This window comes from Virgibacillus sp. GM2-2, assembly GCF_055329585.1.
In genome coordinates, this window is record NZ_JBUZWC010000009.1 from 1 (window position 1) to 57671 (window position 57671).

The 57671-nt window shown below is 35.2% G+C and carries 61 protein-coding genes (1 of these 61 running past the window's edge); 38 read left to right on the top strand and 23 right to left on the bottom strand.

What is annotated here, in order from left to right; all coding sequences use genetic code 11:
- Positions 1-358 precede the first annotated feature (358 nt).
- On the bottom strand, positions 359-1258 hold the full coding sequence (locus ACY9Z2_RS11600) for an NERD domain-containing protein (RefSeq protein WP_463609807.1): 900 nt from the start codon (positions 1256-1258) through the stop codon (positions 359-361).
- Between the two features lie 250 nt (positions 1259-1508).
- On the opposite strand from ACY9Z2_RS11600, the gene ACY9Z2_RS11605 reads away from it, so the two are divergent.
- The 7 genes from ACY9Z2_RS11605 to pepF all read left to right on the top strand — a co-directional run bounded on the left by ACY9Z2_RS11605 (position 1509) and on the right by pepF (position 10410).
- A complete protein-coding gene (locus tag ACY9Z2_RS11605) occupies positions 1509-2690 on the top strand; it encodes a PcsB-like coiled-coil domain-containing protein (RefSeq protein ID WP_463609808.1) in 1182 nt (393 codons plus the stop codon).
- Between the two features lie 271 nt (positions 2691-2961).
- Positions 2962-4182, top strand: a complete 1221-nt coding sequence (locus tag ACY9Z2_RS11610) for a putative glycoside hydrolase (RefSeq protein WP_463609809.1) — start codon at positions 2962-2964, stop codon at positions 4180-4182.
- 213 nt (positions 4183-4395) lie between these two features.
- On the top strand, positions 4396-4989 hold the full coding sequence (locus ACY9Z2_RS11615) for a GNAT family N-acetyltransferase (protein ID WP_463609810.1): 594 nt from the start codon (positions 4396-4398) through the stop codon (positions 4987-4989).
- Between the two features lie 283 nt (positions 4990-5272).
- Positions 5273-5668, top strand: a complete 396-nt coding sequence (gene spxA / locus ACY9Z2_RS11620; RefSeq protein ID WP_463609811.1) for a transcriptional regulator SpxA — start codon at positions 5273-5275, stop codon at positions 5666-5668.
- Between the two features lie 614 nt (positions 5669-6282).
- Positions 6283-6969, top strand: a complete 687-nt coding sequence (mecA, locus tag ACY9Z2_RS11625) for an adaptor protein MecA (protein WP_463609812.1) — start codon at positions 6283-6285, stop codon at positions 6967-6969.
- Between the two features lie 362 nt (positions 6970-7331).
- A complete protein-coding gene (locus ACY9Z2_RS11630) occupies positions 7332-8504 on the top strand; it encodes a competence protein CoiA (protein WP_463609813.1) in 1173 nt (390 codons plus the stop codon).
- Positions 8505-8595: 91 nt separating this feature from the next.
- Positions 8596-10410 (top strand): oligoendopeptidase F, encoded by a 1815-nt coding sequence (gene pepF / locus ACY9Z2_RS11635; RefSeq protein WP_463609814.1) that lies wholly within the window; start codon positions 8596-8598, stop codon positions 10408-10410.
- Positions 10411-10938: 528 nt separating this feature from the next.
- On the opposite strand, the gene ACY9Z2_RS11640 is transcribed toward pepF, so the two are convergent.
- From ACY9Z2_RS11640 to ACY9Z2_RS11655, 4 genes are all read right to left on the bottom strand, one after another.
- The gene (locus ACY9Z2_RS11640; protein WP_463609815.1) at positions 10939-11115 is read right to left on the bottom strand and encodes a hypothetical protein; all 177 of its coding nucleotides are present in this window, start codon (positions 11113-11115) and stop codon (positions 10939-10941) included.
- A 303-nt stretch (positions 11116-11418) separates the two neighbouring features.
- On the bottom strand, positions 11419-12318 hold the full coding sequence (locus tag ACY9Z2_RS11645) for a ClpXP adapter SpxH family protein (RefSeq protein ID WP_463609816.1): 900 nt from the start codon (positions 12316-12318) through the stop codon (positions 11419-11421).
- A gap of 56 nt (positions 12319-12374) precedes the next feature.
- Entirely contained in the window at positions 12375-12758 is a 384-nt protein-coding gene (locus ACY9Z2_RS11650) for a globin domain-containing protein (RefSeq protein ID WP_463609817.1), read from the bottom strand.
- Positions 12759-12825: 67 nt separating this feature from the next.
- Positions 12826-13401, bottom strand: a complete 576-nt coding sequence (locus tag ACY9Z2_RS11655) for a CYTH domain-containing protein (RefSeq protein ID WP_463609818.1) — start codon at positions 13399-13401, stop codon at positions 12826-12828.
- A gap of 190 nt (positions 13402-13591) precedes the next feature.
- Here ACY9Z2_RS11655 and yjbM point away from each other — a divergent pair, with 190 nt between their 5' ends.
- The 3 genes from yjbM (at position 13592) to ACY9Z2_RS11670 (ending at position 16375) form a co-directional block, all read left to right on the top strand.
- Positions 13592-14200, top strand: a complete 609-nt coding sequence (gene yjbM, locus ACY9Z2_RS11660; protein WP_463609819.1) for a GTP diphosphokinase — start codon at positions 13592-13594, stop codon at positions 14198-14200.
- A gap of 29 nt (positions 14201-14229) precedes the next feature.
- Positions 14230-15030, top strand: coding sequence for an NAD kinase (locus ACY9Z2_RS11665; RefSeq protein ID WP_463609820.1), 801 nt, complete (start codon positions 14230-14232; stop codon positions 15028-15030).
- Positions 15031-15493: 463 nt separating this feature from the next.
- Entirely contained in the window at positions 15494-16375 is an 882-nt protein-coding gene (locus ACY9Z2_RS11670) for an RluA family pseudouridine synthase (protein WP_463609821.1), read from the top strand.
- On the opposite strand, the gene prpE is transcribed toward ACY9Z2_RS11670, so the two are convergent.
- Positions 16362-17099 (bottom strand): bis(5'-nucleosyl)-tetraphosphatase PrpE, encoded by a 738-nt coding sequence (gene prpE / locus ACY9Z2_RS11675; RefSeq protein WP_463609822.1) that lies wholly within the window; start codon positions 17097-17099, stop codon positions 16362-16364. The genes ACY9Z2_RS11670 and prpE overlap by 14 nt on opposite strands.
- A 305-nt stretch (positions 17100-17404) precedes the next feature.
- Here prpE and ACY9Z2_RS11680 point away from each other — a divergent pair, with 305 nt between their 5' ends.
- The 3 genes from ACY9Z2_RS11680 (at position 17405) to ACY9Z2_RS11690 (ending at position 21008) form a co-directional block, all read left to right on the top strand.
- Positions 17405-18577: an FtsW/RodA/SpoVE family cell cycle protein gene (locus ACY9Z2_RS11680; protein WP_463609823.1), complete on the top strand. Its 1173-nt coding sequence runs from the start codon at positions 17405-17407 to the stop codon at positions 18575-18577.
- Between the two features lie 117 nt (positions 18578-18694).
- A complete protein-coding gene (mgtE, locus tag ACY9Z2_RS11685; RefSeq protein ID WP_463609952.1) occupies positions 18695-20038 on the top strand; it encodes a magnesium transporter in 1344 nt (447 codons plus the stop codon).
- A 475-nt stretch (positions 20039-20513) separates the two neighbouring features.
- The gene (locus ACY9Z2_RS11690; RefSeq protein WP_463609824.1) at positions 20514-21008 is read left to right on the top strand and encodes a CotO family spore coat protein; all 495 of its coding nucleotides are present in this window, start codon (positions 20514-20516) and stop codon (positions 21006-21008) included.
- 68 nt (positions 21009-21076) lie between these two features.
- Here ACY9Z2_RS11690 and ACY9Z2_RS11695 read toward each other — a convergent pair whose 3' ends face one another.
- Positions 21077-21538 carry a CotY/CotZ family spore coat protein gene (locus ACY9Z2_RS11695; RefSeq protein ID WP_463609825.1) on the bottom strand — a complete coding sequence of 154 codons (462 nt, stop codon included), beginning with the start codon at positions 21536-21538 and terminating at the stop codon, positions 21077-21079.
- A gap of 193 nt (positions 21539-21731) precedes the next feature.
- On the opposite strand from ACY9Z2_RS11695, the gene ACY9Z2_RS11700 reads away from it, so the two are divergent.
- The 3 genes from ACY9Z2_RS11700 to ACY9Z2_RS11710 all read left to right on the top strand — a co-directional run bounded on the left by ACY9Z2_RS11700 (position 21732) and on the right by ACY9Z2_RS11710 (position 23852).
- Entirely contained in the window at positions 21732-21962 is a 231-nt protein-coding gene (locus ACY9Z2_RS11700) for a hypothetical protein (RefSeq protein WP_463609826.1), read from the top strand.
- A 154-nt stretch (positions 21963-22116) separates the two neighbouring features.
- Positions 22117-22398 carry a hypothetical protein gene (locus tag ACY9Z2_RS11705; protein ID WP_463609827.1) on the top strand — a complete coding sequence of 94 codons (282 nt, stop codon included), beginning with the start codon at positions 22117-22119 and terminating at the stop codon, positions 22396-22398.
- Positions 22399-22589: 191 nt separating this feature from the next.
- A complete protein-coding gene (locus ACY9Z2_RS11710) occupies positions 22590-23852 on the top strand; it encodes a glycosyltransferase family 2 protein (protein WP_463609828.1) in 1263 nt (420 codons plus the stop codon).
- 23 nt (positions 23853-23875) lie between these two features.
- Here the strand turns inward: ACY9Z2_RS11710 and ACY9Z2_RS11715 are convergent, their stop codons facing one another.
- From ACY9Z2_RS11715 to ACY9Z2_RS11725, 3 genes are all read right to left on the bottom strand, one after another.
- On the bottom strand, positions 23876-24988 hold the full coding sequence (locus tag ACY9Z2_RS11715; protein WP_463609829.1) for a DegT/DnrJ/EryC1/StrS family aminotransferase: 1113 nt from the start codon (positions 24986-24988) through the stop codon (positions 23876-23878).
- Between the two features lie 21 nt (positions 24989-25009).
- Positions 25010-26311 (bottom strand): nucleotide sugar dehydrogenase, encoded by a 1302-nt coding sequence (locus ACY9Z2_RS11720; RefSeq protein ID WP_463609830.1) that lies wholly within the window; start codon positions 26309-26311, stop codon positions 25010-25012.
- Positions 26312-26384: 73 nt separating this feature from the next.
- Positions 26385-27611, bottom strand: a complete 1227-nt coding sequence (locus ACY9Z2_RS11725) for a glycosyltransferase (RefSeq protein WP_463609831.1) — start codon at positions 27609-27611, stop codon at positions 26385-26387.
- 193 nt (positions 27612-27804) lie between these two features.
- On the opposite strand from ACY9Z2_RS11725, the gene wecB reads away from it, so the two are divergent.
- Positions 27805-28878, top strand: coding sequence for a non-hydrolyzing UDP-N-acetylglucosamine 2-epimerase (gene wecB / locus ACY9Z2_RS11730; protein ID WP_463609832.1), 1074 nt, complete (start codon positions 27805-27807; stop codon positions 28876-28878).
- 690 nt (positions 28879-29568) lie between these two features.
- On the opposite strand, the gene ACY9Z2_RS11735 is transcribed toward wecB, so the two are convergent.
- The 4 genes from ACY9Z2_RS11735 to ACY9Z2_RS11750 form a co-directional block, all read right to left on the bottom strand.
- A complete protein-coding gene (locus ACY9Z2_RS11735) occupies positions 29569-30573 on the bottom strand; it encodes a glycosyltransferase family 4 protein (RefSeq protein ID WP_463609833.1) in 1005 nt (334 codons plus the stop codon).
- 43 nt (positions 30574-30616) lie between these two features.
- Positions 30617-31840, bottom strand: coding sequence for a glycosyltransferase (locus tag ACY9Z2_RS11740; protein ID WP_463609834.1), 1224 nt, complete (start codon positions 31838-31840; stop codon positions 30617-30619).
- A gap of 137 nt (positions 31841-31977) precedes the next feature.
- A complete protein-coding gene (locus ACY9Z2_RS11745; protein ID WP_463609835.1) occupies positions 31978-32658 on the bottom strand; it encodes an acyltransferase in 681 nt (226 codons plus the stop codon).
- A gap of 15 nt (positions 32659-32673) precedes the next feature.
- Positions 32674-33597 (bottom strand): glycosyltransferase, encoded by a 924-nt coding sequence (locus ACY9Z2_RS11750; RefSeq protein ID WP_463609836.1) that lies wholly within the window; start codon positions 33595-33597, stop codon positions 32674-32676.
- Between the two features lie 141 nt (positions 33598-33738).
- Between ACY9Z2_RS11750 and ACY9Z2_RS11755 the strand changes: the two genes are divergently transcribed.
- Positions 33739-34650: a Gfo/Idh/MocA family oxidoreductase gene (locus ACY9Z2_RS11755; RefSeq protein ID WP_463609837.1), complete on the top strand. Its 912-nt coding sequence runs from the start codon at positions 33739-33741 to the stop codon at positions 34648-34650.
- A 229-nt stretch (positions 34651-34879) separates the two neighbouring features.
- Here ACY9Z2_RS11755 and ACY9Z2_RS11760 read toward each other — a convergent pair whose 3' ends face one another.
- Positions 34880-35092 carry a hypothetical protein gene (locus ACY9Z2_RS11760; protein WP_463609838.1) on the bottom strand — a complete coding sequence of 71 codons (213 nt, stop codon included), beginning with the start codon at positions 35090-35092 and terminating at the stop codon, positions 34880-34882.
- A 12-nt stretch (positions 35093-35104) separates the two neighbouring features.
- Positions 35105-35479, bottom strand: coding sequence for a DUF2642 domain-containing protein (locus ACY9Z2_RS11765; RefSeq protein WP_463609839.1), 375 nt, complete (start codon positions 35477-35479; stop codon positions 35105-35107).
- A gap of 220 nt (positions 35480-35699) precedes the next feature.
- On the opposite strand from ACY9Z2_RS11765, the gene ACY9Z2_RS11770 reads away from it, so the two are divergent.
- Positions 35700-35906: a hypothetical protein gene (locus ACY9Z2_RS11770; RefSeq protein ID WP_463609840.1), complete on the top strand. Its 207-nt coding sequence runs from the start codon at positions 35700-35702 to the stop codon at positions 35904-35906.
- A 373-nt stretch (positions 35907-36279) separates the two neighbouring features.
- Entirely contained in the window at positions 36280-36672 is a 393-nt protein-coding gene (locus ACY9Z2_RS11775; RefSeq protein WP_463609953.1) for a spore coat protein, read from the top strand.
- A gap of 343 nt (positions 36673-37015) precedes the next feature.
- Here the strand turns inward: ACY9Z2_RS11775 and tlp are convergent, their stop codons facing one another.
- Together tlp and ACY9Z2_RS11785 are read right to left on the bottom strand one after the other, a co-directional pair.
- Positions 37016-37249 carry a small acid-soluble spore protein Tlp gene (tlp, locus tag ACY9Z2_RS11780; protein WP_463609841.1) on the bottom strand — a complete coding sequence of 78 codons (234 nt, stop codon included), beginning with the start codon at positions 37247-37249 and terminating at the stop codon, positions 37016-37018.
- 62 nt (positions 37250-37311) lie between these two features.
- The gene (locus ACY9Z2_RS11785; protein WP_463609842.1) at positions 37312-39381 is read right to left on the bottom strand and encodes an ABC transporter permease subunit; all 2070 of its coding nucleotides are present in this window, start codon (positions 39379-39381) and stop codon (positions 37312-37314) included.
- A 450-nt stretch (positions 39382-39831) separates the two neighbouring features.
- Here ACY9Z2_RS11785 and ACY9Z2_RS11790 point away from each other — a divergent pair, with 450 nt between their 5' ends.
- Positions 39832-40656 (top strand): methyl-accepting chemotaxis protein, encoded by an 825-nt coding sequence (locus ACY9Z2_RS11790; RefSeq protein WP_463609843.1) that lies wholly within the window; start codon positions 39832-39834, stop codon positions 40654-40656.
- Between the two features lie 297 nt (positions 40657-40953).
- Here ACY9Z2_RS11790 and ACY9Z2_RS11795 read toward each other — a convergent pair whose 3' ends face one another.
- On the bottom strand, positions 40954-41061 hold the full coding sequence (locus ACY9Z2_RS11795; protein ID WP_463609844.1) for a hypothetical protein: 108 nt from the start codon (positions 41059-41061) through the stop codon (positions 40954-40956).
- Between the two features lie 239 nt (positions 41062-41300).
- Between ACY9Z2_RS11795 and ACY9Z2_RS11800 the strand changes: the two genes are divergently transcribed.
- The 4 genes from ACY9Z2_RS11800 (at position 41301) to ACY9Z2_RS11815 (ending at position 43773) form a co-directional block, all read left to right on the top strand.
- The gene (locus ACY9Z2_RS11800) at positions 41301-42485 is read left to right on the top strand and encodes an RNA-guided endonuclease InsQ/TnpB family protein (RefSeq protein WP_463609845.1); all 1185 of its coding nucleotides are present in this window, start codon (positions 41301-41303) and stop codon (positions 42483-42485) included.
- Positions 42486-42794: 309 nt separating this feature from the next.
- Entirely contained in the window at positions 42795-42959 is a 165-nt protein-coding gene (locus tag ACY9Z2_RS11805) for a hypothetical protein (protein WP_463609846.1), read from the top strand.
- A 96-nt stretch (positions 42960-43055) separates the two neighbouring features.
- A complete protein-coding gene (locus ACY9Z2_RS11810) occupies positions 43056-43193 on the top strand; it encodes a GNAT family N-acetyltransferase (protein ID WP_463609847.1) in 138 nt (45 codons plus the stop codon).
- 106 nt (positions 43194-43299) lie between these two features.
- Positions 43300-43773 (top strand): GNAT family N-acetyltransferase, encoded by a 474-nt coding sequence (locus tag ACY9Z2_RS11815; RefSeq protein WP_463609848.1) that lies wholly within the window; start codon positions 43300-43302, stop codon positions 43771-43773.
- 39 nt (positions 43774-43812) lie between these two features.
- Here the strand turns inward: ACY9Z2_RS11815 and ACY9Z2_RS11820 are convergent, their stop codons facing one another.
- Positions 43813-44688: an Rpn family recombination-promoting nuclease/putative transposase gene (locus ACY9Z2_RS11820; protein ID WP_463609849.1), complete on the bottom strand. Its 876-nt coding sequence runs from the start codon at positions 44686-44688 to the stop codon at positions 43813-43815.
- Between the two features lie 161 nt (positions 44689-44849).
- Here ACY9Z2_RS11820 and ACY9Z2_RS11825 point away from each other — a divergent pair, with 161 nt between their 5' ends.
- The 13 genes from ACY9Z2_RS11825 to ACY9Z2_RS11885 all read left to right on the top strand — a co-directional run bounded on the left by ACY9Z2_RS11825 (position 44850) and on the right by ACY9Z2_RS11885 (position 56239).
- Positions 44850-45668, top strand: a complete 819-nt coding sequence (locus tag ACY9Z2_RS11825; RefSeq protein ID WP_463609850.1) for an alpha/beta fold hydrolase — start codon at positions 44850-44852, stop codon at positions 45666-45668.
- Positions 45665-46114: a GNAT family N-acetyltransferase gene (locus ACY9Z2_RS11830; RefSeq protein ID WP_463609851.1), complete on the top strand. Its 450-nt coding sequence runs from the start codon at positions 45665-45667 to the stop codon at positions 46112-46114. Before ACY9Z2_RS11825 ends, ACY9Z2_RS11830 begins: the two co-directional genes overlap by 4 nt.
- Before the next feature lie 63 nt (positions 46115-46177).
- Positions 46178-46654 carry a GNAT family N-acetyltransferase gene (locus tag ACY9Z2_RS11835; protein ID WP_463609852.1) on the top strand — a complete coding sequence of 159 codons (477 nt, stop codon included), beginning with the start codon at positions 46178-46180 and terminating at the stop codon, positions 46652-46654.
- 229 nt (positions 46655-46883) lie between these two features.
- Positions 46884-47150: a CD3324 family protein gene (locus ACY9Z2_RS11840; RefSeq protein ID WP_463609853.1), complete on the top strand. Its 267-nt coding sequence runs from the start codon at positions 46884-46886 to the stop codon at positions 47148-47150.
- A gap of 130 nt (positions 47151-47280) precedes the next feature.
- Positions 47281-47838, top strand: a complete 558-nt coding sequence (locus ACY9Z2_RS11845; protein ID WP_463609854.1) for a GNAT family N-acetyltransferase — start codon at positions 47281-47283, stop codon at positions 47836-47838.
- Positions 47825-48841 carry a serine hydrolase domain-containing protein gene (locus ACY9Z2_RS11850; RefSeq protein WP_463609855.1) on the top strand — a complete coding sequence of 339 codons (1017 nt, stop codon included), beginning with the start codon at positions 47825-47827 and terminating at the stop codon, positions 48839-48841. The genes ACY9Z2_RS11845 and ACY9Z2_RS11850 overlap by 14 nt, the downstream gene beginning before the upstream one ends.
- A 192-nt stretch (positions 48842-49033) precedes the next feature.
- Entirely contained in the window at positions 49034-49576 is a 543-nt protein-coding gene (locus tag ACY9Z2_RS11855) for a glycerol-3-phosphate acyltransferase (protein WP_463609856.1), read from the top strand.
- A gap of 1 nt (position 49577) precedes the next feature.
- Positions 49578-51188: an aminotransferase class V-fold PLP-dependent enzyme gene (locus ACY9Z2_RS11860; protein ID WP_463609857.1), complete on the top strand. Its 1611-nt coding sequence runs from the start codon at positions 49578-49580 to the stop codon at positions 51186-51188.
- Entirely contained in the window at positions 51185-53020 is a 1836-nt protein-coding gene (locus ACY9Z2_RS11865) for an LTA synthase family protein (RefSeq protein WP_463609858.1), read from the top strand. Before ACY9Z2_RS11860 ends, ACY9Z2_RS11865 begins: the two co-directional genes overlap by 4 nt.
- A 230-nt stretch (positions 53021-53250) precedes the next feature.
- A complete protein-coding gene (locus tag ACY9Z2_RS11870) occupies positions 53251-54483 on the top strand; it encodes an MFS transporter (protein ID WP_463609859.1) in 1233 nt (410 codons plus the stop codon).
- Between the two features lie 24 nt (positions 54484-54507).
- The gene (locus ACY9Z2_RS11875; RefSeq protein WP_463609954.1) at positions 54508-55161 is read left to right on the top strand and encodes an HAD family hydrolase; all 654 of its coding nucleotides are present in this window, start codon (positions 54508-54510) and stop codon (positions 55159-55161) included.
- The gene (locus tag ACY9Z2_RS11880) at positions 55151-55768 is read left to right on the top strand and encodes an NUDIX hydrolase (protein ID WP_463609860.1); all 618 of its coding nucleotides are present in this window, start codon (positions 55151-55153) and stop codon (positions 55766-55768) included. Before ACY9Z2_RS11875 ends, ACY9Z2_RS11880 begins: the two co-directional genes overlap by 11 nt.
- A gap of 21 nt (positions 55769-55789) precedes the next feature.
- Positions 55790-56239, top strand: coding sequence for a GNAT family N-acetyltransferase (locus ACY9Z2_RS11885; protein WP_463609861.1), 450 nt, complete (start codon positions 55790-55792; stop codon positions 56237-56239).
- A 62-nt stretch (positions 56240-56301) separates the two neighbouring features.
- Here ACY9Z2_RS11885 and ACY9Z2_RS11890 read toward each other — a convergent pair whose 3' ends face one another.
- The 3 genes from ACY9Z2_RS11890 to ACY9Z2_RS11900 form a co-directional block, all read right to left on the bottom strand.
- A complete protein-coding gene (locus ACY9Z2_RS11890; RefSeq protein WP_463609862.1) occupies positions 56302-56784 on the bottom strand; it encodes an SRPBCC family protein in 483 nt (160 codons plus the stop codon).
- 11 nt (positions 56785-56795) lie between these two features.
- Positions 56796-57293 carry a DinB family protein gene (locus ACY9Z2_RS11895; protein ID WP_463609863.1) on the bottom strand — a complete coding sequence of 166 codons (498 nt, stop codon included), beginning with the start codon at positions 57291-57293 and terminating at the stop codon, positions 56796-56798.
- Positions 57294-57380: 87 nt separating this feature from the next.
- Positions 57381-57671, bottom strand: the 3' portion of a protein-coding gene (locus ACY9Z2_RS11900) for a VOC family protein (RefSeq protein ID WP_463609864.1). The gene runs 117 nt beyond the window's last position; 291 of the gene's 408 nt are visible here — the last part of the coding sequence; the start codon falls outside the window, past its right edge — the gene reads right to left on this strand; its stop codon occupies positions 57381-57383.

A 57671-nucleotide genomic window follows, 5' to 3' on the forward strand; every position in this document is an offset into this window, starting at 1 on the left:
CCGGTTCAACAGGGGTATGAAACGCTTTTCAGAGCAGAAGAACGAAAGAAATCCGGTTCAACAGGGGTATGAAACGCTTTTCAGAGCAGAAGAACGAAAGAAATCCGATTCATCAGGGGTATGAAGTGCTTTTCAGAGCAGAAGAACGAAAGAAATCCAGTTCATCAGGGGTATGAAGTGCTTTTCAGAGCAGAAGAACGAATGAAACCCGGTTCATCATCCTGATGAAGGGCCTTACAACTCAACAGATTAAAGGAAAATCACTTCACCCGGTCGATGAAACGTAATATATAGCAAATTAAGAAAGCTTTTCATGTAACTTATGGATAATGGTAAAATATTTAAGTACATTTTTCTATTATTCATAATAAGCCCATTGGTGAACGCCTACAATTTTATAATTATCTTTCAAAATTTTACTAATTCTTTCCTTTGAATTTACTATTTGACACCAGTCATGAATAGTATTGGTGGTAATCTTATTGTTTGGGAATAAAACTTTATATTCTTCAACACTCCGTAGAACAGCTTTTGGAATTGATTCAGTTTGACCACAAGATTTACATATACATTTTCTTTTTAGAATAGATATGAAAAATGAGCGGCATGTTGAACAAATTATCCCTTTTTTAAGCTGGTTGTAATTATAGGATGGTGTCTGATTATATGGAGATTCAATTAAATGCAATTCCAATAGTTTATCTGCTAATTTCTTGTGTTTTTCATTCAAGTTTGAAGAAGATAGATTATTAAAATGTCTATTAATTTGATTTGAAAAAATAATTGGTTTATCAAGAGGTGCTTGGTATAATGTGAAATTCGGATTTATGAAAACGACGTAGGATGCAATTGGTAGGTTAATACGGTGACTCATAAGTAACTGTGTTAGCAAAGACTCGCTTCTACTGAGCTGATCGAAAGGGTTAACAATTTCAAACTTAGGCTTTTTGTATAGTTTATTCGATTCATAGAAGAAATCCCCGTCATAGTTTTTCACTTCGTAAAAGTAAATTTTTCCTTGGGAAATTATTAGAGTATCTAGCTGGAAAATAGTGCTATTTACCTCAAATAACAAATCATTTAGGATGAAACACTCTGATTGAATCTGATTTGTTATCGAATCAAAATTTTTCTCACCTTCATATCCTTTTTTCAAATTAAGAAAATGTTGCATATCTTTGTTGGTTAATTTCATTCGAGTGTTTAACAATTCAAGTTTAGCTAATTCGTTTGATTTCTTACGTGATTTAATATTCAAGTGACATACTTCCTTTTATTGTTTATAGAAGTTGAGGTTCGCATCTGCAATAGACTCAAGTGGGAGTAAATATTTAGAAGAAAAGCGTAGTAATAGTATTATATAGTTCTATTTTTTCGAGCACAAGTAGAAATTTATCAAAATTAAAATGAAATACAATTGTAATAGCATTTTAATTATCGTGTAAATTTGACTTGTTATCCTATAGGAGGTGAAGTTTATGATTTTTCATAGAAAGTAGGGGAAAAAGTTGAGCAAACTATTAACTGTAATTACCTTAGCAATCATGTTTGTTGTGGGAGGTCTGTTCAGTAGCAATTATAGCTATGCAGCGACGGAGCAAAACATAGATAAAATTCAACAGAATCGGCAAAATATCAATCAGGAATTAACTGAAGCTGAAAAACAAGTTGCGGATTTAATGTCAGAAATTCAACGCATGACCGATGAGATGGAACGCGTAAAACAATCTTTAGAAGATAAACAGGACAACATTGAGAAGACAGAAGAGAAGATTAAAACTACTATAAAAGATATCAGTGTACTCCAAGATGAAATAAAAGTATTAGAAAAAGATATTCAGAAGCGCCAGGAAATTTTAAAGGATCGAATTTCTTCTTACCAGCAAGCTGGTGGTTCGATGAGTTTTATAGAAGTAATTTTCGGTGCAGATAGCTTTAGCGATTTTATTAGTCGAACGAATGCTGTATCCAAGATTACTGAATCTGATGCACAATTAGTAGAAAATCTTGAAAAAGATATACATAAAGTTGTTGAAAAGCAAAATCTTGCTATGAAAAAGCTTGAAGAATTGAATACGATGCGAGCGGAACAAGAAAAGGTTTTAGCACAGATCAATAAAGTAAAGCAACAAAATGAACAACAAAGACAAAACTTGGAAGCTAAGAAACAAGAATTAATAACATTAATTGATAATCTAAAAATAAAAGATAAAAAGCTTGCATCACTTGAGACAGAGGTAAAACAAAAGCTAGAAGCTGCAAAGCAACAATCTCAGGAAAACGAAATGAAAAAAGCTGAAAATGAAACAAAAGTAAGTGCAAAGAAAGTGAATAATTCAAGCGAACAGTCTAAAGAAGTAAGTGAACCTAATCAAGATCAAGAAAAGGAAAAAGATACAGAGAACAAATCATTTACTGTTACCGCGACAGCATACACGATCGAAAGTGCTGGCGGATCTGGTGTAACGTATACTGGAATTGATCTAAGAGAAAACCCCAATGCAAAAGTAATTGCAGTTGATCCAGATGTTATTCCATTAGGATCAGTTGTTCATGTTGAAGGGTATGGTTATGCTATCGCTGGTGATATCGGCGGTGCAATTGGTGGTAAAAAAATTGATGTATATGTACCCACAAGGCAAGCTGCGCTCGAATGGGGAGTGCGTACAGTTAACGTGACTATTCAGTAGTTAGTTATTTAAAATTATTTACCCAAAGTATTTTCTAGCTAATTAGGCTAAACTCTTTCTAGTCAAACTTTCAATCACATATTGATAATTAAAAAGCGGAGATGCGTCTCCGTTTTTTTCGTTTCTCCATAGCATAGTTCTTTTGTAAAAATCAATCGAAATTACAAAGAAAAAGTTCTGATTTTTCGACAAAAAATACGTAAATAACATTCATTTTTCATTCCATTTCTTATATAATGGAATGAAAAGAAGAATAGGAGATTGATAGCTTATGAGGAAAAAACATCTTGGAATAACGGCGCTTTTGGGAACTCTCCTATTAGGTTCGTGTTTGCCAAATAGCATTTCAGCAAGTGATGAAAGTAATGTACATATAGCAGATTTACATACAAAAAGACAAGTAAGTTTACAACCTATAGATGTCAATAAAACGATGAAACGATTTACATTTGATTCTGGGCTAAATTTTGAATACCCAGATGCTGTGCGTGGAATTTATGTAACAGGTCCATCAGCTGGCGGGAAGCGGTTTGATAAACTGTTAAATTTAGTGGAAACAACTGATTTAAATGCAATGGTTATTGACATAAAAGAAGATCATGGCAATTTAACTTTCAAGCCAAAAGAGGGTTCACCTTATGAGGATGTCGGAATTAATTATATCGATGATCCACGTAAATTACTTAAAGTGTTAGAAGAAAAAGGCATTTATCCCATTGCAAGGGTTGTTGTGTTTAAAGATTCTGTTCTTGCTAAAAAGCATCCTCAATGGTCTTTTAAAGAGAATGGAGAAGTTTGGACAAATGGAAAGGGAGAGGCATTTGTTAGTCCTTTTCAAAAAGAGGTATGGAAGTATAATGTAAAAGTTGCCAAAATGGCAGCGGAAATGGGCTTCCAAGAAATTCAGTTTGACTACGTGCGTTTTCCAGAAGGTTTCGAGGATTATGACGAGGTATTAGAATATGACTTAGGGGATTTCAAAAATTCCGAGATTGACAATGTGCAGAGGAGAGTACACGCAGTAACTAGCTTTGTCGAATATGCTCATAAAGAGCTTGATCCGTATGGTGTGGATGTATCTGTAGATATTTTTGGATACGCAGCCACAATTCCTGCAGCACCAGGAATTGGTCAAAACTTCACAAAAATCTCAAAAAATGTGGATGTCATTTCGTCAATGATTTATCCTAGTCACTGGACATCCTACTTCGGTATTGAAAAGCCGGATACACAACCGTACAAATTAGTGTCAGAATATGCAAAAGTTGAAAATGAAGTCTTGAGTAAGCTAGAAGATCCACCAACATCGAGACCATGGATTCAAGACTTCGAAGCACCGTGGTTATATAGTGGACCTACTAAACAGTATGGTAAGGCGGAAGTGGAAGCGCAAATTAAGGCGTTAAAGGAACATGGAATTAACGAGTTTTTGATTTGGAATGCTGGAAACGATTATACAAATAATGTGGACTACACTCCACTTGATAAATAATAATGAACAACACAGGCCAAACTAGGTCTGTGTTGATTTTTTTATATGTTTATAAATATTCAATAGGGGTAAATAAAGAATAAGGTGTGTCTTAATGGGTTAATTTAACAAAACACCGTTTATTCGTTATAATAAAGAGGTGGAAATGGAAGTAACATTGACCATTGAAACTGGACAATCAACGACTACTATAAAACTTAAAGGAGTAGATCAATGAATTGGTATGAAAAGTTAAACAAATATTTCCCTGTTGAGGAAATGAAATCGAAGGAACATATGGACATGCTTCTCAAGGAAAAAGGGGACGTTTACTATAAGGATGAGAGCCCTGATCATGTTCTTATGTACGCAGAATTTGATACATTCATCTTTATTGACTATGTATGGGTATCTGCAAAAACAAGAGGACAGGGAACTGGTCATAAAATAATGGAAAAGTTAAAAGCAAAAGGAAAGCCTATTATTCTAGAGGTAGAACCAGTTGACTATGATGATACAGATACAGAGAAACGCCTTCGTTTTTATCAAAGAGAAGGATTCACCCACGCACAATCCATTGGTTATAATCGCCGTTCACTTGCTACAAATAAAGAGACTCCTATGGAAATATTATATTGGTCTCCAAATGACGATTCCGAAGATGTTATTTTTGAAAAAATGAAGCATATGTATGACCACATTCATACGTATAAGGATGAAGAAATTTACGGGAAAGCTTATCAATCAGCTGATGAAGTGTTAACGTACGACACGGATCGCGATTCTGAAAATATTTTAGATAATTTAAAAAAGCCAGAAAGAGCCTAATTAAAGTACAGCCTCATGTCATTTGCTGGGGCTGTCCTATTATTTTTCTAAAATATTTCAATTAAACTGGTTTAATTGAAAATGAATAAGGGTATGTTATATATAATTATCAACATTTCGTGAACATAAGGATTAAAATTTTACTTTTTTTGCATATACTCTACCTTTCACTTGACAAATGTAGTATACTTATACATATAGGTTATTTAAACTTATTTTAATCTAAGAAGTTTTACAAAGTTCATGAGATACCTAACATATTAGAATGAGGAGTGAAGTTTTTATGGTAACACTTTATACCTCACCAAGTTGTACTTCGTGCAGAAAAGCAAAGGCTTGGCTTGAAGAACACGATATACCGTTCACGGAACGAAATATATTTTCCGAACCTTTATCGTTGGATGAAATCAAGGAAATTTTACGGATGACGGAAGATGGAACAGATGAGATTATCTCTACACGTTCGAAAGTTTTCCAAAAGTTAGACGTAAATATAGATCAATTGCCAATGAAAGACTTATTCCAATTGATTCAACAAAATCCTGGATTATTACGTCGTCCAATTATCCTCGACGAAAAACGTCTGCAAGTTGGATATAATGAAGATGAAATTAGAAGATTTTTACCAAGAACGGTACGAACTTTCCAATTACGTGAAGCTCAACGAATGGTCAACTAATTCTCATTACAAAGAGGAAAATGAAAAACAAAAACGCAGAACCTTACATGTAGGTCTGCGTTTTTGTTTAATTAATTAAGAATCAATAATGTAGCATTCGAATTTCCAATGAAACAAATAACGTTTTGTGGTTGTAGGAAATTCGAAAGGGATTCGTGACAATTTGACAATAAAAGGTAGTGACAAATTGTCCTATTTCTTATAAACTTTAAGCATATTATAATTCTAATGGTTGAAAGCATAATAATCACTAGGGCATTCGCTATTAAATACTTGGCGAATGCCGTGTTTTTCTAAATCTAAAACTGATAGGAAAATATAGGCTTAATGGTTTGGAGTTTGTTTGCACCTATGCATTCGCCATGTATACAAGGTGATAAGCAAAGTTTTTCTAAGAATAATGTATTAATTTCTCTATATATAGGCATTTTAATTTTCAAAACCATTCATTGTCGCATACAATGGGACTATAGAAAAATTTTAACTTTTAGTGAATGGTTAGACATGCATGAAAAAGGGTATATGTTAAATAAACATGTACGTTGGTTAATCAAGATAGATACAGGTGAAGTAATCTCTTCCACCTAACTATTAATAGAAGGGAGAGAAACAACATGGAGATAGAAAGAATTAATGATAATACGGTTAAATTTTATATTTCCTATGTAGATATTGAAGATCGCGGATTTGAACGTGAGGAAATTTGGTATAATCGCGAACGAAGTGAACAGTTATTTTGGCAAATGATGGATGAAGTTAATTATAAAGAAGATTTTAATGTAGATGGACCGCTTTGGATTCAAGTGCAAGCACTAGAAAAAGGGCTAGAAATTATTGTTACCAAAGCGCAGGTATCAAAAAATGGGGAAAGTATTGAACTTTCCACCGAAAATGGCAAGACAATTGACTTATCAGTTGACGAGGAAATTGAAAATATGTTGGAAAACAAATTTGGAAAATCAAGTGATAACGAAGCCGCTGAAGAGGAGCAAGAAGGTAATTTGTCTATCGTGGTAAGCTTTAATGACTTTGAAGACGTAATTCAGCTTAGCCATTACTTCCAAGAAGACACAGATTCATTTGCGGATAGTCTTTACTATTATAATAATCGCTACTACTTCTATCTAGAATTTATTGACGAGTCATTAGATGATGATCAACAAGAAGATATCATTAGTAAGATTTTTGAATTTAGTCATGACACGGATTTAACCATTCACTATTTAGAGGAGTATGGTAAGAAGGTTTTCACGGACGATACGTTCGAACAAGTGAGAAATTATTTCCCTGCTCAGATATAAGACATCCTAATTGGGTGTCTTTTTTTGAGAGCAAAGAAAGTATAAACGAAAAGCTGTCTAGCTACATCGCCCAGAAGCTGCCGTCATAAGCAATGGACACTTCTGCCCCACAGGACGTGGGGTAGTTCGATGTTGCCACGGATGTGGCGACCTTAGTCGAACTTCCTTAAACCCATGCGTTCTACGGTCCCTTGCTTATGCGTCCGCTTCTAAACGGGCGCTTACGCTTTTCTTAGTAGAAAAGAAAGTATAACTCCTTTCTTACTGCATTAGAGCTACTAAGTCTTTCGTTTATCTAAGTGTAAAAGAAGGAATTTTATCGCATGTGTCGAATTACCTAAAGCAGGAGGTGGTATATATACATGCTGCAAGCAAAAACAAAAGATGGACAGCTAATCACTCTTTCTAAACTAACGAAGTCGGAAATTAGAAAGGTGAAACACAGTGAATTTTTTTGTCCTATTTGTCAGGAACCAGTTCTTGTGAAAGCAGGAGAAAAAATGATTGCTCACTTTGCGCATCGTTCTAAACTAGAATGTATATCGAGTGATTATGGCGAAGGAGCATATCACGAACAAGGAAAACTTTTACTTTACAATTGGTTACAGAATCAGAGGGTACAAGTTGAACTTGAAAAATTTCTGCCTGATATAAACCAGCGTCCTGACATCTTTATTACGATTAATAGACGTAAAATTGTGTTTGAGTATCAATGTGCCAGAGTATCTGGTAACGTAATAAACGAGAGAAGTGCAGGATTTTTAAAATCAGGTATTACCCCAATTTGGATTCTTGGCGCCAATCATTTTCACAGATTAAGTCAACATCATTTCAAAATAGATACTTACATTCTCACATTTATTCACCGTTTTTCTTCAAGTTACCCCTTAACACTCTACTTTTTTTGTCCACATTCACTTCAATTTATCACCGTTCAACATATTCAAATTACATCCCCCCGTAGTGCTATTGGAACATTTTCAATTCGACCGTTAAAAAATATAACATTTGCCAATCTTTTTTTTAAGCACCCATTAAATAAACCAGTTTTATTGGAACGATGGAAATACGAGAAGAAAAAATTTCGTCTTAAACAAAACAAGCGGTTGTATGGAGAAGAACGTACGTGGCATCGTTGGTTATATGTAAACGGAACCCATAAAGAGTTGTTGCCCTCAATCGTATATCTACCAGTTTCCAGTCAATATGTGATGAAGACACCACTGTGGAATTGGCAAAGCAGACTTTGCTTAGAATTATTACTACCTCTTCCAGTCGGAGACACATTCACGTATGCACGTTGTACAACTATTCTACAATACAGACCACAAGAAAAGTATTATCTTATAAAGGAGTTAGACTGTCCAATTTATGAATATCTTTCTACACTAGTCCTGTTACATTTCCTTGAAGAAGTTACACCGCTCACTTTTCGTAAAGTAAATGACATTCTTTTTCATCCAAATATCGAAGTGTCACTTGCAGAAGATGCACGATTAATGAATCGGTTAATTCAGTATAGTACAATGAAATAGTGCATGAATTAACGTCGAATCAGCATACTAAAAAAGGAATTTATCAACTAATACCGAATATAGTATGTAGTGAAATAAAGGAGGATGTAAATTGGCAAAAGCGACAAAAGAATTACCTAAAAGAAGTGAATTATCCAAGGAATTAACGTGGAATTTAGAGGATATTTTTGCAACAGATGAAGAATGGGAACAAGAATTAAAAAGCTTGAAACAAGATATTCCTAAAATTGAGTCATATAAAGGTAAACTGACTGATTCAGCGAAAGCATTATACGATGTATTAAAGCTCCAGGACGAATTATCTGAACGATTGGGAAAGCTTTTTACATATGCACACATGCGTAATGATGAAGACACAACGAATTCATTTTATCAAGAGATGAATGCAAAAGCTGAGAATTTGTTGACTCTTGCATCTAGCTCGATGAGTTATATTGTTCCAGAAATCTTAACAATTGATGAGTCGAAGCTTAAGCAATTCCAATCAGAGGTAGAAGAACTTGTACAATACAAACAAACGCTCGATGAAATTACACGTCAACGAGCACACGTGTTAAGTGAGAGAGAAGAGGCGTTACTTGCAGAAGCGTCTGAACCAATGGAAAGTGCATCGCAAACATTCGGCATGTTGAACAACGCAGATTTAACGTTCCCTTCTATTAAAAATGAAGACGGTGAAGAGATTGATCTTACACATGGTCGTTATATCGGATTCCTAGAATCAAAGGATCGTCGAGTACGAAAAGACGCCTTCCAAGCGATGTATGATACGTATGGTAATTTCAAAAATACATTCGCTTCTACATTAACCGGTACAGTAAAGAAGGATAACTTTTACGCTAAAATCCGTAACTATGATTCCGCAAGACATGCAGCACTAGATGGAAACAATATCCCAGAGCAGGTGTATGAAAACTTAGTTGAAGCAGTGAATGATAGAATTCATCTATTGCATCGTTATTCTGCACTGCGTAAAAAGGTGTTAGAATTAGATGAGCTGCATATGTATGACATGTACACACCACTTGTGCAAAACGTCGATATGAAAATTCCATATGAGAAAGCACAAGAGTATGTGGTAGAGAGTCTTGCGCCACTGGGCGAGGAATATGTAAATATTGTAAAAGAAGGTTATAAAAATCGTTGGATCGATGTGGAAGAGAATAAAGGGAAGCGCAGTGGGGCATATTCTTCTGGTGCATATGGTACAAATCCATACATTTTATTGAACTGGCAGGATAATGTGAATGATCTATTTACACTCGCGCATGAGCTTGGACACTCTGTTCACAGCTATTATACGAGAAAGTCACAGCCATATCGTTATGGAAACTATTCCATTTTTGTAGCAGAAGTTGCTTCAACGTGTAACGAAGCATTATTGAACGAGTATATGTTGAACCATTTAGAAGACGAGAAAGAGAAGCTATTTCTATTAAATCATTTTCTAGAAGGTTTTCGTGGTACGGTTTTCCGTCAGACAATGTTTGCTGAGTTTGAACATGATATTCATAAGCGGATGCAGGAGGGGGAAGCCTTAACTGCTGAAAAATTAACCGAGATTTATTATGCGTTAAACAAAAAATATTTTGGTGATGAAGTTGTATCCGATGAAGAAATTGGACGTGAATGGTCTCGGATTCCACATTTCTATTACAACTATTATGTGTTTCAATACGCAACGGGATATTCTGCGGCTACCGCACTCGCAAATGGGATTTTGAATGATACAGAAGGTTCTGCTGTGGATCGCTATTTAAGCTTTTTGAAAGCAGGTAGTAGTGACTATCCGATTGAAGTTTTGAAAAAAGCAGGAGTAGACATGACATCTAAACAACCAATACTAGAGGCATTAGATGTATTTGAAGAAAAACTAACTGAAATGGAAAATATGTTGTTAAAATAAAAAACGTCATGGGTGTTCCAATTAAGGAGCACCCTATTTTCATTTATTGGCTTTTTAAGATATTACTGCTTTTGACGCAAAATAAGTAAACTGCGGACAGTCGTTTTCCGAAGGCAATGCTCTAGCCTCCCCGGAAGAAAACCAAATTCTGAAAGAATAGTACGCCAAGGACACTTCTTTGCCTGGTATCGGACTGAGGATTCCTTATTTACCTTTTTTACCTTTATTTCGAGGATTATCGGACACACGATGCCTTATTAAGCTAAAAGACATGATATTCAACTGTTTTTACCCAAATAAGGCATCCTGAGTCCGATAACAACCGCATTTACTCTTATTTTTTACAAATAAGGTATCGTGTGTCCGATAGCTGACATCCTGCATGCATGCAATCTTTCCAGTACGATCGAAAATGTTACTTCACTTGACCGGATCGGAAATCAACGTTGCTGTTACCATAAACATGAATTTTCACTAGTTCGCAATTTAATTCAACTCAACAAAATTTACGAGTAGAATTTTTTTATTTTAACGCAGTCTTCGAAATGTACGACGGTGGGTAAAGGAAAAAATCGTTAGGTAGATTGAAATAAACAGAAGTGGAAGTGTAATATAAAGTGGAATCATATTCATGAATCCAAAAATATTTAAGAAGAAAGCAAATATCGTTAATACTAAGAATAAGTAAGGCATGACTCCCTGCATGTACAAAACCTCCCCTTTTTAATCCATTTATATGCTGTGACAGTAACAAATAGAAGTTTGACATTTTTGTGAAATGATGCACATACCTATTGAATGATATATAGCAAATTGATAAACTCTAATTGTAAGACAAAACAAACAAACCCCTTTGTTTGAATTTAGACTTTCTCCCATCCCCTTTGTTTATAACAAAGATATAGAAGACCGGAAAGAAGGATATACGCTGCCCCGTATATCCTTCTTGTTGTATTGAAATCAAGTTTTCTTATTGCAAACAAAAAAACTGACTGCCGATTTAAGCAGTCAGTCGTTTTTGTTATATTTCCAGAATGATCCATATTTTACTGGAATCTTCTCGACCTTTTGTCGTAACAAAAGCTTTTTCATTTCTTTTTCTGTTTTTTCTAATGTCCAATCATATACGACCGATATTTCCTTGTTTCCAACAATTTCATAATAAGATAAAAATTCATCTAGATTAGGTGTTTTTGCTGGCGAAGGGTCTTTTTGAAGCATTTGCTTTAGTACTTTTACATAAATATCATATGGATAAAGCCCAGAAATTTTAATTCCATGCTCTTCAACGACTTGGTTGAAGAATACAATAGTTGGAATATAATCGACTTCCATTTCCTTCGTTAGTTTTAAATCGCACTGAAATGCTTTTTTCGCCGAGGTAGAATAAAGATCATTTTTAAATTCTTGCAGATCTAATCTAGCTTCTTTTGCAATATCAAACAACACATCTTCGTCTGATATGTTCCGTTTACGTAGAAATAAATTTTCTTGAACCTTGCGCAGAAAAGTTTTTCCGGCTCTTTTCCCTTGCAACTCGGCAGCTTTAATCGCGAGAGATGCGATCCAGGGCGCTGATACAGGGTTATCAATCCATAAATCTCCATCACAGCTCATACCGGTACGTTTTGCAGTTTTATCCCAAATGTCCTTGAGTTTTTTTGGTTTATCAAATTTATCTTTGTTTAATGTATTTAAATGTCCACTAATAATAGGTCGAATGGTAAAATATTGTCCATACTCAATAGAGAGCTTTTTGATATAAGGTTCTAAAGACCAACACTCAGGGCAAAGAGGATCAACAAAAACATAAATTTCAATCGGTTTTTGTACAAAATCACTAAAGCCAGATTTCGCCGATGTGTTTGGATGGTTCAAGCTATCAAGCTCAGCATTTTGCCAGCTCACATCGATTCTCCTTTCTGTTTACCTCAAGCTTAAACGGCTAACTGGGTTTAAGCCTTTCAATACTCCGGTGTGTTCATCATATGGTTGGCTGTCATTGTGAGTTTTTCAAAAATAGCTGTACGGTAGGGTTCTTCAATTTCTGCTTCGACAAGCGCATCCCGCATGCAAACAAGCCACGCGTCTTTTCTTGTAGGTGTTATTTCAAATGGTAAATGCCTGCGTCGTAACATCGGATGACCGCGTTCCTCTGAATAAAGCTTTGGACCACCAAAGAATTGTGTTAAAAACAATCGTTGCTTTCTTGCTGTTTCTGTTAAGTCATCTGGAAATATAGATGTAAGCTTCGGATGCTGACCAACTCGTTTGTAGAAAGCAGTAACTAATTTATCTATTGTATCGAACCCACCAATGGCTTCGAATATCGTACCAGGTGTTGTCATTTCTTTCTCTCCTAATAGGTTTGTTTATATTGTAGCAACGTAACAATATGTGGGCAAATTATCTGATTTAGTCAACCGTCAATGATGTGAAAAATCGCTTAATTTTGTTTGGTGTATTTTTTTCTGTAATCCCATGCTTTTTTAAAATCATTTCGAGCATTGCTTGACCCGCTTCCTTAGTTGTGGCCTCTATTTCTAGTTCATAATCTGATTGTCCATTGTAAGTGCTGTAATCTAACACTAATAGTGTTCCCTGGTAGTTGGTTTCATATCGTTCTGTTTTTAAATTTCCACAATAAACCAAATCATCTATTTCGATACATAGCAATGATAGCTGGTGGCCAACTTGCGTTTTTCTAATTGGATTTCCATTAATCCAACTCGCAGCTTCATCCTTGGTTAATAAATCGTGTGATTCCAATAGGCCGTCAGGATGTGGTTCTTTTAACGTTAAAGTAAAGTTTCCATCCTTTTCCCTTATTCTAAGGGCTGCACCTTTTTCTTTAAGAGAAAAGTCCTTTGTCTCAAAATAATAATTGGTTTGCCAAGTACCTTCCTTTGGGAAAGGAAAAATACGTAACAAATGATTGAATTCCTGTTCGGTCAATAAATTCTTATATTCAATTTCAACTTCTTGTGCCATTTATTGTCCTCCAAATTAAATCGAATGGATTATCTATTGATTATCGCGAATGAAAGCTATTTTTGCAAAGATTATCCATTAGATTGTGTTATGATATAAAAGAAAAGTAATGTATTGATGTTAGAAAAGCGAAGGCGACGCTAGGAGCCGTAGCTAGCCAGATTTTGCTAGAAAAGGTGGTACATAGCTAATGAATTGGAAAGCATTGCTCGCACCATATTCGCAAGTGGTTGAAGAACTGAAGGTTAAATTAAAAGGAATGCGATCGCAATTTGAATACGAAGCAAGACATTCCCCAATTGAATTTATAACAGGCAGGGTAAAACCAGTTACAAGTATTTTAGATAAAGCGGAAAGAAGAAACATTTCTCTCGATCGGATTGAACAAGATTTACAGGATATAGCAGGAGTACGAGTAGTTTGTCAATTTGTTGATGATATTTATAACATTGTTACGATGCTCCGTTCGAGAAATGATTTTACAATTATTGAAGAGAAAGATTATATTTCACAAAAAAAAGAAAGTGGATATAGGTCCTATCACATCATAGTGGAATACCCAGTGGAAACAATTCATGGAGAAAAAATATTAATTGCAGAAATCCAAATTCGTACATTGGCCATGAATTTTTGGGCAACCAACGAACATTCGTTAAATTATAAGTATAAGGGAAGTATACCTACAGAAATTAAAAGTAGGTTAAAGCGGGCGGCAGAGGCAGCCTTTAAACTAGATGAAGAGATGTCAAAAATAAAAAACGAAGTACAAGAAGCACAACGGATTTTCCATCGAAAATAACCAATGTATTTGAAAAGGAGATGAATAAGATGAGGTTTGCGATTGTATCGAAGGGCGATGATCGCTCGAATAATATTAAGGCAACCATGAAGCAGTATTTGACGGAATTTGATTTAGAATATGATAAAGAACACCCAGAGCTTGTCATCTCCGTCGGTGGAGATGGTACATTGCTAGAGGCATTTCATCGCTATATTCATTGTATTAGTGAAACAGCCTTTATTGGTGTACATACTGGTCATTTAGGATTTTACGCAGACTGGGTACCAGAAGAGGTAGAAAAATTAATCATTGAAATTGCTAAAACTCCTTTTCAGGTTGTCGAGTACCCATTACTTGAAGTGAATATCCGGTCAAAAACTGGTGGAAAAGAGGACAGGTTCCTTGCGCTAAATGAAGCAACGATAAAAACAGCTGACGGATCAGTCGTATTTGATGTGGAAATTAAAGGAGAGCATTTCGAAACATTCCGAGGTGATGGCTTATGTCTGTCCACTCCTTCAGGAAGTACAGCGTATAATAAAGCTTTAGGCGGAGGAATACTACATCCGTCGTTAGAGGCGTTTCAGCTTACAGAAATGGCATCAATTAATAACCGTGTCTTTCGTACGATTGGCTCCCCATTAATTTTGCCTAAACATCATACATGCTTATTAAAGCCGCTAGTGGATCGAAGTTTTCTAATTGCGATTGACCATTTTACGGAAACGTACACAAATGTAAAATCGATTCAGTGTAGAGTAGCGAAGGAGAAGGTTCGTTTTGCGAGATTCAGACCTTTTCCATTTTGGAACCGAGTACGTGACTCGTTCGTTTCAGATGATAGTTAAAAACATAAAGTTTGATTCTTTAATAGAGGTAAAGATTTAGACCAGATCCGTAGTCGAGGTATATTGCGAATTTAATGATGAGTGTTGGAAACACAGCTATGGAAAAACATTCATTTATTAATGAAAAGTAAGGCATTAGTAACGAATTTAAAATAAGCGGACACCAGATACCTTATTTGAACAAAACAAGGGCAAAAGTGGTTATTCTCGGACACAGGATCCCTTATTTAGGAAAAAAGACTGGTTTCAACCTGTTATTACCTAAATAAAGCATCATGTGTCCGCTTAACCCATAAAACACGCCTGAAAAGTTAAAATAAGGGCTTTCATGTCCGCTACCGAGCAGTGCCTGACCACCATGTTTAGTTCGCAGTCTACTTGAACTTGGTGACAACTAGGTTTTTTATACTTTTCTCGTTAAATTTAATAAAAATAGAATTAAGGCTAAAGTTGGTGGATGGCTATGAAATGGACGATTACAGAAAAGTATGAGGCTATGACTATTCAAGAATATCTTTATACTGTACATGACTTTTCTAGAAGGTTAATTAGAGGGATAAAAGATGAGCCTGACTCTATTATCGTTAATGGTGAATCACAGGCTGCTTGGTATAAATTAGCTACAGGCGATATGCTGCAGGTGAATTTTCCAAAAGAACCAATTGGAAGTGGGTTGATACCAGAAGATATCCCACTTTCCATTGTATATGAGGATGATGCGGTTTTAGTAGTTGATAAACCTGCTGGTATGGCAACTGTTCCAGGTTTCAATCACAAAAATGGGACAGTTGCAAATGCAGTATTAGGGTACTACAAGAGAAATGAAATTCCTTATACGGTTCATATCGTTACCCGATTAGATCGTGATACGTCAGGGCTAATGTTAATTGCTAAGCATCAGTATTGCCACTCATTGTTTGCTCAGGATCAGCAGGCTGGAACCCTTATGCGTAAGTATTGTGCAGTTGTGGAAGGTATTGTCTCACCATTAGACGGAACGATTGATGCAAATATTGGCCGTAAACAAGGATCTATTATTGAGCGACAAGTCTTGGAAAACGGTAAACGTGCAGTTACTCATTATAAGGTAAAACAACAAACGAATGACTATACTTTGGTCAATATTAAATTGGAAACTGGGAGAACGCATCAAATCAGGGTACATTTCGCAAATTTAGGTCATCCACTAGCAGGGGATGATTTGTACGGCGGATCAACAAAAGATATTGACCGGCAAGCATTGCATTGCACAGATTTAACCTTTCAACATCCGCTTACAAAGAATGTTATGCAATTTCATGTTACACCACCCAAAGCGTTCACGGATTTAGTTAAAAGTAAGTAAATTTTTCAGGAACAAATGGCTGCTTTGATTTTACAGAAACTATCTGTTGTTCGGGTATTTGAAAGGCAGTTAATTGATTGCCAAATACACATCCAGTATCAATATTAACCGTATTGTTCACAAAACGTGGTTCTAAGACGGGTGTATGTCCATACACAATCCAACGTTTTCCGTGGTAATTACGTGCCCAATCGCGGCGGATTGGACGTCCATCGGCATACGTTTCTCCAGTTACATCCCCATATAACACAAATGAACGGACTTTTTTATCCGTGCGACCGATATAGTCTTCTCTTATACCGGCGTGAGCAATAATAGTGTTTACTTCTGGTAGTTCAAGATACAAGGGTGCATTCTGGTACAATGTCATAAATTGATGACGGATTTTTTTTCGATCACGTTGATTTAATGAAAGAAATTCTTCGACTGTCGTTTCTAATCCATGACGTATTTGCACATTATTTCCCTGTAAATAGCGGTAAAACTTATTGCAATGATTTCCCGGAACATAATGGGCAACGCGGTGTTCCACCACCATTCGATAAACGAGCGTTACTACAGCAAGAGAACTCGGACCACGATCGGTAATGTCTCCAACAAATACAGGAATTCTTCCATGTGGGTGGGTAAAAATGTCACCTTGTTTTTCATAGCCAAGTTTTTGGAAAAGCTCAAAAAGCTCCTCCATACATCCATGTACATCACCTATTACATCTATTTTCAACGTAAAACACCACCTTATTAATTCAGTTAAGTTTGTGCTATTCCCTGCATAATTATATATGGAAGGGTAATATATTTTGTGGTAAGATTGGTTAGTAATACACATTTTTGATAATAAATACTATACTTCGACAAATTCTGTCGTGGTTTTTTATTATAACGTCAGAGAGTATAAATTATGGTAGACCTTATAAGAAAAACTTCGGCACTCGCTATAAGACGAAGGCTAATGCCGAGTTTTTCTACCTATTTGCCATTTCATTGTGCAAATGATGATAAAACCTTCCAAGGAACAAAGGTGATTTAATGGAAAATGAAGCCTCCAGTAAAATACAATTCGACTTAATCATATTCTTTATGTTGTTTTTAGCAACAAGTTTAGCTGCGCTTTATAATATGCAAGAAGTTAATCCAGGGAATGAGGATTTTTTACTAAAACAATCTATATGGTACTTCATTGGTGCTGTATTCATATTCTTTATTCGGATGATCGATTTAGAACAAATGTATATGCTAAGTATTTATGCTTATATCATAGGAATTGTTGTTTTAGCTGTTCTGTTAGTAAGCCCTGAAAGTATAGCAGACCCGCGAAATGGTGCGAAAAGTTGGTTCACCTTACCAGGTCTTACTTTACAACCAGCTGAATTCACAAAAATAACTACTATCTTAGGTTTATCCTACATCATATCGAGACATAAAGAAAAGCATGTAAATAAAAGTATTCAAAGTGATTTATTTTTACTAATAAAAATGACAGCCACCGTTGTATTACCTGTTTCTTTAATACTTCTTCAACCAGACTTTGGTACCTCAATGGTATATTTAGTAATACTAAGCTTTATGGTTTTTTTGGCTGGTATTAATTGGAAGTTGATAGTAACTATTGTTCTTTCCATAGGCATTATTGGTGCTGGATCGCTAGCATTGGTCGTTAAGTATCCTGAAGTATCACAGGATGTTTTAAATATTGATCCATATCAGATTGAGCGAATTGTGACTTGGTTTGGTCCGAGCGAAGAAATCGATGATGGAAACTACCAGGTTAAAAAATCATTTTTAGCAATCGGTTCAGGACAATTAATTGGAAAAGGAATTGGTGACCTACAGGTTCAAGTTCCATACTCAGAAACGGATTTTATTTTCTCGATTATCGGTGAAAGCTTTGGGTTTATCGGAAGTAGTGCTGTTATTTTTCTCTATTTCTTTTTCATTTATAAGCTCGTTAGTATCGGCCTGAAAATATATCGCAAAAATATCTTTGGAGCTATGTTTTGTTTTGGATATATGGCACTTATTGCGGTTCATACATTTCAAAACATTGGAATGACGATTGGTATTATGCCGATAACTGGAATTCCATTATTGTTGGTGAGCTATGGTGGAAGTTCTGTTCTTGCAACACTTATTGGTTTTGGAATTGTATACCGAATTAGTGAGGAAGTCACGAATTCGGAAGGATATATGTTTGGAAATTAACGATGTAACCCCTAGCCTTTAAGCTTTGGGGTTACATTGCTCTTTAACGCTATTTTTTATTATAATGGTAGAAGTGATTCATGAAGGGAAGTGTTCCAAGTGGAAGAAAAAGAAGAAATGGAACGCAATTGGGACGTATTACTAGAATTATTACAAAAAGAGGATATAGCTACATTCCGTACTGAATTTCTTGAAATGCATCCATATGATCAAGCCCAGTTTTTCCTTGAACAGGAAGAGGATGTAAGACTTCGTATATACAGTTATCTATCGCCGGAAGAAATTGCCGAAATCATGGAAAACGTTGAACTTGACGATATTGAGCCTTACTTTACAGAAATGGATCCACGTTTTGCCGCGATGGTTTTTGAGGAAATGTCAACGGATGATGCTGTTGATATTTTGAATGAACTAAGTAAGGATAAAGTGGCGAGCTTTTTAACCATAATGGAAGATGAAGCATCAGACGAAATTAAGCAGCTTTTACACTATGAAGAAAAAACTGCCGGCAGTATTATGACAACTGAGTTTATTTCTATTTATAAAACGCAGTCGGTTAAAGATACGATGATTCAACTGAAAACAGATGGTCCTGATGCAGAAACAATTTATTATTTGTACGTAGTGGATGACGATAAACGACTTGTTGGGGTTCTTTCGTTACGCGACCTGATTATTTCTGAGGACGATACATTAATAGAAGAAATAATGAGTGAAAAAATCGTCTCTGTTTCTGTTGCGGAAGACCAAGAAGATGTTGCACAAATGATGCGTGACTATGACTTTCTTGCGGTACCAGTTGTGGATTTTCAGCACCATTTACTTGGTATCATTACAGTCGATGACATTTTAGATGTAATGGAAGAAGAGGCAAGTGATGACTACTCTAAATTTGCTGCAATCTCTGATGTCGATCGACCGGATGAGAGTGCTTTTATATCTGCTAAGAAGCGGTTACCATGGCTTGTTATCTTGTTGTTCTTAGGAATGATGACAGCTAGTCTCATCGGTCGATTTGAAAATACGTTGGATGTTGTTCCAGTCTTAGCAATATTTATCCCACTCATTGCAGGGATGGCTGGAAATACAGGGACACAGGCATTAGCAGTTGCGGTTCGTGGACTTGCTACAGGGGATTATGGCAAACAGGGAAAAATGAAGTTGATTCTACGCGAAGCAACTACCGGTTTGATTACTGGAACAGTTTGTGGAGTCGCTATTGCAGTCGTCATATATTTGTGGAAGGGCGATATTTTTCTCGGTATCCTTGTCGGTATATCGATTATGGCAACATTAGTAGTGGCAACATTAGCGGGATCACTCGTCCCAATTATCATGGATCGATTCAACATTGATCCTGCCGTTGCATCTGGACCGTTTATTACAACAATTAATGATATCATTTCCATTTTAATCTATTTCGGAATGGCAACAGCATTTATGGGATTTTTAATTAATTGAAGAAGTAAGCGGGTAACCCGCTCGAATAATATACTACGCTTGGACTAGCTGGGTAGTGATTTCTTTGTCGCTTGGCAACGTTTCTTCTCTCCAGGAAAAGATAAATAAGGTAATATCAATAGAATTGTAATAAGTGGACACCAGAAGACGTTATTCGTAAATAAATGAGGCAAAAATCTCTGTTCGCGGACACAGGATTCGTTATGTAGTAAAAAATAGTGATTTCATCGTGTTTTTTACCTAAATAAGGTATCCTGTGTCCCCTTACCCTACCAAACATGTGCGAAAAGTAAAAATAGCGCATCCTCTGTCCCGCTACTGGCCTTCGCTTCTACTATTCCAGGAGGAGTAGGTCGCAACAGTCAACAGCTACAATCTTTTCGAATTCAGCCATTTAGTAGGCAGATGTCACGTTCCCATTTCGCTATTCATATAATGTGGTGACTATGGCAATCGAAAGGAGATCAGCTTTTTTATGAGTAAACAAAAGAAATTTGCAAGATCACCACTCTTATATATACATCAACCCGATATATCACAACCGCAAGCTCCCATGCAATCCAATTATGTAACTCCAAAAGGTAAGTCGGTGGCAGAACCAAAAGAACAATCGTCCGATACAAACACGAATACACGATCATTAAAGCGGAACACTTTTTCTGAACAAGTGAAACAAGCAAAAGAGCAATCGATTGATGATCAATCGTTATCGAAGGAGAAAGAAAATGAGCAGGAAACGCATTCAAATAAAAAATTCAATGATATGACGGTTTCTGAAAAAATTGATTATTTTCTTTCAAAACCAAGGCATATTTCGATGAAATGTGAAGTGAAAACAGAAGATCGATCGTATCGCGGCACAATTCAAGGAAAAGAAGAAGATCAATTATTAGTGCGAGTAGGTAGAAGAACTAATCCAACGAAAATCAATACGGAATCCATTACAGATATACGATTAATAGGATTTTAATTAAAAAAGCACAGAAATGGGTGATTTTCCCCCATCTTCTGTGCTTTTTGATGTTGTTAGTTAATCAATTAATTGAATGCATTTACTGCAGGTAAGCAAGTAACATGGCAGAAGCAGTCTAAGTTTACTGTAATGCAAATTCCTGTAGCGCGTAAAGGCTTAGTTTCTTGTTCTACTGGGTTATCAGGGTTATCACACTCATCGCCTGGATCACGCAGTAATTCTAAAATTGCGCAACAATCATCATCTACACGTTTAACTCTGAAGTAGAAGCTTCCCATAACATCTCCAACGTTTTCAGGGTCAGCACCGTAGCCTTTAAATGGCTTACAATTACCTTTGCAATATAAAAGTACTGGTACTGTGTCTAAACCATTACCGTTGTCTGTTTCTCCTAATAAGTCACTTATAGAGCGTTCACAGCTACTATCACAGCAATTTTCAACTACATCATTTTGTGCATCCGCGATTTCCTTTAAAATATCACAAACACAGTTACCTGTATCAAAGTCTTTTCCACAACATCCCATGATTAAATCCCCTTCCTAAAATTTATTGACGTGATGTCTATACTAGAATATGTACTTATGACCAGTTGGTGTGGGCGACTATACGTATGAAGAAATTAATTTAAAAGACGTTTACAAAAGGGCTAATGACTATATCAAAATAAAATTTCGAACATAGTCTAATAACCACCAGGTATATAAAAGGAGTGAAAACATGTCTGAAAATAAACGAGTTTATCATGTGAAAGATCTTATAATTAAGGCAGATAATGTGTTTATTGAACGTGATGATAAGCACCATCACCGTGATCCTTTTTTTGGGAAAAGACACGATAATGATGACGTTGCAGGCGATGATGATTTTCATGAAGAAAAGCACCATCGTGACGATGAAGATGATGAAGAAGATAATAAGAGAAGACATAGGCGACCATTTTGGTTCTAATGGATGAATGAAGGCAGCTGAGAGCTGTCTTTTTTACATACGATGGCATATTTATCGAGTTAATCGGGTATAAGTTATAGTAGAGGATTACGATACGTCAAAAAAAGCTACTTTCTTTCGAATATATGTATCTAAGGAATGGGAGGGAATTTATATGGGTTATATATTACCAATTGCACATTATCAGTATCAAGATTATCAGAACCGAGTTGCCAAAAAAGAAACAGACCCTTATTATATTGAAAAACCTTATAAAGTAATTCTAGATACGAAATCGAGGCAATTAGAAGATGATGAAGATACGGATAATACGTTTAACAACAAATCTTCTAACGATAATACACCATATAAGACCTTACACACGGAAAAGAATCCAAACGGAAAGTTATTTTCGGAAATCACAGGAAAAGGGCAATACTTTAGCGAAAGTATATAAATAAGTATGCATGCTAAAAGGGCTAATCAAGTTTAGCAAAAAGAAATCAATTATTATATTGTAAATCTTACAGTAAAGCGCAGGCATAAGTTGCGCTTTTTTTTCGATCAGATATTTTTGGGTCTTCCTTTAATCATAGTTGAATATGCTATTGAGTAAGGGGATTTTTATGAAAGAACGGAGGTCCAAAAATGGAAGATATAACGGCTATTCTTTTTCATTACCACCATCAGTCTGCATTGCATAAAGCATTAGATTCTATTAAACGATATAAGCATAGAATAGAAAAGGTTATCGTTATAAATGACCAAAAAGGACCTTTAAATAACGGAGATAACTACTCTTGGTGGGAGAACGCGGTTCATTTTACTCTTACAGATGAGGATATTAACATTTTTGATAACATTAACAGCACATATGTGTTATTCCTACAAAATGAGGATTATATTAATCCAACAATTAATTTGGAATCGTTCCTTTTAAACAACCCCAAAAGAGTTTATACCACAACAATCACTAATCGTGACATAACAATCAAACAACCTGTGTTAGTTCCCATTTCTTTATTGAAAAAAGAATGGTTATACTCAACTCAACAAATACCATTCAAAGAAGCGATATTGCCAGCCTTGTTATCACACGTGAACCCTGCCAGCCAATTACATAAACAGGACATGGTGAAACAAACTAGAAAAAATAGTTCAGCAAATTCGATTCAAAAAGCAAAATTTGTCCAAAAATATCAGTTAAAAAAAATTAAAAATGATAATCCATCCATTGCTATCCTTATCTCAAACTACAATATGGGTAAATATATCGAAACAGCAATTGCCTCTTGTCAGTTGCAACGGGTAAAGCCAAATCAAGTATTGGTGATAGACGATGGGTCTACAGACAATTCAATTCAACAACTCAAAAAATGGGAGCAAGAAGAAACCATCCAGTTATTTCAAAAAAGAAATGGGGGAAAGGCAAGAGCATTAAATGTGTTACTACAACATGTGAAAAGCGATTATATTCTTGAACTTGACGCAGATGATTGGCTTGATCCAGATGCAATATATGTAATTAAGAAACATTTATCGGAAATTCCTGCAGATACCACTGTATTGTACGGTAATTTTCGAAAGTGGAAGCAGATAGATCGGGATGTTCTATTTAAAGGCGTTGCGAAGGGATATCAAATTCAGCACAAAGCAGACTTATTGAAATATCGGTTTCCATTGGGGCCAAGAATATATCACACACCTTCTTTAAAAGGAGATGGGGGATTTCCAGTAGTTGATTTTGAGGATGGTCGATTGTATGAGGATGTTAGTGTATTACATCGATTAAATAATAATGGCAGATTTTGTTATCGTGATTTTACTGTTTATAATGTTCGTGAGCACAGTGAAAGCATTACCAAAAAATATGATGCGAAATGGAATGATTTTTTGAATACCTTGAAGTAAGTAGAAAGAACAATGGATTCCTTTTATCCATTGTTCTTCTCAAGTTTTTTTATAGTTGTAATGATATAATTTTGTTGCTCAAATGAGAGCATTGGAGAAATTGGCAGTGCTACAATTTTGTTGGATACTTTTTCAGCAATTGGAAAGTCTCCTGGTTGATAATCTAGGTAATCAAAAGCTTCCTGTAAATGAAGGGGAATAGGATAGTAGATAGCTGAAGCGATGCTGTTTTCTGTTAACCTAGCTGCAAATTCATCCCGATTTTCAACTTCGATACAGTATTGGTGAAATGTGTGTTCCCGATTATGGAAGAGTGGTGGAACTTTAAAGAGTCCTTGAAGACTATTCGTATATCGTGTAGCAATTTCTTTTCTTTTTTCTAAGAAACTATCTAGATATTCTAATTTAACAAGTAAAATTGCTGCTTGGATTTCGTCTAGTCTACTGTTCATTCCTATTGATGAATGGTGATATTTTTTTTGGCTCCCATGATTACGAAGTTGCTGTATTTTTTCATAAATATTTTTTTGGTTTGTTGTTACGAAACCAGCATCTCCATATGCCCCGAGGTTTTTGGAAGGAAAGAAAGAAAAACAACCAATATCGCCGATCGATCCTACTTTTTTTCCATTGTACTCGGTCCCGATTGCTTGACAAGCATCTTCTATGACACGCAACTTATACTTTGCTGCGACGGTCATTATTTCATTCATGTTAGCAGCTTGACCGTATAAGTGGACAACAATGACCGCCTTCGTTTTCTCTGTTATGGCTGATTCTATTTTTGAGGGATCCATATTATATGTTTCCTCTTCGATATCGATAAAAACAGGTGTAGCTCCGACTTGTGCTATTGCTTCAGCTGTGGCATAAAAAGTGAAGGGAGTCGTTATAACTTCATCCCCAGGACCAATATCCAGCGCTTGTAAAGCTAGTTGGAGGGCATCCGTCCCATTTGCAACCCCCAGTCCATACGTAGTGCCAACATAATTGGCAACAGATGTTTCCAGTTTTTCTCCTTTTTTTCCCATGATATATTCTCCACTATCCAAGACTTCTGTTATCGCAGCCAATATTGGTGTTCTAATTAGCTTTAATTCCTCTTTTAAATCGACCATTGGTATTTTGTTTTCCATGTTAAGATACCTCCTTTATCGTTAATTACCAATTCGTTCATATTGTATCCCTAATTTGGTTATGTGCTCTTCCGTTAACTTGTTTCTTCCATCTAAAACGAGTTTACAATTGCTAAATTTGCTGAAATCAATGGATACATATTCATTATGGTAGGCTTGAAGAATAACTGCATCAATTTGAGATAAAAATGGATCCTCTAACGAAATTGGGGTAACCCCATAGCTACTAATCTCTCTATCTGTAAATTGTGGATCATTCACAAATGTAGTTGCCTTTTTTTCTATAAGCTGGTCTCTAAGCAACAAAGCAGTTGATTTTGTCGGCTCTTTTACATTTTCTCGGTACGACAAACCTAAGATTAGAATGTTTTTGTTTTCCAAGGAACCAATAGCATGCTCAACCTTTGAAATAGCATAGTGAGCCATGTTGTCATTTATTTCTCTAGATAGGGTAGTGATTCCTTGCCCCAATCCTTTGTTTATAAAAAAATACGGATAAATCGGAATGCAATGTCCACCAACACCAATACCTGGTGCGTGTAAATGGGAATAAGGTTGACTGTTGCTAGCCTCGATTACTTCTGAAATTGGCACACCTTTTTTCTCAGCAAATAAAGCTAGTTCATTTGCAAGTGCGATATTTACGTCACGGTAAACACACTCCGCAACTTTGGAAAACTCTGCAGTTTCTAAAGAACTTACCTCTATTAATTGACAACCAATGGAACGTTTATAAAAATCTGTAGCAAGTGCAAGACTTTTCTCGTTTATCGCTCCCACGACTTTTGGATAATTTTTGAGATCCTGAATGATTCGATTTGAGTAGACACGTTCAGGGCTATATGCAAGATGAAAATCTTCGCCCATACGTAATTCTGATATTTCTTCTATTTTCCTTCCAAATCTATTTTTTGTATCACCGGGGGGAAGGGTTGTTTCAAAAATGACTAGCGATCCTTTTGTAAGTCCCTTCGCTATTTCTTGAACTGCTGCATCAATAAATCGATAATCAACTTCGTTTTTTTCATTCACTAATACTGGAACTATTACAACAATAACCGATGCATTGGAAACAGCTTTTGAAGTCTTGGTAGTAGCGGACAACGTTCTATTTTCATGTGCACGTAAAACCAAATTATCTAATCCTGGTTCATTTTTGATATGGGATTTACCATTATTAATACGGGAAACTATCTCACTGTTAATGTCCGCACCAAAAACGTTGTAGCCATTATTTGCGAATACTGCTGCTAAGGTTAGTCCTATTTTTCCTAAACCTACTACAGCTGCAGTCGGTAATGTATTATGTTGATCTGTTACCATATTTTTACCTCATTTCTTAACCTGCGAATTTACTTAATAGCTTATGGTGGTTAGAGGTATAATGTTTGGACTTCTATAGCTGATCTGTTAAATGTTTGTATACTGTGAGTAGCTTCCTTTCCATGTGTTCCCAGCTACATTGTGTTTCCATTACCTTGCGTGAATTTATACACATTTCGCTAAGCTTGCTTCTATCAGAAAAGAACTTAAGCAGTACTTGAGCATAATCATTAGCGCTAGACTGTAACTTTTTGACTATAATTCCACACTTATTCGTTTCAATAAAATTCTCCATATCTTTACATTGATTTACTAATACAGGTATACCGTTATTTAAGTAGCTGAAGAACTTGTTTGGCATAGCAAATCGGTTATTTAGGGAATTAGTAGCATCTAAGTCTATCCATCCTAAATTAACATCCTTCATCGCATCAGGAATAGATTTATAGTCTATCCATCCAGTAAAGTGAACTTTATCTTTTAAGTGGGAGGGTATTGTAAGCGTCTGATCCTTATTCGACTTCTTCAGTCCGCCGATGATTCTAACTTTCATGTCAATTTGCTTATTACATATTTCCAATATATCCATAAGTTTATTAAAATTACCTCTTCTTTTATCTATAACACCTTCATACGCAATTATGAACTCATCTTCACTCCCTTTTTTATGTTTCAACTTGGGTGCTAACGGAGGGGAGTTATAGATTACTTCTATTGGAAGTCGTGAGTCTAATGAGAGATACCATTCTTTAATCGACTCCGAAACTGTGATAAGGTAGTCTATCTCTTTTAACATAATTTCGAGCATTTCTCGTTTAACCTTTTTGGTATTTTGAGATTGATTGCCTAAAGGATCAACTTCTAATTCATGACTATCATAGATTAATTTACACCGTTTTCCTCTGGAAGCTAAAGCACGTTTGATTCCAATTCCTGAATAAAGCGAAAAAATTTCGTGTGCATGATAGATATCTGCTTCTTCATTGATTCCTAATTCAGTTAATGAATCATTAAAACGATTATTCTTTTTAGAGCATAGGTTGTAGTGTAGATTTTTAATATTCTTTTCATGGTATATTTGTTCATATGTGACTACTTTAATTCCCTCATGAGTAAAAACTGGAGATTGAAAATTTTCATAAAAAATACTTCCATCTACATCAAATAGATAACCATCCTTTCTAGGAACTATCATCGTCACCTTATAGCCTCGTCTCATTAGACTTTTGGCTTCCTTTTTAAAAATACGGGCATCCAAAAATGGGTGCTCAGTTACTAAAAAACAAACATTTTTACTCATTACTTTCCTCCTATACAATGTAGTAAAAAACAAAAAAACGTAAAATGAAGCACAATTTAGGTTGATGAATAAAATGGATTATAACCTTTTATACCGGTAAGCAACTATAACCTTTATCGACGCAATATAAGCACAACAAAGGTTCTTTATTAAAACTTGCGATAAGCAATGTTTTCATTGAAAGGAGCAAGAAATGAAAATATTAACAGTAGTAGGGGCTAGACCGCAATTTATAAAGGCAAGTATGTTGTCTAAAACCATAAAAGCAAATTCAAATATGGAAGAGGTTATTATTCACACCGGACAACATTATGATGATGTTATGTCCACTGTTTTTTTTGAGCAATTGAATCTTCCACAACCCGATTATAATTTAGGAGTCGGTTCTGGATCACATGGAAAACAAACCGCCAAAATGTTAAAGGAATTAGAAAATGTAATGGTTACGGTTAAACCAGATGTTGTACTTGTATATGGGGATACCAACTCGACTCTTGCTGGAAGTTTGGCAGCCTCAAAACTTCACATTCCAATCGCGCATGTAGAATCTGGGCTACGCAGTTACAATAAAAAGATGCCGGAGGAAATTAATCGGATTGTTACTGATCATCTTTCTGATTATTTATTTTGCCCTTCCCAAACTGCTATTGAAAACCTAAGTAGAGAAGGAATAAGTAAAGGAGTATACCTGACAGGAGATATCATGTATGACACTCTCCTTTACTTTAAAGATCTTGCGTTGAATCAATCAACAATTCTAGAAGACTTATCACTTACTAAAAACAACTATTACCTAGCAACAGTTCATCGGGCAGAAAACACAGATGACCCTGAGCGCTTAAAGTCAATTCTTGAAGCACTTCAACAATTTAAAATGGATGTAGTTTTACCATTACATCCGAGAACTAGAAACAAAATAAATCAGTTTCAGTTAACTAATTCAATTTTTACTCCTCGTATTAAAATTGTAGAACCTTTAAATTACTTTGACATGTTAACAATTACTTCTCAAGCAAATGTTATCTTGACTGACTCTGGAGGTCTTCAGAAAGAGGCTTATATGCTTAAAATTCCCTGCGTTACCCTAAGAAATGAAACGGAGTGGGTAGAAACTGTACATTCGGGTTGGAATCATTTAACAGGATCTGACACTAAAAACATAGTGGAAGCAGTAAAGAAAATCCAACCTCCTAAAGAATGTAAGGCTCTTTTTGGAGATGGAAAAACAGCGCAAAAAATAATTGAAACCTTATTTGAAACCTCTTGATAACACAATTCCCCATACTTTTAACGTATAAAGAGGTGAGTCTACTCACCTCTTTTCTTAGGAGATCAGAAAGCATTAAATCTGACTACTTTATAGAAATCCAACAAAGGTACAAATCCACAGTCGAAATATATTGCGAACTCGTGAAAATTAGAATTACGGTAACAGCAACGTTGATTTCCGTTGTGGCAGTCACGCACCTTAGAACCGCTGGTGAACCTTTTCGTTCTATCGTACGAGGTCACTAAAAAAGGGGAATTTTAGTACTAAAAAGATGATCTATGATTGCATCTTGAATATACAGCCTTTCCGTGGGCGAGTGACAAGCCTTCTCGGACTTGTCTAGTTGCGGCTCCTAGCGCCTTCACTTTTCGTAATCGTCCTCCGAGGTCTCGCCGATCTCTTACTTTCCACAGGGTCTCCATATATTCAAGATACTAAGTAAAGGTGAAAAGCTAAAATTTTAATATCCACCACTTTTTCAGTGCTTTTTCATTTTTTCTGCCGGATAAGGAAACTTCTATGAAAAGACATTGCGCGAAAACAGTACTTTTTTTCAAGGTCACTTTGTGTTATTTCTCCGCTAACGTTGCAGTCAATTACACATGGCACTTAGTTCCAGTTTAAATATAATGGTACTTTAGTAAAAACTAGTTTTTTAGGTGGATTAAAGGGAGGTTAGTTAATCAACTATAATTTGTTGTATACTTCAATATATTGGTTAATAACCTTTTCCGCACTATGATTATGTTTGATATAAGCCCTTCCTTTAACCCCTAAGCCTTTCCATTCGGTGGGGCTATTAATTAATTTTTTTAAGACAGTGGTTATTGTATCCGGATTTGCGTTAACGATAGGAAATCCCTCTGGGTACTTATTTACTAGATCATTCCTAATAAAACATATAACTGGTTTCCCCAACGCCATAGCCTCACCACTAAGATAACCCATCGATCCAATTCTTAACTGGTCAATGACAATATCTGCTTCTGACAAAAGCTCCATTGTTTCTTGATGATTCATACCTTCAATTAATTTAAAATCAAATGTGGAGCCAGAATTTTTTAATTGTTCTAGGGTTTCTAAAACAAATTCCGTACCTTTTAAATCACGTCTTGTAGGGGCATGAACGATGAGAGGCTTTGACTTAGGCTTGGGATAGTGTGGTTGGAGTTTATTATGATCAATAATATGTGGAATAACATGTGTTTCCTTATAATAATTTTTTATATAGGTTTCTAATTCATAGTCCAGTACAATTGCGTGATCGATGTATTTCGATAGCATTGACAAGTTTTTTTTGATTTTTTCTTCTGTCCATTCTGGTTTAACACGGACAAATTGATTGCGTTTTCTTGCAACAGATAAGATACGTGCATCCGAACCACGGTGATGGACAACCATTTTCTTCCCTGCCTTTTTCAGTATTTCTAGGTCTCTTTTATCAGGAAAAAAAGTTGATCCGAAGTGAAAATGAAAGATATCATATTCATTTATAGCCTTATCAAAATACTTTTTAATTTCTTTTTCACGTAAATGTTTTGGGAATTTTTGTAGGTTTAAGTGAATGTCTGATTCAAAGTTAAAGCGATTTGAATAAAAATGACATGCTGTAGCATCTATGCCCTTTGAGCGTAGGGCACGACACAAATTTATCATTGGTAAACCACCTTCAGGAATATGCAATACACGCAATAGGTTTCATCCTCTCTTTCAAAAAAGTAGTAAACAGTTATTTTTAATTGTTTAAAAGTTGTTTATAAACACGAAATAATCGTTCCTCCATTTTTTCCCAAGAATACATCTTTTCCATTACTTTACGAGCATTTTGGCTCATAAGTTTTAATTTATTTTTATCTTCATGAAGTGAAAGTAAAGCATCTGCATAATCTTGTGATGTTGCATTTGTTTTATCGACGATTATTCCACATTTATGTTTTCGTATGAAAGCTTCCATTTCATGACATTTGTTGACGATAACTGGAACACCATTATTAAGGTAACTGAAAAATTTGTTTGGCAACGAATATGCACGGTTGAGGGATTGTTCTACATCACCTAAATCAATCCAACCAATATCAACATTCTTCATATGGTTTGGAATTGCATGATAATCGACCCATCCTGTTAACTCAATAATATCCTGAAGGTGTTCAGGAATTAAAATTGAGTCTCCAAAACGACTTCCACCAATAATTATAAACTGAAAATTGGTCTTCTTTGAGCATATTTCAGAAATACCAATAACTTTATCTTTGCTTCCTTTTTTATCATCAACATTTCCTTCATAACAAGTAATCAAACCCTTAGTATTATAGGCTTTAGGTTTGTAATTTTTTGCAAGTGGAGGTGAATTATAGACTACTTCCACAGGTAAATTTGGTTTGTGAGTTAAATACCATGATTTAATCGAATCTGAAACGGTAATAACATAATCCACTTCTTTAAGCATTAAAAATAATTTTTGTTTTAAATTATTTCTTTTTTCTTCAGTATACCTGGGATGTAGGGGATCTGGCGTCAACTCGTGGCTATCATAAATTAGTTTTACATCTTTGCCTTTCCGTCTTTTCATCAATCTCTTTATACCAATACCTGCGAAGAGTGAGAGGTATTCATGAGTATGATAGATGTCTGCGTCTTCTTGGATAGCTAGTTGCGTTAACTGATTCGTAAATCCTTGTTTTTCCCAAACATCTTCACTACTTAGTACTTTACTCAACGGTCCTCTACAACTTTCGAAATTGTATGTGACAATTTTAATCCCTTCATGGGTAAAAACCTTATTCCTGAAACGTTTCGTAAAAGGAGCACCATCGATGTCAAATAAATACCCGTTCTTTTTCGGAACAATCATTGTGACCTTATACCCTGCCTTTTGTAAGCTTTTTGCTTCCTTCTTAAAAATTCTTGCGTCCAAAAATGGATGATAAGCAATAACCATGCAAACCTTTTTCGACACAATTACACATCCTTTCTTGAGCATGTACTGTTAAATTGGATTTTCATTTTGCTATAATTTCCAAAATAATATGCTGCATTGTTTTAAAAGTATATTCATAGAGTGAAAAAATGACTTTGTGGACTGTAATTTAACAGCTAGGAGTTTATCTTTTTTGCTGGCACACCAGCAACAATACTACCGTCATCCACATCCTTGGTAACAACTGCACCAGCTCCTACAATTGAATTCTCACCTATTAAAATTCCTGGTAACAAAGATGCATTATTACCTATTTTAGCGCCTTTTTTAATGAAGGGGCCATTTAAGGAATATTGTTGCGCGCCCATGTACTTATCATTTGACATGGAAACACACGGACCAATAAAAACATTATCCTCGAGTATTGTATCCCCCGTTACATAAGCAAGTGTCTGGATGGTACATGATTTCCCTATTTTAGTGTTTAATTCAACTATTGCAGCTCTGCCTATCACCGATTCCTCTCCAACAGTAACATTTTCTCTGATACTTGCATGATCACCAATAAACACGCCTTTGCCGATTTCGCTACCAGCGTATATGGAAACTAAGTGTCCAATACGTGTTTCCGATTGAATAGTTAATTCTCTATTTTTTTGAGCAACTTTACGCATTCTTTGATTAATACTTGGTTTTATGCCAATTACACAATTACAACCAATGGTGACATTATCGCCAATGTGAGTTCCCTCTAAAATAACAGAATGGTCACCAATAACAACATTTTGACCAAGCTTTACATCTTTTTCAATCACCGTATGTTTTCCCAACTTTGTACTTTCAGGAATAGTAGACAAATGTATACAACCTCCTTATTTATGTATGAGTCCCTGTATTTTATTGACCAGTTCGGATACTCGGATTGGAACGCTATGTCTTTGATGGGCCCAATTATAGCCTTGTTCCGCAATTGTTTGACGTTCCACTTCATTTTCCAAGAAGTATGCAGCTCTTTCCTTAAAATTGGTGTTGTCGATTGGAACAAAATGATAATAAGGAATAAAACCTAAATCTTCCAATTCTTTAAAGGTAGGCGCCAATAGAAGTGTTTTACAGGCAAGTGCTTCAAAGTATTTAATAACTGGATACCAGTGAATTGACGGACTGGTAAACAGTATTTTAGCGCGATTGATTTCCTTGGCATACAACTCGCCGATGAAATGGTGCTGTTCTTCTTGTTTATTAAAATTGCGATAACCAGGATGTTTATGGTAGACGAAAGCTGGATCTCCATCATACGCCTGAATAATTTTTTGCCTTAAAGGATAGACATCATTAACTGCACCCATCATTAACAACTGAATATCTTTATCCAACCCATAGTCTTTACATAATTCTATATTAACGAAATGAGGAAACCATTCCATTTTATGACTATATTCCGGATATGTTTCTAGAAATTTATCACGAACTACAGGAAATATGTAATTAATCTTGTGTTTCGCAATATAGTTCCTTCTAAGATTTGTAAATCGATGCACATCATTAACAAATAACCCTGTTGGAATAGTGGTAGTGGAAAGACCTTTGATTATTGGGGTAAAATTTTTATCAATATCATTTAAAAGTAAAATAAAATCCGGTTTAGAGGGGAGTTGTTTCAAAATATAGCTAATATGACCAGATTTACGCCATATTGTTAGATTAACATGCTTATTAAGTTCCTGTTCTAAATAATGGAAATTTTTATTGAGTAACCTGGATGTATCTTCCGCTATCCACAACAAATTAACCAATGTAATCGCTCCTTCTATAAGACTAGTTGAAGGTCGGACAAACGCCAAATTTACTTTTTTAGTTATGGTAGTCTATCTCACTTACTAGCTCATGCATAAGATATAAAAGGTAATAGTTATGAAGAGTGAGGAGATTTTATTATGAAAGTCGGTGTTATAGGAACAGGGAATATGGGAGAGAATCATGTGCGAACGTATTTATCATTAAATGAGTATTGCGAATTAGTAGGTGTATATGACAATAATGATCGAAAAGGACAAGAAATAGCTGAAAAATATAATGTTAGACAATTCCAATCGATAGATGATCTTCTTGAGACAGTGGATGCAGTAAGTATTGTTGTGCCGACTGAGTTTCACTATGAAGTTGGTTTAAAGTGTATTCAACATGATGTGCATATGTTGATGGAAAAACCAATTACGAGTACAATTGCTCAAGCTGACGATTTAATAGAGAAGGCTGAAAAAGCTGGTGTTACAATTCAGGTAGGACATATTGAACTTTTCAATCCGTTAATCCAAGTGCTAACAAAAGAATTAGCGAATGAAGATATCATCGGAATTGTCTTTCATCGATTAAGTCCCTACAGTGATAGAATCAAGGATGTTGATGTTGTGAAGGACTTAATGATTCATGATTTGTACATCTTACAAAAGATCTTACAGGACAATGATATTGAATTTTATGCTTTAGGGAAAATAATTGAAAATACACCAAAGCATGTTGTAGTAATTACAAGGTCATCAAAAGGAATTACAACTGAGCTAATGGCAAGTTTTAAATCAGTTAAAAAAATGAGAATCATTCAGATATTTACGGAAGATGCTTTCATTGAAGCAGATATCCTAAATAAAGAAATATTCATAACACGTTCTGATCAAACCCATCAAATAAAGTTAGATGATACGATACAACCTCTAAATGCACAGCTAGTAGATTTTATTAATTGTATCAAGTTTAATAATGAGCCTACGGTCACAGGAAGGGATGGAATAAAAGCACTGCATTTATCCAATGAAATTAGCAAACTAATTCAACATAAGGGAAACTAACACTCCAATTGTTGAAGGAAGGAATACACGAATATGTGTATTCCTATTTTTATTTAGTTCTAGAATAATAATTTAGGTGTTAACATCAAAGGTTAGTAAAAGATAAACACAGAGACTTTCCTAATCTATATTTATGTGACTAAAGCATAATTAATTCATTAACAATAAAAAAAATACCCTGATGTGTTAATCAGAGTATTTGTAAATGTTCTTATAGTTTTAGTCAGTTTTAAACCGCTACTGGAAAACGAACGAAATTTATAGCATCTACGGAGATGAATAGCTTTGTATTTTGTCCATATCCACTGCTAACATCAATAACTAAAACTAATTCGGCTGTAACGGTTGAGAGGACTCCTTCTATTAAGTTATTATCGGTAGCAACCTCAACTCTTGATCCAATTCGAGTAGCAAGCTCAGCAGCAAAAGTTTCTTCAAACATTCTATCCCTCCTTTATAATTCACTTACAAATTCGATTTTTTCAGTACGGACTAATACTTGCGCACCGGTATCTTCCAGAATGACAACGTAATCACTTCTAACCAAAAGCAGTGTACCAGTAACTGTACCGAATGGAGTAGTAACAGCAACTTGTTCGTTGACTAATTCCATCAACAATTCATCCATTGTACTTGGTGTAGTTGGTGATGGGGGGGTAGGTGTATCAGTACCTCCGTCACCGTCCAAGTCAATATCTACATCTACGTCTACATCTAATCCTGGTAAATCAAGTGAGATACCATCTGAATTTAACCTATTGGCTAAATTTTGTGTGCTTAATTGGTTTAACAACTGTATTAATGTTGCTTGTCGATTCGTTAGTGCCAAATGAATTCATCCTTTCTATAAAAGTAGTCTATATACTATATGCGCATTATGGTTGTCTGAAAGGGCATATACGGATATTGATAGATAAATCCACCTTTGTCATAGGAGTAAAAAGAAAAATGGTTCTTTAGCAGGGCTATTTAAATAGACTAGTATCTATAACACGCTTAACCCTAATGCGAATATACTATAGAAGAAATAAAGTATGGAGGTGGATTTAATGAGTGATAAAAAGGATCATGAAAATGTTTCGAAACAAGTCATTGATATGCTGGTGGGAACAACGTTAAAAAAGCATGGTGTCCAGTTAGGGGAAAAGAAAATCAGTGATGAAGAAAAAGAAGAACTCAGAAGTTTAGTTGAAAACTTGAAAGAAAGTGTAAACCAAATAACAAAAAGCGTAAATGAAAAAGATAAACAAGAGTAATAATGTTAAATTCAATTGCTACTGACACCCACGTTGGTAGCAATTTTCTATTCTAATCAATAGTTGTCACTACTTTTTTAAATTAGTAAAAAATAGGTGGTGTACTATGAGACAATCACCCTTACTCTTTTAAACCTTCTACATAGGATATATTAATCGACAAGAAGGAGGAGAGATAATAATGTCATATAACTCAAATAGAAGTTTTTTTATGGAAAGGGAAGAAGCAAGGGCTAGAAAATGCTATCATTTAGAGCCACGTCGTAGACACGATGGTTGTTGCGAAGATAAGTGTTGGGAAGATAAATGTGATAGCTGTTGCAACGATGTAGCTGGTGCAAATGATAGAAAGTGGAATGCCCTTGACCCAACAATGAATCATCCCTTTAACGATGCTACAGTAGTGCAAGAGGCAGAAGGAGAACTAAAAAATGTACAAAAATCAATGGAATCTATTATTATTAAAGATTCTTGTGATATTGAAGTAACAACAACTGATACGCAGGTTGCACTCAACGTACAGGTGGCGCTTCAAGCAGCAATCGCACTAGTTGTTAGCATATCAATTGCTGATAGCAATACGGCTGATGAAATTGTCCAAGAATTAAATGCTAAATTAAAATCCACACAAGTAAACAGACAACATCTTTGCATTGAAAACTCACGTGGAGTAAATGTCACAACGACTGATACAGATATCGCACTAAACATTCAAATTCTATTACAAATATTAATCGCATTAGTTATTAGACTAGATGTACTATAAGAGTCTACTTTTACAAATCCCATTAGATACAGTACCTTCTTAAATATAATATAAAAATGAGGTTCATTGAAAATGATAAAAGGTCTAATCCAAAAAGGATTGGCCTTTTTGTTTTTATAGTGGTAATACTTATTATTTTCCAGTAGTTAGACATAATACAACTAAAGGAGGGATTGAACATGAGAGACAAAACAAAAACAAAAAATAAAAGTAAGCAGGAAATTAATGATATGAAACATAAAAAAGCGCATCAAACAAGACAAAAAGGTCATAATCGTACATCTAACGACTAAATATGTTGAAGGTAGCAGGGTATTAGAATAAAGACCTGCTACCTTAATTATTAGTGTTTATGCTGATTATTTATTTCGTCTTTCAATTCATCACGCAAGCCGTCTATGCTTTCCTCACGACGATGATTCTTTTCTTGAATTTGTTGTTTTTCCTGTTGACTCATTTCTTCTGAATGAGCTTTTTCGTAGTCTCGAGCCTCATCCATATTTTGCAATGTATGATCAATATTATTTTGGATTCGTTCCGGGTTATTCGAACGATCATCTGATTTTGGCATTTTCATTCCTCCTTTGCAGTTTGTGCTTAGTATGGCTTAGTTGATACGGAGGTATGTATGTCAATTAATTATAATATTTTTTGGCGCTCATTTCGCTTATTAACAGAATCTGCCAATTGAAAATGTTCCTTTAACACAACCTGTTTGTTTTGCTCTACCTTTTTCTTCTTTTTCAATTTACCTAATTTAAATATTACTCCAACTTTAACTTGTTGAACTTCTTTAACTCCTTGAATAATTAACTGCATGGCAAAAATGGAAATCATAAATGCAAGTAGTATAAAGCCTAGTAGGTAATATCTACCTTGTTTGAATGCATATTTATTCGCGCCGATTAATCCAGACCATTCATTTGTTGTAGATCTTGGAGGACCACTTAAAGGTCCGGTTTCTATAATGGTGCCACCAAGAAAAATAGAAAAGAATCCTAAATGGATAAAAATTAACAGGACTTGGATAAATTGCTGTCCAAATAACACCGTCATTTTTGGTCCAATATGTGGCATAACATGATGCCAAAAAATATGAATCCTGTTGCCACCTAATACTTTCGCACTCATTACAAATTCATTTTGCATGACACGATGAATATCTTTTCCAATTAGAACGGTTGTTAGCGGTATTACTAAAATCGTAAGCACGACGACTTCCACGGTTATTCGTTCAGCCGTATTATGCGAAAATCCACTTGTTGTACCGAAAATCACCATACTAATCAAGATATAAGCAATGACACTTAATGGAATGAAATGGATCGAATCCACCATCTTACTAATCCATTGTTGTGTTCTAGGTTTTAGGTAGAACGCGTAAATGGCACCGAAAATTAGCCCACCGAAAACACGCATTACCGCAATGAGTAGCCCAAAAAACAAGGTGTATTTTGCACCAATAACGAGTTGATCAAATAAACTATATCCATATCGATCAGATCCAAAAAGGTAAGGTTCCGGAGGCTCGTGAGGCGGTAATCCAATTAACGTTGTGCCATCTTCCTCATAAGCAAATAAAACTTTATCAATGTGATCATTTGTAGTGACCGAATAGATTACGCTATAGCTGATAACAAAAATAAAAAAGATACTTCCAACCGCGAATTTCCAGTTTTTCATATGCCTAAAAAATACTGCAACTAGAATAAAAATAGGCTTCCAGGGTTGAAATTTTTTCAATCTCACGTTCTTCAGAGAATACAAGACATTTTTGACGCTGATCTGGAAGTGTGTGACGATGGACGTTGGTTGTAATTTATTCCACCAATGTCCTTTTTTAACTGCGTAACTGTTCAGTTCGTCAGGGTTAATCCATAGTTCAATGGATTGGAAGAAAAAATAAAATGGTGTAAAAAGCATCGCTAAGGTAACAGCTATATTAATTGGGTTTACATTTCCTAGGATAAAGGATGTGAATCCGCTACTGTTATAGATTGGTTCAATTACAAACTGACTAGATAATGTTGCCCAAATAATAACTTTCATATGATGAAACGAACTTGGCATAATATTTTTCAAAACATGCTTAGTAATGATTCGAATTTTTTTAATTCCTTTGCTTTGAAGAAAGGATACATAATCCTTCAGTAGTTCCTCTTCAATCATAAGAAGAAGAATTTTGTACATAGATACCATTGGAAGTACGGATAACGCTAAAATTGGTCCTAAATACGCTTTTTCTCCACGAAACGTTGCTACACGAAATATATCAACGGCAAATTTTTGATAAACGTATATGGAAAGTATTTGCAAGAAAACAGCGATAACAAGGTCAGGTACAGATTCTAAGAAGTCGAGTAACCGTTTAATCGGTTGAAGAAGTAATCTTGGAAGAAAATGCGTAATTAAAGCAAGCACGAATGCTAATGACAGCCCAATAAAAACCGCTGATAACAAAATGGTCATGGAGTAAAGATATGGTTCCCATATGACATCGAACAAAGGAACTTCTATAGACTCCCTTCCTGCTCGAACAGCATATACCCAGCTTTCCGGATTGACTAATTGTCTTGTGAAGGTTTGAAACATATCAACTAGTGCAGGAATACTTGTGGTTCTGGTGACCACAGCTTGTGGGATAAAACTAAACAGAATAATACCAAGTATTCCAAGCAGATAGAACAAAAAAAGCTTTAAGATTCGCATACATCTGACCCCCGGTTATTAAACTTTCTTTCTTATTTATCTATTTTTTAAATATTACTACTTTTCGCTTTATAAAACAACGCATAATTCCATTTTTTTCTAAAAAGAAAAATCATAAAATTTAAAGGCTTGTAACAAAATAAGGAAAGAAATTACTAGCATTCAAAAATTAGTAACATTGGAGATATTTCAGTATAAAGAAAAATTTCCCAATATTATTGAATGTCCTTCAATTAAGTGATAAAATTACCAAGACCAAATACCTAGTAAATTGGTGTGTATTTGTTAGTAGTTAGCTAGAACCAAATACGGAGTATTGTGTACATAGTTTAATTTTATGGTTGTGAGGGTATATAAATATTAATAGTTAAATAGTACATAAGTCATGTTTATAAAGTTTTGTTTAGTGAATGTACAATAAAATGATTTTATATATAAAAGGAGAAGATAATGAGTATTTCCATTAATACTAATTCGAGCACCCAAGTTTTAGATAATGTGTCAGTTTTAGCAGCACTAGAGTCAAATCTAGCAATGATAGAATTTAATTTAAAAAGAGAAGTTATTTGGGTAAATGAAAACTTTGCATCAACAATGGGATATACTGTTGATGAAATGAATAATATGCATCATAGCGAGTTCTGCACTACGGAATTCAGAAATAGCCATGAATATGATGAATTATGGAACAACCTAGCTAAAGGAAAAAAGTTTCAGGAAAAAATTCAAAGGATTGGAAAAGATAAAAACCAACTTTGGTTAGAAGCTACCTATATTCCCATACTAAATGAGGAAGGTGGAGTAGAGGCTGTTCTCAAAATAGCAACAGATATTACAGAGCGTGAGAATAATACCGCACGAATTATTTCTAGATTAAAAGAAATGCCATCAGAGTTAGTCGATATAGTTATCGAGAATTCAAATGAAAAAGCGAAGGCAGTTGCTGCTCTTAAGGAACAAACCAATTTAATTATGGAAGTTTCTAAGATCATTCGAAATATATCATCACAAACAAATGTTTTAGCTCTAAATGCGGCTATCGAAGCAGCTCGTGTTGGTGAACAAGGGCGTGGCTTTAAAGTTGTAGCTGACGAGGTACGTAGGTTGGCTGGGAATGTAGATGATTCAATTAAAAATGTTAATTCAAACGTAGAAGTTATCACGGAAGAAGTTGACAAGGTTAGTAAAATAACAGATGAATTGAAAGAAATAGTTTTAGATACTCAATCACAATTTAACGTGACGATTGAAGAATTTGAAGGTGTGACTAGGTAATAAAATAATACTACAAAAATGCTTGAATTCAGCTATCTGAAATCAGGCATTTTTGCATGAATTATTTTGAGAGTAGTAGGATATCAAGTCAAATGTTGAAAAAAATAATTTCTACCACTCATTGAAGAAATGACAGATACTTTTGTAATGTTACTTTTATTCTACCATGAAGTTAGTGAACTACTCCCACCACTTACCACCCTAACGGTGAAGTGGGGCTTCTTGGGTAATCGCCACTTTTGCCAACTGACGAAATGGACTAAGCTAACCCTCCTGTTCCAAGAGTTTCTATTTCCATTATGTAGTTGCCAATAAGCGAATGCCTTCTTTTTTGATATTTCGTACTGCATCGTAGTCTCTATTAACGTGTAGTCCACACGAACAGTGGTAGATACGTTCTGCCATCTTTACCTCTTTCAGTGAACCACAATTTGAACAGGATGGAGTCACAAATTGGATATGACGATAAAATAGGAGAGCTCGTTTTTATCGACCTTAGGCAGAAGACTCCTTCTTCAAAACACGAAAGTGTTTAGGTGGGAGTTGAATCGCTTATTTTTTTGCATTTTAAATGCTGATTTGAGACAAACAACTGTTCGATTTGGTAAAATAAACGCATGATAAACTACTTGGAGGTGAATCATATGCAAACGTTATCTATTAAAATACCATTGTTCGAACCAACAAATACAAAATGTGACATGTATGAAAAGATGCGTATCAATTTTTCAGAATGTACAAATTCTGCTGTTGAAGTGAAACGAAATGAACCTAGTATAAAAGCAGCCGAACTAGATAAAAAGCTGGGTCATGTTGAGTTACCCTCGACGTTAAAGCAAGAAGCTAGAAAACTAGCGGTATCTAGGTATCAAGATTGGTACAAAAACAAGAAAACCAAAGGGTTTCCCAAATTCAAAAAAAACATTGCCATTCCTTTCAACAATCAAAATTGGCGATTTCGCTTTGATAACGGATTTTTAAAGTTGGGCATTCCGACTCTTGATGGTGGGAGTTTAACAGTAGATAAGTACATTCCGTTAAAAACGAATGAATATAACCTATTTTGGGTGAACTACTTGCTTACCGGTGAAATGGATACAACGTCAAAATACTATCAATGGTCATATAATGGTATTTCTATACCTAAAAAGGGAAACGGGCAGTTATTCTTTAAGAAAGGAAAATGGTATTTTTCTTTCTCTGTTTCGTTTGAGTTAAAGAATGAAGTTCGTGATGTTAATAATTCAAAAGCAATTGGCGTAGACCGCGGACTAAAGTTTGTTGCGGTTGCAGGTAATAAAGAGAGCGGAAAGTATGTTCATTTCTCCGGAAAACATATCGGTCATATTCGAAGAAAATATAGTCGTCTTCGACGTAAAATGCAAAAAGCGAAAAATACCAAAGCCCTAAAAAAGCTGGAAAACAAAGAGCAACGTGTTATACAATATTGGAACCATGTAATTGCAAAGGAGATTGTTTCGTTTGCCATAGAACAGGGTGTCTCTATTATTAAAATAGAAGATTTAAGTAATATTCGCTCCATGAAAAAATACTGGAAACGTAGCGACAGGAATATCAACTCTTGGGCTTTCTTTGACTTGGAATTAAAACTAATCTATAAAGCTAAACTAGCCGAGCTAGAGGTGCAAAAGGTTAACCCATTCAAAACTAGCCAAGAATGTTCGAATTGCGGTAATACAGTTAAAAGGAACCGTAGAGGTTCTTTGTATAAGTGCTCCTGTGGATACACGAAAGATGCAGATATAAATGCAAGTTTCACTATTTCCACAAGACCACCAATTACTGAAAAAAGCAAAACTGCGGTTTAGTTACCGTTGCGAAAGATCTAATGCTTTCGTAAGGCGCCTGACTGCGCTGTACACCTAGCTGATGACTCTCTACCCGTATCCCATGTAAGTGGAAGACGGGACTGAGAAGAGGTAATGGTAACCAACCAGTAGTATTTTTCTACTGGGATTCCCTTCCACAAATTCCATAAAGGTTTAGGTGGGGGAGGATGTCAAGATGGAGCATGTTCGCGCTGTTACTTTAGAGGAAGTAAAGGAAATGGTTACAGAGCATTTGGATTATCGATTAAATGATTAAATGAGCTAGATAATTCGATTGGTGCATTACTCATGCACATAGCTTCGATTGAAAAGGTTCACCAGTTGATATCGTTTGAAGAAAGAGATTTTATTAAAGAAGAATTGTCCATATGGGGTTCCGCCATTGAACTAGGATTAAAAGGAAACGAAATTAATAACCATTCGATCAATTATTACATTGATGAATTGACATAAGTTAGAAACGACACACTTTCCCATTTAAAAAGTGTAGGTTTCATCGTATTTCAATCACCAGATCGAAAAAGACCTCGAGGTCTAGGAATAGGAAGAGTGTTAATAAAAGAACTTTTAATGTGGGCTGAGAATAATCCACTGATTGAAAAGGTAGGTTTAGGCGTTCTATCAACAAATCATCGAGCACGTTCGCTATATGCAAGTCTCGGGTTTAAAGAAGAGGACGTAAAGTGAATGAAATTAAACTTGGTAAGGGTACATATGCAGATGATATACTTATGTATAAGTTTGTGTAGATAAAATTCACTTAATTTTATGTGATCTTATAGAGGTGAAAACCATGGAAATTCGTTCCGTACAAAGCTCAGATTACCATACTATCTCACCATTAATTAATGAGTGGTGGGGCGGTAGACAAATGGCCGATATGCTGCCAAAGTTATTTTTTGTTCATTTCTCAAATACAAGTTTTGTTGTAGAAAAAGACGGTAAAATTGTTGGATTTATAATTGGCTTTTTGTCGCAAACAAATGAACAGGAAGCATACATCCATTTCGTTGGAGTAGATCCCGAATATAGAAGGCAGAACATCGGGAAACAACTTTACGATAAATTTTTTAATACAGTATTACAAAGCAAACGTAGTATTGTCCGTTGTGTCACATCACCAGTCAATAAAACATCTATTTCATATCACGCAAAAATTGGATTTGTAATAGTAAAAGGTGATAAAGAATTGGATGGAATATCGGTACATTCAAATTATGATGGGAATGGACAATCTAGGGTATTGTTTGTAAAAGAGTTGGTTTAAGGTATCTCTATAAGGGACGCCCTTAATAGGACGTCTCTTTTAGAGGTTCCGTTTTAATTCTTTTATCTCTTCTTTGCTAAGTTCAGTGATTTTTGCAATTAAGTCAATGGAAAGGCATTCTTTAAGCATAGCAACAGCGTCTTCGCGTTTTCCTTCTTCTTTGCCTTTTTCCCACCAAGAATTAGGGAGTTTTTTTATAAAGTCTGCTTCATCTTTTGGCATTTGATTAATATCCTTCATTAGCTCTTCCTCCTCCTCTTTGTTTAAGGTTAGGTACGATTCAAAAAAGCCATTTATTAATCGAGTTTTTGCAGGATCTATTTCCATTCGTACGAGCATACGTAGAAATTCTTTTTTAACTTGAACTTTCTCATTATTAGTATACCCCATTTTGCTAAGTAAAGCAGCTGCTACAGGGTTATTAGAATCAAGAAACTGGCGCCAGTTCATTTGTTTAAGTTCTAGTTTCAAAAAATGAAACGTTAGTACGTGGAAGAATGGGAATTTCATCGTAAACTGATTGGGTTCTTTTCTGACTGCATCATAGCTGAAGATGGCAATAGGTAAGACCGGCTTCCGATATTTGTTATAGAGCATACTAAAATAATGATACATTCTCTCGTTGAAACTTGACTGCATATAGCTTTGAGGTTCTACATGAATAATGATGAGGGTATCTTGTCCTTTTAGCTTTGTCTCAATAACAATATCTGCACGTCGACTTTCTCCCTCGTGTACATCGGTAAAAGTTTCTTCTGACAAAGGTATAATTGTTGAAAAATCAATGTGTTTATGAACATCGGGGAAAAATACTTCAAGAAATTCCTTAAAAAATGTGTGGATTAATTCTTTGAACAGTTGATCATGGTGGATATATGGCTCGTGTTCTTCATGTACTACCATAGTTAATGACATCATACCACATCTTTCTATAAAGAAAATGAGGAATAGACCGAGGAAGTAATTCTAAATTCATGATACCAAAATCATTATACTCAAACAAGTGTTCGCATTAAAAATTCGAAACTTTTTGCATAAATAATCGTAGTATCGTATTAGACGGGGGGATTCGTAAAATGGACAAATATATAACTATTAATGGGTCGGATATTTTTGTAAAAATAATAGGGGATGGGGAACCAATCATCTTTCTTCATGGTGGTCCAGGGAGTGAACATGGTTTCTTTTTGCCGCATATGGAAAGATTAGCAGATGATTACAAATTAGTTTTTTATGATCAAAGAGGATGCGGGTTATCGCAGGCAGTAGATCGCTATACAATAGAGGATGAAATCGAAACGCTTGAACAACTTAGGAAATTATTGGGACTAGAGACGATAAATCTATTTGGTGAATCGTGGGGATCCATGTTGGCGCTTTCTTATGCCACCAAATATCCAGAAAATGTTAATCGGATATTCTTAACTGCAGCAATCGGTATTACTGCTGATGCCCTAACAGTTTTTGAAAAAGAATTGGAAAAACGTATTTCTGACGAAGATAAAGCTACACTTTTTATTATCGACGAGAAATTAAAAAAGGGAGAAGCAAGCATCGAAGAGATATTTGATATCCTCGATCCATACTATGTTTATTCTACAGCGAACCTGAGTGGAAAAAGTAGAATCAACAATATAGTAAATGAAAAGTTGAGTAAAGACATAAAGTTTCATTACGATCTAAGATCCGAATTATCCACGCTTTCAACCATTCCAATAATGGTAGCTCAAGGTGATCATGATATTATCTCACCGAAATTAATAAATTCTTTATTAATAGACTATATACCGCACGCAACTCTACATAGCATTGAAAAATGCGGACATTGGACAGTAGTGGAGCAACCGAATGTGATAGCAAAATTAGTGAAGGAACATATAGGAGCAGTAAGATGAAATTAAGAGGAGCACTGATAGAAGAAGCAAATCTGATTAGCGAAATCGCCATTCAATCAAAAGCTTATTGGGATTATAGCGCGGAATTCATCGATGCGTGTAGAGAATACTTAACGATAACTGAGCAGTATATGAAGAAAAACGATGTTTATGTTTTGGAAGATAAATGTGAAATAATCGGTTTCTTTTCATTTGAAAGAGGAGAAAAGAATAGTTTGGATTTCTTATATATTGACCCAAAATATATTGGTAAGGGATATGGCAAAATTATGTGGGAAAACATACTACAACAGGCAAAGAAACTTGGAATCTATAGATTTACGATTGATAGTGACCCACATGCAATTGGTTACTACAAAAAAATGGGAGCAATTAAAATTGGGGAAACGCCATCTACCGTGTTTGAAGGTAGGTTACTTCCATTGTTGCGAGTAGATGTATCATAAAAAAGGAGCGATACCAATTTTTAGAAGAGATTATGTAACCAATAAAAAAATTGGAGAAAAGTTATGAAACTAGTAGAAAATAATACCATTGAGAAAAATAGATTAACAACTTTTTTTACGAAACACTGGGGAAGTCCTGAAATGGTAATTTCCAGCGGGGTGTATAAATGCGATAATCTAAACGGCTATATGGTATTGAAAGATAATAATGAAATAATTGGGTTGATCACGTATGTCATTGTTGAAGACGAATGTGAAATCATTTCGCTAGATAGTCTTATTGAAAACAAGGGAATCGGCACATCACTCTTAAAAAAGGTCGAACATCATGTAACTAATTTAGGACTAGAACGAATAAAGTTAGTAACAACCAATGATAATTTACATGCGATAGCCTTCTATCAAAAGAGGGGATACCGTTTGGTCAATGTCTTTCCGAATGCGGTTGAAGAGGCAAGAAAAATAAAACCGGAAATTCCACTGGTGACAGCAAATGGAATTCCGATTCTAGATGAATTATTATTGGTCAAAGAGTTATAAAAATGCACGAAAAATCATTTTATTCTATAATGTAATATAACAAGTATGGATAAAGGAGTTGAAGCGCATGTCATTTGCGAAATCAGGAGCAGCTCATGCAAAGCCTATTACTAGCGGCGATTCTTTGCATGAGGTGGATAGTTTTATTTATATCGCCTAGTAAACTGTTCAATTCTAGTAAGTAGGCTTTGCACCTTATTCGAAAGATAAAAATAAGGAGCTGGCTGAAATGAGTTATGTGAAAGCAGAAAATGTTTTACCAAAAGAATTGATAGATGAATTACAAAAATATGTTCAAGGAAAAACCATATACATTCCGAAAACCCAGAATAACTATCAAAAATGGGGAACCTGTTCTGGCGGGAGAAAAGTAATTGATGAGCGAAATGCCTCAATGCGGAATGACTTCAGCACTGGTTTTACTATTAATCAATTGGCTGATAAATATTTTCTTTCACCGGAAACGGTTAAAAAAATTGTATATTCTAGAGAATAAACGTAAAAGCGCTGATCAACTTTTTTTGATCAGTGCTTTTACTATGGTGAAAATAGTTTATAACTATTCTTCCTATAGAATTCATACCATAAGAAACTTAAAATCAAGGGTAGAATGGAGTTGAATGAAAATGATAAAGTTTTTAACTGGTGAAAGAGTATATTTGCGACCAATTGAACAGGAGGATTTAGATTTATTCTATAAAAATGCTCTGTGGGATAAAGAAGGTAGAAAATTAACTGGAACACAGGCTGTATTTACACGTTCTGGGGTACAAAACTGGTTTGAAAAAAATTCAGTCGATAATAGTAGAATTGACCTTATGATTTGTTTACAGGAAAATGATCAACCAATCGGTGACATCGCGATGTTGGATATAGATAATCAAAATCAAAGCGCTGTCGTCAGAATATCCGTTTTTGATAAAGAATACTGGGGAAATGGCTATGGTTCCGAGGCGATGAACTTACTTTTGGAATTTGGTTTTAATGTTGTAAATCTGCATCGAATTGGTTTGGACGTTTTTGCATACAACGAAAGAGCGATTAAAGCGTACGAGAAATTGGGTTTTAAAGAGGAAGGAAGAATTCGAGATGCGCTTTTTTATGATGGAGCTTTTCATGATTCAATCTTAATGGGAATATTAAGAGAAGAGTTTAGGAAGGTGAATTACAATGCTGAAAAATAAAATCAAAAATGTAATCGAGGAAAAAGTGAACGAGCTTGGCTATTCAGGGGCGATTTACGTGAAAAAAGGAAATGATGTGGTATTTGATTCAGCATTTGGATATGCGAATCGATCTGATGAACTGATGAATAAGGTAAATACTAGATTTGGTATAGCATCTGGCTGCAAATTGTTTACTGCAATTGGTATATGCCAACTTGTAGAACAAGGCAAAATAGCGTTTGATACACGTTTGAAGGATTGTTTAGATATTGCTTTTCCAAATTTTAATAAAGAGGTAACGATTCATCATTTATTAACACACACTTCTGGTATTCCTGACTACTTTGACGAGGATAAAATGGATGATTTTGAGGAGCTTTGGAAGGAACGACCAACTTATTTAATTCGTACATTACGTGATTTTTTACCGATGTTTCAAGAAGAGAACATGATGTTTAATTCTGGGGAAAAATTTCACTACAATAACGCTGGTTTTATCGTATTAGGCCTAGTGATTGAGCAACAAACAGGGATGTCTTTTATCGACTATATTGAGAAAGAAATTTTCCAGCGGTGCGGAATGCTTGATTCAGGATATTATTCACTTGATCAACTTCCGAAAAATACTGCGATCGGTTATATTGATGAGGAAGATGGTACGTGGCGAACCAATACGTTTTCAGTACCAATTAAGGGAGGTGCTGATGGAGGTGCCTACGTTACTGCGCCTGATATGATAAAGTTGTGGGAAGGACTGCTGAATCACAAGCTATTAAGTGAAAAGTATACCAATACATTGTTAACACCTACTATCAATGTAAAAGATGAAGTTTTCTATGGTTATGGGTTATGGATAAATAAACGAAATGGTCACATTGTTAACTATCATGTCATGGGATACGATCCTGGAGTAAATTTTCGTTCAGCTGTGTACCCAGACCTTGACTTAAAGCTAGTTGTACCATCTAATAAAGAATCTGGATCCTTTGAGGTAATAAAGGCTATAGAAGAATTGATATAAGAAGTTTAAGCTCCTTTTCATATGAGAAGGGCTTTTTATTATGATTGGAATGTACTTTACTATTACTATGGTTTGAGTTGAAATATTCTCGAATTTCTATTTAAATGGGGTTTATAGAAATATTTACTAGTTTCACATGTTATAATTTGGTTGGTTCAAATACTATTAGTAAATAAAGAGGTGGTTCCTCTGGTGGAAATTGCTCTTATATTTTTATCTTATGTTAGCGGATGCTTAAATGGGGCTTTTTATGTAGGAAAGAATCTTTCTGATCAAGATATTAGAACCCTTGGAAGTTCAAATGCAGGTGCCAGAAATGCTGGTAGGGTATTTGGACGTTCTGCATTTATTTATACGGTTATAATCGATGCATTAAAAACGGTGATTCCGTTGACTATCGCGGCTTACGTGTTTCCCGTTAACGAATATGTTTTAGGAGGTATGGCACTAGCTGTTTTACTCGGACATATTTGGCCAGCCCAACTGCAATTTCGTGGAGGTAAAGGGGTTGTCGTTTATTTAGCCGTTGCACTTGCATTAATGCCATTAACACTTCTTGTAGTTGGTATAACTTTGCTAATAGGTTTGCAAATCAAAAAGAATTTTACAATAGTAGGGTTGATTGCAATAAGTACCATACCCATTACGTTAGCAATTATTTCAAGCTATTTATTGTCTAGCACTTTTTTACTTATGCTGTTCATCGTAATTTTTGTACATAGAAAAGAGGATTAAAATGAGGGATGCTACACCAATTTTGTTCAAATTGGCAGATAATGAAAACGAATTTGACCAAATTCATGCGTTAAATTATCAAACTTTTGTAGAAGAAATACCACAACATAGTGCAAATGAATCGAAAAAACTAATTGATCGATTTAATGAAGAAAATACATATATTATTGCGAAAAAAGAAAATGAAGTAATCGGTATGATTTCGGTAAAGGGAAACAGGCCGTTTTCATTAGATCAAAAACTTGAAAACCTTGATGCTTATTTTTCTGAAAAGATGCTTGCCTGCGAAGTAAGACTGCTTTCGATAAAAGAGGCATATCGTGGTGGAAGAGTTTTTTATGGACTATGTGAGAAATTAGTAGCGTGTTGCCTAGAAAAAGGGTATTCCATGGCGTTAATTTCTGGAACGACGCGTCAGGCAAAATTATATAAGCATTTAGGCTTTCAATCATTCGGTCCACTGGTTGGAACAGAAGAAGCGCCATATCAACCAATGTACTTAACGAAGGAAAACTTTGAACGAGCTTCAAAGGTCTTCCAAAGATTAATCGAACGACATGAGAAAAAATTTTATCAAAATTTTCTCCCTGGCCCCGTCGAAGTTAATGAGGAAGTGAAAAAAGCATGGCAAGAATCGGCAATATCTCATCGATCTACAGCATGCCAAAGCACTGTCAGAGCAGTAAAAGACCAATTATTTAGTCTAACGAACGCAAATCATGTGGAAATTGTAGTTGGAACAGGAACGCTAGCTAATGATATGGTTGCTGGTCAGTTATCGTTACTTTCTGGAAAAGGATTGATTCTAGCAAATGGTGAATTTGGCGAACGGCTAATTAATCAGGCTACTCGCTTTGGACTTCATTTTAAAACGATAAAAAAAGAATGGAATACTGTGATTTCCATCGAAGAGATGGAACAAGTTTTATCGAATCATCCAGAGATTAGCTGGCTTTGGTCTGTTCATTGTGAAACTTCCACAGGCTACATATATCCGTTGGAACAGTTAAAGCAACTATGTAAAAAACATCATGTTCATCTCTGTCTCGATGCTTGCAGTAGCCTTGGTGTCATACCTGTTGACTTATCGGATGTTTATCTGGCAACGTCCGTCAGTGGAAAAGGACTAGCATCATACCCTGGACTTGCCCTTGTGTTTCATCAATTAAATATTTTACCGAATGAAAGAATTCCGAGTTATTTAGATGTTGGAAAGTACGAAATGAATGACAGTATTCCATTTACACACTCTTCCAATGGCTTAAAGGCTTTACATGCCGCTTTATGTAATCAACAATCAGCAAAAGATATGCTTGCCGAAAAGGTCTCTCATCTTTTAAGTGCTTCTAATTTGGATGTATTTAAAGGTGATAACTATTCGCCAGGAGTCATCACAATTTGTTTACCAGAAAAAATAGATTCGAAAGACTTTGGAGACCAATTAAAGTCTGAAGGTATACATGTAAGTTATGAAAGTGGTTATTTATTGAAACGAAACTGGTTCCAGATAGCCCTTATGGGTGAGCAGAATGAGACAAATGTCTTAAAAGCAATTCATCATATTACGGAACAATTTAAATTACAGACAAAAGTCAAGGAAATGAATAAATGAAAAAAATAACGACCTTTCTAACGAATCATTTACTTGCAGCAACTGTATTCATTTTATGTTTAAAAACGGTACTTGTAACAGTGCTTTGTTTCGATTTAACGATTTCCTCTTGGATTGATATTGTTTTGTTAATTATAAGTCCTGTGGGTACAGTTATGTTATTTATCGGACTAAGTTTTTTATTCAGTAAACGTGTTCATCTAGTCAGTTTACTTGTCATCTACATCTTAGTAACAGGGCTTTTATACGCAAATCTACTTTATTATCGTTTTTATATTGATTTTGTTACGGTATCCGTTTTGCTCCAAATAAACAATGTTGGGGGCCTTGGTCCGAGTACGCTAGAACTGCTTTCCCCATATGATATCTTTATTGTCATCGACATTTTCATCATTGGCTACGTCATTTTGAAAAACAGAAGACAACAAATTCAGCGTCCCAATAGAAAAAAGTATGCCTTTACTAGCATAGCGGTGATAGCATTAACCTTTGGCTTAGCTGTATTCCAATATCCTCATCTGCTTAAAACAGGATATGATCGTGAACAATTGGTAGAATCGATTGGTCTTTATAACTATCAGTTGGTCAATATTGCTTATGGAATAAAGGCACCAATTCAACTTGCATTAGCTGATCAATCAGATGCTAAAAAAGTTAATCGTTATATAAAAGAAAAGCCGAATAAACGAACGGATCTATTCGGAATGGCTAGTGGGAAAAACCTTGTGTTAATTAGTTTAGAGTCAACACAAAATTTTGTTATAAATCAATCGGTTAATGGAGAAGAAATTACGCCATTTCTTAATGATTTAATTAAGGATAGCTATTATTTTTCTAATATCTATGATCAAACAGCACAAGGAAAAACATCTGATGCAGAATTCATGATCGATACAGGGCTTTACCCACTACCGAGTGGTTCTGTTTTTGTTCGTCGTCCTGAGAATACGTTTGAATCCCTTCCGTATTTGTTAAAGAAAAACGATGACTATACAGTTGCTACATTTCATGGTAATGTAGCGGATTTCTGGAACAGAGATCAAATGTATCAGAACCTCGGCTATGACTATTTCTTCTCTAAAAAGTATTACGAGGTAACCGAAGAAAACTCGATAAACTATGGAATTAAAGATATTCCATTTTTTGAACAGTCAATGGATGAACTATCCGAACTCAACGAACCATACATGGCGAAGTTTATTACGTTAACCAACCACTTCCCATTTCTACTAAAGAAAGATGATCGAACAATAAAACCAGCCAATACAAATGTGGAAGTAGTAAATCGTTATGTTACAACTGTTAGGTACGAAGACCAAGCATTGAAACGATTTTTTGAGTTATTAAAAGAAAAGGATATGTACAAAGATACTATGTTTGTCATATACGGTGATCATTATGGAATATCAAAGAAATACGAAGCGGGTGTTCACGAACTATTGAATCAAGAAGCTACTCCGCTCAACCATTTAGAATTACAACAGGTTCCATTAATTATCCACATCCCTGGTAATGAAGGTAAGACAATCGATAGAATTGGTGGAGAAATTGACATTCGGGCTACCATTTTACATCTACTTGGCATAAATACTGATCATCAAATGGCTTTTAGTCAAAGTTTATTTACTAGGGATAGTGATAAACCAGTCATTTTTAGGGATGGAAGTATGGTATCAGAAGATTATGCCTATATAAATAATGTATGTTATGACAGAAGTTCTAACAAAGCGGTAGATGACAAAAGTTGTTCTCCTTATCTAGATATTGTTCGGAATCAATTAGAACTCTCTGATGACATTATATTAGGGGATTTATTGCGGTTTATTGAGTAGAAAATCTTACAAACCTAAAAGTGTTAATTAATGTTATTCAAACCAAAGTACATAGAATGCTTGTCCTAAATAGACATGGGTTCTATGTACTTATTGATTATTTTTTCACCATTTTGCTGACCAAGATAGAATTTCACCGATTAAAAAGAAATAAATGAGAAGAGTATGCTAAAATAAAGCACATGCCAACTTATTCTAGAACATACGATGATCGGGGGAGTGGTTTAAAAGTGAATTGGTATTCCCAGACAAAACGAGATTCGTTCCTTTTACTATTTGGTGTAGGGATTTCTACACTTGGTGATTTTATTTACCTAGTAGCTATCAATATATTAGTCATTCATATGACTGGTTCGCCTGCAGCGGTCGCAGGATTATGGATTATGGGCCCGATTGCGTCGATTCTCACTAAATTCTGGTCAGGAAGCTTAATCGATCGCATGAATAAGCGCAATCTAATGATCGTTACAGACATTATCCGAGCAATATTCGTATTCGTTATCCCATTCTTAGATTCCATTTGGCTTATATACATATTTTTATTTTTCCTATCCGTCTCAAAAGCATTTTTTGATCCCACATCCATGACTTACATCACTAAACTCATCCCGAAAGAACAACGAAAACAATTTAACTCTTACCGAAGTCTTATAACGTCTGGAGCATTTTTAGTTGGTCCAGCCATTGCGGGCGTATTATTGTTATTAACAACAGCTGAGATGGCCATATGGATTAATGCTGCTTCATTTGGTGTGTCAGCATTCATGTTGTATCTCCTCCCTAATATAGAAGTAAGGGAGAAAATAGAAGACGCCTCCACATTTACTTTAGGTATGCTAAGAAACGACTGGAAAGAGGTTGTGCACTTTAGCCGGAATCATTCATACATTGTCATCATCTATTTTCTTGCTCAATTTTTCATGGTTGTCGCACTAGGCATGGATTCGCAGGAGGTAGTGTTTACACAACAGGTTTTACATTTATCTGAAGCGGACTTTGGTATGTTAATTAGTATCACTGGTGCAGGATCAATAGTGGGGGCAATAACTGTATCTTTTTTAGCGAAAAAAATGTCTATTAAGCTATTAATGGGTCTAGGTTATCTGATGGTAGCAGTAGGCTATCTCATTTATGCTTTTTCTTTCTCATTCTGGTCAGTAGCTATCGGTTTTATTATTTTGGGATACTTCAATGCATTTTCCAATACAGGGTTTATGACCTTTTATCAAAATAACGTTCCGATTGATATCATGGGCAGAATTTCAAGTGTTTATGGAACATTTCAAAGTGTTCTTCAAATTCTATTCATTTTGCTAATTGGCTTTACAGGGGAAATTGTTCCACTCCGTTATAGTATAATTGCTGCGTCCATTCTTATTGTATTCATTAGTTTGTTCCAGATTTTGATGATTAATAAGCCATCACGTGAAGCTTATTTTGATGAGGTGGAAAATGTTCAATAAAAATTATTAGAAGGAAGTGATCTTATCAAAGCTATTATTTTTGACTTTGATGGAACTCTCGCAAACACGTTACCTATATGTTACTACGCATTTCAAAATGTCTTTAAGGAATTCGATGGCAAGGAACTGTCTGCCGAGGAAATAAGAACGATGTTTGGTCCATCTGAAACTGGTATTATTAAAGAGAATCTATTTAATGAAAATAAAGAGAACGCAATAGAACTGTATTATGAAAAATATTTAGAGGGCCATGCACAATTAGTTGAACGAAATTCTAAAATTGATAGGTTATTACAATTTCTAAAAGATAAAAACATGAAGCTAGGTATTGTAACTGGTAAGGCAAGAAGAAGCTTGGATATTTCGTTAAAAGTTCTCCAAATGGAAGACTATTTTGATGTAATCATTACAGGTGACGATGTTACAAAGCCAAAGCCAAATCCAGAGGGTGTACATAAGGCATTATCTTTCTTAGGGATAGATAATAATGAAGCTATGTTCGTTGGGGATAGTGAAGCGGACATACAAGCAGGAAAACAGGCAAAGGTTTTTACAATTGGTGTTCACTGGTTACCTGAATATCAAACAATAGAATTTTCAACCCAGCCTGATGTAAATTATAACAGTGTTGAAAGTTTCATAGATTATTTAGAAGAAGGTGTCTTTCGTGAGTCATAAATGGCTGGAATGGGCTAAGCGAATTCAATCTTTGTCTCAGGCGGGGTTAGCTTTTTCAAAAGATGTATACGATAGAGAACGATATGAAGAACTACGTAGCATTAGCGTTGAAATTATGAAAGAATACACTGGACTTAAGATGGAAAAAGTTCAGGAATTATTCACCAACGAAACAGGGTATCAAACACCGAAAGTAGATGTACGTGGAGTGGTTTTTCAAAATGAAAAAATCTTACTTGTTAGAGAAAAGATCGATGATAGATGGTCTCTGCCTGGTGGATTTTGTGATATAGAACTGTCACCTTCTGAAAATATTATAAAGGAAATTAAAGAGGAGTCTGGTTTCGACGTTGTTTACAAAAAGTTTGTCGCGTTACTGGACACGAATAAACATGATCACCCACCATTGCCATACCATTTTTACAAATTATTTATTCATTGCGAGATTGTTGGAGGACAAGCAATGAATGGGGTAGAAACGAGTGGTGTTCAATTTTTTGCTGAAAATAATTTACCCAGGCTTTCTACTGGAAGAAATACGGAAAAGCAAATCGGGATGCTATTTGATTATATGAAAAACCCAGAGGTAGAGACTATAATAGATTAATAATCTGGAAAAGAGGAAAAAATGAATAACAATATGATTAATTTAGTTGAATTAAATGCAGAGAATTGGTACGAATGCTGTACGTTAGAGGTATCTGAAAAACAAGCAACTTACATAGAATCAAATGCGGTATCTATTGCTCAATCAAAATATGAGCCTTCATTAAAGCCATATGCCATAAAGCTAGAAGAAAAAACTGTTGGTTTCCTCATGTTCAATACGATGGAAGAAGAGCTGGGTGGTTATTGGATTTATCGAATCATGATCGATAAAAACTATCAACAACAAGGGATTGGAAAAATTGCTACCCAGCTAATGATCGAGGAAATGGCCAAGCTTCCTAATGCAAAAAGAATTGTTGTTGGTTACCACCCTGAAAATAGCGGAGCACATAGCCTTTACGCAAGCTTAGGATTTGTCGATAATGGAGATCGATTTGGTAAGGAAATGGCTGTTGTTTTGGAATTATAGAAATTGTTTTTTTATGAGGTATTAACTGGTGTAAAAACCATCTGTCAAAAAACAGATGGTTTTTATGGCTGACAGCAAAGTTCTCCTTCCCCTTTCTCAAGAGCTGATTTTAAGCTGTTAAGAACACCAGTCCAAGCCATTTCATGCCAACTAAATGCTTCTGACCAACCTTCATCTTCTTTAAATCCTTTATGGAACACAGTTACTTTAGTAGTTTCTGAATCAATATTCTCAAAAATAACCTTTACAACTGTCAATTCATCATTCTGATTCATGAAATCAGCAAACTGATCAGGTCCTTTCCATGTAAATATCAGTTCTTCTTCATTTTTCAAGCTTAATATCTTACAATCCTTCGTATTCATTCCGTCTGTGTTATCTGGTACGAAATATAATTCAAAAGCTCCTCCTGTAGTAGCTTCTATAATTGCTTTTGGTGCAAACCAAGCAGAAACTCGGTCTGATAAAGTCCAAGCATGCCAAACGAGGTTTATTGGAGCATTAATCGTTATGGAGTTTGTTAATTCTTTATATTTCGTATTCAATTTTTTTCCTCCTAAAAATTTGTAGGTAACATCTCCGGCTCTATCAAATCCGTATCATCTGGTGTATAACCTAATTGCCTGCTCATCGAAACAATTTGTCCCTTATGATGGAATTCATGTGTAGAAGTATGCGTATATAGCCATAATGGAGTTAATTCTACATCTTCATCTTGCCAGGATACTGGTCCCATAATGCCAATGTCCCAATTACCATCGAATTCATTAAGGAATTCATATACGAGTTCATCTATTTCCTTAAAAATTCTTCGCATGTCTTGAACATTGTCAGCCTGGTCAGGGGTTGCTAAGGTAATTCCTTTCTTAAGACCGAAATTGGCGAGCCATGATTGATAGCATTCGGCAACATGAACATGTAGGTTGCGAATGGACCCCCAGCCGAAACTATCAAGTTCTTTTATATAATCTTCTTTCGTTATGCTCTCACAATATCGAAACAATTTGTCCCTTGTAAGACGAATCCAGTCGTACTGTTTTTTTAATTCACTCATTGTTTTTCACTCCTAAAAAATCCAAGATAACTTTCTTCATTCGGAAACAAATTTAATTCCCATATTCAAAAACTTTTACAAATCTCATCACGCAGCATCGTCGTCCATAAACATGACTTCCCAGAGATGACCGTCTATATCTTGAAAACTCCGTGTGTACATAAAGCCGTTATCAGACGGGTCATTGGATTCTTTGCCACCAGCAGCTAGTGCCTTGTTAACAATTTCATCAACATGTTCTCTACTGTCTGCTGACAGTGCCATAATTACTTCGGTACTTTTTGTAGCGTCAACAAGCTCTTTCTTTGTGAATCCTTTGAAAAACTCCTCAACCAAAAGCATCACAAAGGTATTTTCATTGATGATCATGCACGTTGC

Bases quoted from the DNA above. Each gene is read 5' to 3' on its own strand.
- ACY9Z2_RS11610 (WP_463609809.1), top strand. From the start codon at position 2,962: ATGAGGAAAAAACATCTTGGAATAACGGCGCTTTTGGGAACTCTCCTA.
- ACY9Z2_RS11615 (WP_463609810.1), top strand. From the start codon at position 4,396: ATGAATTGGTATGAAAAGTTAAACAAATATTTCCCTGTTGAGGAAATG.
- spxA (WP_463609811.1), top strand. From the start codon at position 5,273: ATGGTAACACTTTATACCTCACCAAGTTGTACTTCGTGCAGAAAAGCA.
- mecA (WP_463609812.1), top strand. From the start codon at position 6,283: ATGGAGATAGAAAGAATTAATGATAATACGGTTAAATTTTATATTTCC.
- ACY9Z2_RS11630 (WP_463609813.1), top strand. From the start codon at position 7,332: ATGCTGCAAGCAAAAACAAAAGATGGACAGCTAATCACTCTTTCTAAA.
- ACY9Z2_RS11640 (WP_463609815.1), bottom strand. From the start codon at position 11,115: ATGCAGGGAGTCATGCCTTACTTATTCTTAGTATTAACGATATTTGCT.
- ACY9Z2_RS11650 (WP_463609817.1), bottom strand. From the start codon at position 12,758: ATGACAACACCTGGTACGATATTCGAAGCCATTGGTGGGTTCGATACA.
- ACY9Z2_RS11655 (WP_463609818.1), bottom strand. From the start codon at position 13,401: ATGGCACAAGAAGTTGAAATTGAATATAAGAATTTATTGACCGAACAG.
- yjbM (WP_463609819.1), top strand. From the start codon at position 13,592: ATGAATTGGAAAGCATTGCTCGCACCATATTCGCAAGTGGTTGAAGAA.
- ACY9Z2_RS11665 (WP_463609820.1), top strand. From the start codon at position 14,230: ATGAGGTTTGCGATTGTATCGAAGGGCGATGATCGCTCGAATAATATT.
- ACY9Z2_RS11670 (WP_463609821.1), top strand. From the start codon at position 15,494: ATGAAATGGACGATTACAGAAAAGTATGAGGCTATGACTATTCAAGAA.
- ACY9Z2_RS11680 (WP_463609823.1), top strand. From the start codon at position 17,405: ATGGAAAATGAAGCCTCCAGTAAAATACAATTCGACTTAATCATATTC.
- mgtE (WP_463609952.1), top strand. From the start codon at position 18,695: ATGGAACGCAATTGGGACGTATTACTAGAATTATTACAAAAAGAGGAT.
- ACY9Z2_RS11690 (WP_463609824.1), top strand. From the start codon at position 20,514: ATGAGTAAACAAAAGAAATTTGCAAGATCACCACTCTTATATATACAT.
- ACY9Z2_RS11695 (WP_463609825.1), bottom strand. From the start codon at position 21,538: ATGGGATGTTGTGGAAAAGACTTTGATACAGGTAACTGTGTTTGTGAT.
- ACY9Z2_RS11700 (WP_463609826.1), top strand. From the start codon at position 21,732: ATGTCTGAAAATAAACGAGTTTATCATGTGAAAGATCTTATAATTAAG.
- ACY9Z2_RS11705 (WP_463609827.1), top strand. From the start codon at position 22,117: ATGGGTTATATATTACCAATTGCACATTATCAGTATCAAGATTATCAG.
- ACY9Z2_RS11710 (WP_463609828.1), top strand. From the start codon at position 22,590: ATGGAAGATATAACGGCTATTCTTTTTCATTACCACCATCAGTCTGCA.
- ACY9Z2_RS11715 (WP_463609829.1), bottom strand. From the start codon at position 24,988: ATGGAAAACAAAATACCAATGGTCGATTTAAAAGAGGAATTAAAGCTA.
- ACY9Z2_RS11720 (WP_463609830.1), bottom strand. From the start codon at position 26,311: ATGGTAACAGATCAACATAATACATTACCGACTGCAGCTGTAGTAGGT.
- ACY9Z2_RS11725 (WP_463609831.1), bottom strand. From the start codon at position 27,611: ATGAGTAAAAATGTTTGTTTTTTAGTAACTGAGCACCCATTTTTGGAT.
- wecB (WP_463609832.1), top strand. From the start codon at position 27,805: ATGAAAATATTAACAGTAGTAGGGGCTAGACCGCAATTTATAAAGGCA.
- ACY9Z2_RS11755 (WP_463609837.1), top strand. From the start codon at position 33,739: ATGAAAGTCGGTGTTATAGGAACAGGGAATATGGGAGAGAATCATGTG.
- ACY9Z2_RS11760 (WP_463609838.1), bottom strand. From the start codon at position 35,092: ATGTTTGAAGAAACTTTTGCTGCTGAGCTTGCTACTCGAATTGGATCA.
- ACY9Z2_RS11770 (WP_463609840.1), top strand. From the start codon at position 35,700: ATGAGTGATAAAAAGGATCATGAAAATGTTTCGAAACAAGTCATTGAT.
- ACY9Z2_RS11775 (WP_463609953.1), top strand. From the start codon at position 36,280: ATGAATCATCCCTTTAACGATGCTACAGTAGTGCAAGAGGCAGAAGGA.
- tlp (WP_463609841.1), bottom strand. From the start codon at position 37,249: ATGAAAATGCCAAAATCAGATGATCGTTCGAATAACCCGGAACGAATC.
- ACY9Z2_RS11785 (WP_463609842.1), bottom strand. From the start codon at position 39,381: ATGCGAATCTTAAAGCTTTTTTTGTTCTATCTGCTTGGAATACTTGGT.
- ACY9Z2_RS11790 (WP_463609843.1), top strand. From the start codon at position 39,832: ATGAGTATTTCCATTAATACTAATTCGAGCACCCAAGTTTTAGATAAT.
- ACY9Z2_RS11795 (WP_463609844.1), bottom strand. From the start codon at position 41,061: ATGGCAGAACGTATCTACCACTGTTCGTGTGGACTACACGTTAATAGA.
- ACY9Z2_RS11800 (WP_463609845.1), top strand. From the start codon at position 41,301: ATGCAAACGTTATCTATTAAAATACCATTGTTCGAACCAACAAATACA.
- ACY9Z2_RS11805 (WP_463609846.1), top strand. From the start codon at position 42,795: ATGCACATAGCTTCGATTGAAAAGGTTCACCAGTTGATATCGTTTGAA.
- ACY9Z2_RS11815 (WP_463609848.1), top strand. From the start codon at position 43,300: ATGGAAATTCGTTCCGTACAAAGCTCAGATTACCATACTATCTCACCA.
- ACY9Z2_RS11820 (WP_463609849.1), bottom strand. From the start codon at position 44,688: ATGTCATTAACTATGGTAGTACATGAAGAACACGAGCCATATATCCAC.
- ACY9Z2_RS11825 (WP_463609850.1), top strand. From the start codon at position 44,850: ATGGACAAATATATAACTATTAATGGGTCGGATATTTTTGTAAAAATA.
- ACY9Z2_RS11830 (WP_463609851.1), top strand. From the start codon at position 45,665: ATGAAATTAAGAGGAGCACTGATAGAAGAAGCAAATCTGATTAGCGAA.
- ACY9Z2_RS11835 (WP_463609852.1), top strand. From the start codon at position 46,178: ATGAAACTAGTAGAAAATAATACCATTGAGAAAAATAGATTAACAACT.
- ACY9Z2_RS11840 (WP_463609853.1), top strand. From the start codon at position 46,884: ATGAGTTATGTGAAAGCAGAAAATGTTTTACCAAAAGAATTGATAGAT.
- ACY9Z2_RS11845 (WP_463609854.1), top strand. From the start codon at position 47,281: ATGATAAAGTTTTTAACTGGTGAAAGAGTATATTTGCGACCAATTGAA.
- ACY9Z2_RS11850 (WP_463609855.1), top strand. From the start codon at position 47,825: ATGCTGAAAAATAAAATCAAAAATGTAATCGAGGAAAAAGTGAACGAG.
- ACY9Z2_RS11860 (WP_463609857.1), top strand. From the start codon at position 49,578: ATGAGGGATGCTACACCAATTTTGTTCAAATTGGCAGATAATGAAAAC.
- ACY9Z2_RS11865 (WP_463609858.1), top strand. From the start codon at position 51,185: ATGAAAAAAATAACGACCTTTCTAACGAATCATTTACTTGCAGCAACT.
- ACY9Z2_RS11885 (WP_463609861.1), top strand. From the start codon at position 55,790: ATGAATAACAATATGATTAATTTAGTTGAATTAAATGCAGAGAATTGG.
- ACY9Z2_RS11895 (WP_463609863.1), bottom strand. From the start codon at position 57,293: ATGAGTGAATTAAAAAAACAGTACGACTGGATTCGTCTTACAAGGGAC.